General features: G+C 68.3%; 48 protein-coding genes and 1 pseudogene (1 of these 49 running past the window's edge). 20 read left to right on the top strand and 29 right to left on the bottom strand.

The genetic code is table 11. The annotated features are described in order from the left end of the window. From K4G59_RS17740 to K4G59_RS17705, 8 genes are all read right to left on the bottom strand, one after another. Positions 1-399: the 5' portion of a Zn-ribbon domain-containing OB-fold protein gene (locus K4G59_RS17740; RefSeq protein ID WP_231252391.1), read on the bottom strand. Its footprint begins 75 nt before the window's first position; the window shows 399 of its 474 coding nt (coding positions 1-399); its start codon is at positions 397-399; its stop codon lies off the left edge, out of view. Positions 400-401: 2 nt separating this feature from the next. After that, on the bottom strand, positions 402-1166 hold the full coding sequence (locus K4G59_RS17735; protein ID WP_231252390.1) for an enoyl-CoA hydratase/isomerase family protein: 765 nt from the start codon (positions 1164-1166) through the stop codon (positions 402-404). Further along, positions 1163-2365, bottom strand: coding sequence for a thiolase family protein (locus K4G59_RS17730; protein WP_139227540.1), 1203 nt, complete (start codon positions 2363-2365; stop codon positions 1163-1165). Before K4G59_RS17730 ends, K4G59_RS17735 begins: the two co-directional genes overlap by 4 nt. Beyond that, positions 2362-3318 carry a beta-ketoacyl-[acyl-carrier-protein] synthase family protein gene (locus K4G59_RS17725; protein WP_231252389.1) on the bottom strand — a complete coding sequence of 319 codons (957 nt, stop codon included), beginning with the start codon at positions 3316-3318 and terminating at the stop codon, positions 2362-2364. Before K4G59_RS17725 ends, K4G59_RS17730 begins: the two co-directional genes overlap by 4 nt. Positions 3319-3380: 62 nt before the next feature. Beyond that, complete coding sequence (locus tag K4G59_RS17720) at positions 3381-4385, bottom strand: LLM class flavin-dependent oxidoreductase (protein ID WP_231252388.1); 1005 nt, start codon at positions 4383-4385, stop codon at positions 3381-3383. A 60-nt stretch (positions 4386-4445) separates the two neighbouring features. Continuing rightward, positions 4446-5492 (bottom strand): NAD(P)H-dependent flavin oxidoreductase, encoded by a 1047-nt coding sequence (locus K4G59_RS17715; protein ID WP_269210370.1) that lies wholly within the window; start codon positions 5490-5492, stop codon positions 4446-4448. A gap of 25 nt (positions 5493-5517) precedes the next feature. Then, on the bottom strand, positions 5518-6666 hold the full coding sequence (locus tag K4G59_RS17710) for a thiolase C-terminal domain-containing protein (protein ID WP_231252386.1): 1149 nt from the start codon (positions 6664-6666) through the stop codon (positions 5518-5520). A gap of 86 nt (positions 6667-6752) precedes the next feature. Further along, on the bottom strand, positions 6753-7541 hold the full coding sequence (locus K4G59_RS17705; RefSeq protein WP_231252385.1) for an NUDIX hydrolase: 789 nt from the start codon (positions 7539-7541) through the stop codon (positions 6753-6755). Between the two features lie 118 nt (positions 7542-7659). Between K4G59_RS17705 and K4G59_RS17700 the strand changes: the two genes are divergently transcribed. Genes K4G59_RS17700 through K4G59_RS17670 form a run of 7 tightly spaced genes read left to right on the top strand, consistent with a single transcriptional unit; the run spans position 7660 to position 14705 of the window. Next, positions 7660-8820: a thiolase family protein gene (locus K4G59_RS17700; RefSeq protein ID WP_231252384.1), complete on the top strand. Its 1161-nt coding sequence runs from the start codon at positions 7660-7662 to the stop codon at positions 8818-8820. Further along, positions 8817-9980, top strand: a complete 1164-nt coding sequence (locus K4G59_RS17695) for a thiolase family protein (protein WP_231252383.1) — start codon at positions 8817-8819, stop codon at positions 9978-9980. The genes K4G59_RS17700 and K4G59_RS17695 overlap by 4 nt, the downstream gene beginning before the upstream one ends. A gap of 3 nt (positions 9981-9983) precedes the next feature. Further along, complete coding sequence (locus K4G59_RS17690) at positions 9984-11075, top strand: hypothetical protein (protein WP_231252382.1); 1092 nt, start codon at positions 9984-9986, stop codon at positions 11073-11075. Further along, complete coding sequence (locus tag K4G59_RS17685; protein WP_231252381.1) at positions 11075-12235, top strand: acyl-CoA dehydrogenase family protein; 1161 nt, start codon at positions 11075-11077, stop codon at positions 12233-12235. The genes K4G59_RS17690 and K4G59_RS17685 overlap by 1 nt, the downstream gene beginning before the upstream one ends. Next, the gene (locus tag K4G59_RS17680; protein ID WP_231252380.1) at positions 12235-13299 is read left to right on the top strand and encodes a CaiB/BaiF CoA transferase family protein; all 1065 of its coding nucleotides are present in this window, start codon (positions 12235-12237) and stop codon (positions 13297-13299) included. The genes K4G59_RS17685 and K4G59_RS17680 overlap by 1 nt, the downstream gene beginning before the upstream one ends. Next, a complete protein-coding gene (locus K4G59_RS17675) occupies positions 13296-13922 on the top strand; it encodes a TetR/AcrR family transcriptional regulator (protein ID WP_231252379.1) in 627 nt (208 codons plus the stop codon). Before K4G59_RS17680 ends, K4G59_RS17675 begins: the two co-directional genes overlap by 4 nt. A 21-nt stretch (positions 13923-13943) precedes the next feature. Beyond that, on the top strand, positions 13944-14705 hold the full coding sequence (locus tag K4G59_RS17670; RefSeq protein ID WP_231252378.1) for an SDR family NAD(P)-dependent oxidoreductase: 762 nt from the start codon (positions 13944-13946) through the stop codon (positions 14703-14705). Positions 14706-14729: 24 nt separating this feature from the next. Here the strand turns inward: K4G59_RS17670 and K4G59_RS17665 are convergent, their stop codons facing one another. Both K4G59_RS17665 and K4G59_RS17660 read right to left on the bottom strand, forming a co-directional pair. Continuing rightward, entirely contained in the window at positions 14730-15074 is a 345-nt protein-coding gene (locus tag K4G59_RS17665; protein ID WP_231252377.1) for an AMP-binding enzyme, read from the bottom strand. After that, positions 15050-16191: pseudogene (locus tag K4G59_RS17660) on the bottom strand (AMP-binding protein). The gene K4G59_RS17665 and the pseudogene K4G59_RS17660 overlap by 25 nt, the downstream one beginning before the upstream one ends. 203 nt (positions 16192-16394) lie before the next feature. On the opposite strand from K4G59_RS17660, the gene K4G59_RS17655 reads away from it, so the two are divergent. Next, the gene (locus tag K4G59_RS17655; RefSeq protein ID WP_231252376.1) at positions 16395-17069 is read left to right on the top strand and encodes a TetR/AcrR family transcriptional regulator; all 675 of its coding nucleotides are present in this window, start codon (positions 16395-16397) and stop codon (positions 17067-17069) included. A gap of 18 nt (positions 17070-17087) precedes the next feature. Here the strand turns inward: K4G59_RS17655 and K4G59_RS17650 are convergent, their stop codons facing one another. The 9 genes from K4G59_RS17650 to K4G59_RS17610 all read right to left on the bottom strand — a co-directional run bounded on the left by K4G59_RS17650 (position 17088) and on the right by K4G59_RS17610 (position 30089). Beyond that, positions 17088-18152: an MBL fold metallo-hydrolase gene (locus tag K4G59_RS17650; RefSeq protein WP_231252375.1), complete on the bottom strand. Its 1065-nt coding sequence runs from the start codon at positions 18150-18152 to the stop codon at positions 17088-17090. After that, complete coding sequence (locus K4G59_RS17645; RefSeq protein WP_231252374.1) at positions 18149-19318, bottom strand: acyl-CoA dehydrogenase family protein; 1170 nt, start codon at positions 19316-19318, stop codon at positions 18149-18151. Before K4G59_RS17645 ends, K4G59_RS17650 begins: the two co-directional genes overlap by 4 nt. Then, a complete protein-coding gene (locus tag K4G59_RS17640) occupies positions 19315-20112 on the bottom strand; it encodes an enoyl-CoA hydratase-related protein (RefSeq protein WP_231252373.1) in 798 nt (265 codons plus the stop codon). The genes K4G59_RS17645 and K4G59_RS17640 overlap by 4 nt, the downstream gene beginning before the upstream one ends. After that, entirely contained in the window at positions 20105-21634 is a 1530-nt protein-coding gene (locus K4G59_RS17635; RefSeq protein ID WP_231252372.1) for a class I adenylate-forming enzyme family protein, read from the bottom strand. Before K4G59_RS17635 ends, K4G59_RS17640 begins: the two co-directional genes overlap by 8 nt. Before the next feature lie 58 nt (positions 21635-21692). Beyond that, positions 21693-23747, bottom strand: a complete 2055-nt coding sequence (locus K4G59_RS17630; RefSeq protein ID WP_231252371.1) for an ATP-binding protein — start codon at positions 23745-23747, stop codon at positions 21693-21695. Next, the gene (locus tag K4G59_RS17625) at positions 23726-25306 is read right to left on the bottom strand and encodes an acyl-CoA carboxylase subunit beta (protein ID WP_231252451.1); all 1581 of its coding nucleotides are present in this window, start codon (positions 25304-25306) and stop codon (positions 23726-23728) included. Before K4G59_RS17625 ends, K4G59_RS17630 begins: the two co-directional genes overlap by 22 nt. After that, the gene (locus K4G59_RS17620; RefSeq protein WP_231252370.1) at positions 25303-27117 is read right to left on the bottom strand and encodes an acyclic terpene utilization AtuA family protein; all 1815 of its coding nucleotides are present in this window, start codon (positions 27115-27117) and stop codon (positions 25303-25305) included. The genes K4G59_RS17625 and K4G59_RS17620 overlap by 4 nt, the downstream gene beginning before the upstream one ends. 553 nt (positions 27118-27670) lie before the next feature. Next, a complete protein-coding gene (locus K4G59_RS17615; protein WP_231252369.1) occupies positions 27671-28630 on the bottom strand; it encodes an IS481 family transposase in 960 nt (319 codons plus the stop codon). Positions 28631-29375: 745 nt separating this feature from the next. Beyond that, positions 29376-30089, bottom strand: coding sequence for a hypothetical protein (locus K4G59_RS17610; protein WP_231252368.1), 714 nt, complete (start codon positions 30087-30089; stop codon positions 29376-29378). 696 nt (positions 30090-30785) lie between these two features. On the opposite strand from K4G59_RS17610, the gene K4G59_RS20695 reads away from it, so the two are divergent. Further along, positions 30786-31190 carry a polyprenyl synthetase family protein gene (locus K4G59_RS20695; RefSeq protein WP_372461833.1) on the top strand — a complete coding sequence of 135 codons (405 nt, stop codon included), beginning with the start codon at positions 30786-30788 and terminating at the stop codon, positions 31188-31190. A gap of 830 nt (positions 31191-32020) precedes the next feature. Here K4G59_RS20695 and K4G59_RS17605 read toward each other — a convergent pair. Further along, positions 32021-33076 (bottom strand): polyprenyl synthetase family protein, encoded by a 1056-nt coding sequence (locus K4G59_RS17605; RefSeq protein WP_231252367.1) that lies wholly within the window; start codon positions 33074-33076, stop codon positions 32021-32023. Positions 33077-33337: 261 nt separating this feature from the next. Then, positions 33338-33823: a MarR family winged helix-turn-helix transcriptional regulator gene (locus K4G59_RS17600; protein WP_231252366.1), complete on the bottom strand. Its 486-nt coding sequence runs from the start codon at positions 33821-33823 to the stop codon at positions 33338-33340. Between the two features lie 184 nt (positions 33824-34007). Between K4G59_RS17600 and K4G59_RS17595 the strand changes: the two genes are divergently transcribed. Further along, the gene (locus K4G59_RS17595) at positions 34008-34610 is read left to right on the top strand and encodes a TetR/AcrR family transcriptional regulator (RefSeq protein WP_231252365.1); all 603 of its coding nucleotides are present in this window, start codon (positions 34008-34010) and stop codon (positions 34608-34610) included. Positions 34611-34647: 37 nt separating this feature from the next. After that, positions 34648-36987 (top strand): MMPL family transporter, encoded by a 2340-nt coding sequence (locus K4G59_RS17590; RefSeq protein ID WP_231252364.1) that lies wholly within the window; start codon positions 34648-34650, stop codon positions 36985-36987. A 128-nt stretch (positions 36988-37115) separates the two neighbouring features. On the opposite strand, the gene K4G59_RS17585 is transcribed toward K4G59_RS17590, so the two are convergent. Then, positions 37116-37619 carry a GbsR/MarR family transcriptional regulator gene (locus tag K4G59_RS17585; RefSeq protein ID WP_231252363.1) on the bottom strand — a complete coding sequence of 168 codons (504 nt, stop codon included), beginning with the start codon at positions 37617-37619 and terminating at the stop codon, positions 37116-37118. 1038 nt (positions 37620-38657) lie between these two features. Between K4G59_RS17585 and K4G59_RS17580 the strand changes: the two genes are divergently transcribed. Next, positions 38658-39506 (top strand): TetR/AcrR family transcriptional regulator, encoded by an 849-nt coding sequence (locus tag K4G59_RS17580; RefSeq protein WP_308189429.1) that lies wholly within the window; start codon positions 38658-38660, stop codon positions 39504-39506. A gap of 135 nt (positions 39507-39641) precedes the next feature. After that, entirely contained in the window at positions 39642-40178 is a 537-nt protein-coding gene (locus K4G59_RS17575) for a MarR family winged helix-turn-helix transcriptional regulator (protein ID WP_231252361.1), read from the top strand. Positions 40179-40419: 241 nt separating this feature from the next. Here the strand turns inward: K4G59_RS17575 and K4G59_RS17570 are convergent, their stop codons facing one another. Next, positions 40420-42576 carry an MMPL family transporter gene (locus tag K4G59_RS17570; protein ID WP_231252360.1) on the bottom strand — a complete coding sequence of 719 codons (2157 nt, stop codon included), beginning with the start codon at positions 42574-42576 and terminating at the stop codon, positions 40420-40422. Positions 42577-42761: 185 nt separating this feature from the next. Here K4G59_RS17570 and K4G59_RS17565 point away from each other — a divergent pair, with 185 nt between their 5' ends. From K4G59_RS17565 to K4G59_RS17545, 5 genes are all read left to right on the top strand, one after another. After that, on the top strand, positions 42762-44024 hold the full coding sequence (locus tag K4G59_RS17565; protein WP_231252359.1) for an IS3 family transposase: 1263 nt from the start codon (positions 42762-42764) through the stop codon (positions 44022-44024). Positions 44025-44450: 426 nt separating this feature from the next. Continuing rightward, positions 44451-44939, top strand: coding sequence for a maleylpyruvate isomerase family mycothiol-dependent enzyme (locus K4G59_RS17560; protein ID WP_231252358.1), 489 nt, complete (start codon positions 44451-44453; stop codon positions 44937-44939). 316 nt (positions 44940-45255) lie between these two features. After that, positions 45256-45750, top strand: coding sequence for a MarR family winged helix-turn-helix transcriptional regulator (locus tag K4G59_RS17555; RefSeq protein ID WP_231252357.1), 495 nt, complete (start codon positions 45256-45258; stop codon positions 45748-45750). Then, on the top strand, positions 45747-47417 hold the full coding sequence (locus K4G59_RS17550) for an MDR family MFS transporter (protein ID WP_308189428.1): 1671 nt from the start codon (positions 45747-45749) through the stop codon (positions 47415-47417). Before K4G59_RS17555 ends, K4G59_RS17550 begins: the two co-directional genes overlap by 4 nt. A gap of 414 nt (positions 47418-47831) precedes the next feature. Further along, complete coding sequence (locus K4G59_RS17545) at positions 47832-48533, top strand: phosphatase PAP2 family protein (protein WP_231252355.1); 702 nt, start codon at positions 47832-47834, stop codon at positions 48531-48533. Positions 48534-48779: 246 nt separating this feature from the next. On the opposite strand, the gene K4G59_RS17540 is transcribed toward K4G59_RS17545, so the two are convergent. Both K4G59_RS17540 and K4G59_RS17535 read right to left on the bottom strand, forming a co-directional pair. Further along, on the bottom strand, positions 48780-49259 hold the full coding sequence (locus K4G59_RS17540) for a PaaI family thioesterase (RefSeq protein ID WP_231252354.1): 480 nt from the start codon (positions 49257-49259) through the stop codon (positions 48780-48782). Positions 49260-49264: 5 nt separating this feature from the next. After that, complete coding sequence (locus K4G59_RS17535) at positions 49265-49891, bottom strand: TetR/AcrR family transcriptional regulator (RefSeq protein ID WP_231252353.1); 627 nt, start codon at positions 49889-49891, stop codon at positions 49265-49267. Between the two features lie 358 nt (positions 49892-50249). Here K4G59_RS17535 and K4G59_RS17530 point away from each other — a divergent pair, with 358 nt between their 5' ends. Further along, positions 50250-50789 (top strand): hypothetical protein, encoded by a 540-nt coding sequence (locus K4G59_RS17530; RefSeq protein WP_231252352.1) that lies wholly within the window; start codon positions 50250-50252, stop codon positions 50787-50789. Positions 50790-51075: 286 nt separating this feature from the next. Here K4G59_RS17530 and K4G59_RS17525 read toward each other — a convergent pair whose 3' ends face one another. Both K4G59_RS17525 and K4G59_RS17520 read right to left on the bottom strand, forming a co-directional pair. Beyond that, positions 51076-52671 carry an MFS transporter gene (locus K4G59_RS17525; protein ID WP_372461835.1) on the bottom strand — a complete coding sequence of 532 codons (1596 nt, stop codon included), beginning with the start codon at positions 52669-52671 and terminating at the stop codon, positions 51076-51078. A 5-nt stretch (positions 52672-52676) separates the two neighbouring features. Further along, positions 52677-53297: a TetR/AcrR family transcriptional regulator gene (locus K4G59_RS17520; protein WP_231252350.1), complete on the bottom strand. Its 621-nt coding sequence runs from the start codon at positions 53295-53297 to the stop codon at positions 52677-52679. Between the two features lie 288 nt (positions 53298-53585). Between K4G59_RS17520 and K4G59_RS17515 the strand changes: the two genes are divergently transcribed. Beyond that, positions 53586-54185, top strand: a complete 600-nt coding sequence (locus K4G59_RS17515; RefSeq protein WP_269210367.1) for an MmyB family transcriptional regulator — start codon at positions 53586-53588, stop codon at positions 54183-54185. Positions 54186-54368: 183 nt separating this feature from the next. Here the strand turns inward: K4G59_RS17515 and K4G59_RS17510 are convergent, their stop codons facing one another. Both K4G59_RS17510 and K4G59_RS17505 read right to left on the bottom strand, forming a co-directional pair. After that, a complete protein-coding gene (locus K4G59_RS17510) occupies positions 54369-54686 on the bottom strand; it encodes a hypothetical protein (RefSeq protein ID WP_231252348.1) in 318 nt (105 codons plus the stop codon). Positions 54687-54801: 115 nt separating this feature from the next. After that, positions 54802-57671, bottom strand: a 2870-nt coding sequence (locus tag K4G59_RS17505; RefSeq protein WP_231252347.1) for an AAA family ATPase, incomplete at its 5' end; no start/stop codon positions are given.

Here is a 57671-nt window from a genome sequence, read left to right as displayed (position 1 = left end):
ACCGATGTGCATCCGATCCAGCGCCACGTGGTAGTCACTCAGATCTATCCCCTGGAGCAGGTTTCCGATGGCTGTGTCCGCGCCTTCGGGGCGCGCGTAGACCAGGGCGTACGGCGGCTCGGGATAGCCCGGGAAACTCGTGTACCCGATGGTCGCGGCCTCGATGACGGCGCGAGGCCCCACGTCCGGCCAGTCGTCGGAGGTGGGGACGAAGCATTCCTCGCAGAAATCACGGGGAGGCACTCGGATCCGGCCGCAGGAAGGACACGGTGACGCCGTCAGCACGCCACGATCCCGCACGGTGGTGAGGAACCGGCTCGCCGCCGGTCCCGCCGCGTGCCGGAAATCGAGGTGCCAGGCCCCCGGGATCACCACATGACTGGTCAGGGCGTCGCTCATGGTCAGCTCCTCTTCACGAAGCCATCGAGTTGCTCGCGGACGTTCGGACTCGTGGTGATGTGGTCGAGAAAGAGCTCTCGTTCACGCGACATGGCGACTGGTGGCGGCTCGTCCTCGGCACAGCGGGCCATCTCCCGGACCGCGGTCATCGCGACCCTGTCCCGTGAAGCGAGCCGGTTGACGACGCGGTCGAGCTCGGACTCGAATTCTTCCGGCGGCACCGCCAGCGCGGCCAGGCCCCATGCTCGAGCCTGGTCGCCCGAGATCATCTCCCCGCTCTGCAGGAGCCAACGGGCGTAAGCCCGAGGCAGGGCACGGACCAGCCGGACCGAGCCGCCGGCACCGGGCAGAAGAGCGTGCTCCAGGTGCCGGTCCCCGATGCGGGCTTCGGTGGACGCGAACACCACGTCGCACGCCAGCAGCATCTCGCAGCCGCCGGCGACCGCGTACCCTTCGACGGCCGCCAGACTCGCGAACGGGCCCGCTTCGATCGCATCGAGGACCTCGCTCAGCCGTGTCACGTAGGCCTCCAGTCCCTTCTGGTCGCCGATCAGGCCACGCACGAGGTCGAGGTCGGCGCCTGCGCAGAAGTGCCCGCCGGATCCACGAACGACCAGCACCGACGCGTCTGCACGCGCCATCTCGACTGCGCGCTCGAGCCCCTCGATGATGCCGAAGTCGATGCAGTTGCGCACGTCGGGCCGGTCCAGCCGCGCATGCACGACGCCACCGACACGATCGATGAGTACCTGTCCTACCCGGGTCACGAGTCCTCCCCTCGAAGTACGGCTACGCCCGCGAACTGGATCGAGCCGCCAGCACCGGTCACAACGGCGGTGCGACACCCGTCAACCTGATGATCCCCGGCGCGCCCGCGGACCTGGAGCGCCCCTTCGGCGAACCGTACGAGGGCGCTGACACTGATGGGAGCCGCGCAGAGCACGCCGCCCGAGGGGCACACAGGGATCTCGCCGCCGCGATCGAACCGGCCCTTCTCCGCATCGGCGATGCCCTGGCCCGGTTCCGAGAACCCGAGCGCCTCGACGGCGATCGGCTCCATCGTGGCGAAGGGGATGTAAGGCTCCGCGACGTCGATCTGACGAGCCGGGTCGGTGATGCCCGCTTGGGCGTAGGCGTCCGCCGCGGCACGCGAGAGCTCGAGGAACGAGCCGTGATCGTTGTCCCCGGCGGCACCCATCTTGTCGCCCAGGAAATAGGTGTTGGAGCGGGCCGCGAAACCGTCGATCCACGCCACCGGTCGGGCCATCGTGGCTGCGCACTCGGCCGAAACCATCACCACGGCGGCGCCGCCCGAGGTCTGGGGACAGGCCATGTCGCGCCGGATCGGTGCGAACAGCAGTGGGCTGGAGAGCACCTCGTCGGGGGTGACGGGCTTCCGCAGCTGCGCTAAGGAGTTGAGTGCTCCGTTGTTTCGCAACCTCGAGGCGACCTGTGCCCATGCCTCCTCTCCACGGCGCAAGCCGATGCTATGGCGATGGAGATAACGCTGGGCCTGTAGCGCGGACATCGAAATTGTGTTCAACGGCAGGCGGGCCTCGTAGGCCGGATCCCAGATGAGGTTGAGGACATGCTGTGCCGACTGTTGGGAGTCGCCCATCTTGTCGGCCCCGACCACCAGAGCGCATTGGGACTCTCCGGCAGCGATGGCCCACCAGGCCATCTGCACCGCAGACGTGCCAGTGGCTCCACCGGTCTGCACCCTCACCACTCGCTTCCCGCGAGCGGCAAGCACGTCGACGAGCTCCTGCTCGGGATGTCCGATGCCGTACAGGGCGTCCGGGCCTTGCGAGAGCACCACCAGATCGACGTCGGCCATGCTCACATCTGCGTCGACCAAGGCAGCGACGGAGGCATCACGAATGAGTCCGAAGAGGTCGGTGTCGGGTCGGCGAGTGCGCATCGGCGTCATTCCGACGCCCACGACGCCGGGTCTGGTGAGGCTCATAACGGCGCCGCCAGCACGGTGAGCGAGTGCCCCTGTCCGGCCCGACCGTACGAACAGTGCGCAAGTGCGCTCACAGCCCCGCGCTCGACTGCCTCGGCGGCGCACACGATCCGTTCGAGTCCGGCAGCATAACCGGCGTTGCGGCGGAACAGCCCGCCTGAGGGCTGCAGGTGCGGCAACCCGCCCTCGATGACGGCGTCGGCGACCTCGCTCGGCTGCCCCAGACCGAGCGCGCTGGCGGCCATCACCAGACGGAACACCGTCCGGTCGGTGGTCTCGATGACCTCGGCATGGGCGGGGTCACTACCGGTGCGCGCCAGTATCCGCTGCCGCAGCCTGCCCACCGGGTCTGGATGCTGCTCGAGAGGCAGCGCGCTGTCGGTGGCGAAGTCGACAGCCTTGATCTCCACGCGCGCCCCGTCAGCCGAGACCAGCACCGCCACTGCGGCCCCGTCGACGGGGGCGACGTGCGCCGCCCTGAGCGGGGTGAACCAGAGCCGGTCGTCGTCGGCTTTGTCGGGGGCCAGGAACGCCGTGAGGGAGTCGAAGCGGTCGGCGCTGAGTCCGTGGGCTTCCAGCCAGCGAGTGACCGCCAGGGCCTCGGCCGCCAGCGGGTGCGCGCCGACGGGTCTGGAGAACACCGGCTCGGGGTCGGGCGAGACGGCATTGAGGGGATCGGACTCTGCGGGGCTGTGCCAAGAGACGACGAGTACCGCTCGGTCGGCTCCCGATGAGACGCGCCACACCGCCGAGGCGAGTGCGACGCTCGGATCGTCGACGACCTTCGTCTCGTCTCTGAGATAACCCCCCGCCGGCCCGGCCATGTGCATCGACGAGATCAGCCGGCCGTCCCAGGCGTCGGAGCCGGCGAGCACCACGCCGGTGACGTCGGCTCTGCTCAGACCTGCGTGGTTCAGGGCGGCCCGCGCCGCGAGGTGGACTCCGAGCGGCACGTCGAGACGCTCCGGCCCACTTCCGCACGCCGCGACCGCCCAGCCGGCGAGCCCCACCACTGTCACGCCGCCCCTCCGGGGGCGAGGAGTTCCATGATGGCTTCGACGTTGCCCTGGAGCTGCGCCGCATCCAAACCGAAACTCGGGGAGTAGAGCAACGTCTGCTCGTACAGTCCGTCGAACCGCTCGTGCAGCTGCTGGGGGACCTCGTCCGGGGTGCCGGCCACCGCGAACAACTCCACTACGTCGTCGGGAACGGCGGCGATCATGGCGTCGATGTCGCGTCGCGACCACGCTGCGCGAGCATCCGCCGCCATCGACTCGAGGCCGTGCACGGCGAACGCGGGCAGATAGGTGCGCACGACGGCGTAGAAGCCGATCTGCGCCTTCGCCCAACGCAGCGCCACGTCGGGATCCTCGTTGATGCTGCAGATGACGTAGCCCGCGATGGGCACCGAGCGGCTTCGGTCAGCGCGAGCTGCGCCGTCGTCGAGGGCCGGACGCACGACGTCCTCCACGTAGCGGCGACTGAAGATCGGATGCCCGACCAGACCGTCGGCAACAGACCCGGCTGCCCGGACCATCCGCGGGTTGACGCCGGCAAGGTAGACGGGAATGTCGGCTCGCAAGGGCGGGCGCACCGCCGCAGTGGGGGTCAGGGCCAGATGATAGAAGTCCCCGTCGTGTGACACGCCGGTGTCGTCCATCGACCACAGTCGGCGCAGCAGCGGAACCAGCTCCTCCACCCTCCGCGCCGGAGCCGTCGGATCGCTGCCGTGCCAATCGCGCTGCATCGTGCGCGTGCCGGTCCCCAGACCCAGGATCAGGCGCCCCCGGCTGAGCTCATCGAGATCACGCGCTTCGGCGGACAGCACGAGCGGCGAGCGCCCGACCGCGTAGGCGATCGCGCTGCCGAGGACCACACGAGAGGAGACCATCGACATGGCCGCCAGGGATACGATCGCCGTGCGCTCGTAGAACTCGGTCGTCCAGACCGAGTCGAAGCCGGCGGCCTCGGCGCGACGGGTCACGTCCTGGACCAGGTCCAGGTCGCCCCCGAGCAGCACCAGGCCTCTGCTGCGCCCTGGGGACGGAGTCGGCACCGATGTGTCTGCCACGGAGAACCGTCATACTCCGACGGTGCTGGTGGGCACGAGGCCGCGCACGAGTTCCTGGAGGACTTCGCTGGCCTCGCGCGCCATCTGCGGGACGAAGGTGGCCGCGTCGACGACGTCATGGATCCCGCTCGCGACCTGTCCGGCCGCGACCAGGCCCTTCTCGAAGTCGCCGGTGGACTGGGCGAGCTGCAGCGCGTGGTCCTTCCACTCGGTCAGCTCGTCGATCGTCATCTCTCCGTTGGCGACGATCTCCAGCAAGCGGTCAGTGGCGGCGGTGCGAAGGCCGCGCGCCGGACCGTACACGCCAGGGAACACGACGTCGTCGCCCTCTCGCGCGTCGACGATGAACTGCGCGACCGACGGGTGCCAATCGGTGTTGTCGGCGGAGGCGATGAACCGCGTGCCCATGGCGACGCCCGACGCACCGAGGGCCAGTGCGGCGGCCAGGGTGCGCCCGTCACGGGCACCGCCCGACAGGAGGACGGGCACCGACACCGCCGCCGTGACGTTCGGCAGCAACACGAAGGTGTGCACGGGAGAGTGGTGCGTATGGCCGCCCATCTCGTATCCAGAGGCGATGATGACATCGGCCCCTGCTTCCTCGGCCTTGATCGCCTGGCGCGTGCTGCCCACCTTGTGCTGATGGATCAGGCCCGCGTCCTTGATCCGCGATGCGAAAGCCCCCGGGAAACCGGCGCTCGTGGTGAGCACCTTCAACTGCTGACCCACCTTGCTGTCGGCTTCACGGGCCGCGATCACGGCGTTGATGTAGGCCTCCGTGATCGGCAGGACCTTGCCATTATCGTCAGCGCCGACAGGGACATTGACCGCGAACGGCTTGTCGGTGAGCTCGGCGCACGCGGAGATGTGGCTACGCATGATCGCTGCGCCCTCGCTCGGTTCCTGCGACATGCCCGGCATGCTGATGGTGCCCATACCGCCGGCGTTGCTCACAGCCGCAGCCAGGGCCACGGTCTTGAAGGGGCCCATCCCCTCTTGGATGATCGGGTGCTCGATGCCCACGAGCTCGGTGTAACGGGTAGGGAGAACAGACATTTCGGCTCCTAGAGAAGTCAGAGGTCTAGCGGTCGGCAGTGAGGATCAGAGCCGATCCGTCGTTGAGGGCGCCGGAGGTGACCACGGCAACCTCGTGACGAGGCGCCTGGCGCTCGCCACATCGGCCCTGCACCTGAAGCACGGCCTCGGTGATCGTGTTCATGCCGTGCAGGTATCCCTCGGCGAGCAACCCGCCGTGGGTGTTCATCGGCAGTGAGCCGTCGATCGCTGTCGCGCCCGAGCGGATGAACTCGCCCGCTCCCCCACGCTCCGCGAGACCGAGCCCCTCGATGGTCATCAGCACCGTGCTGGTGAAGCAGTCATAGATCTCGGCGACGTCGACGTCTCCCGGACCTATTCCCGCTCGACCGAACAACTCGTCGCGCAACAGGTAGCCGTAGTTGTGGGTGAAGTCGTCGGTCAGCAGCTGGTCGCCGATGTCGAGGCCGGGACGAGGTCCGGCCGCATACGCACCCGAGGCGACCCGGACCGGGGGGTGGGCGAGGTCGCGGGCACGGTCGAGTGTGGTCACGAGGAGCGCGCACGCCCCGTCGACCTCGGTGGTGCAGTCGGCGGCACGGAACGGGTCGGCAATCCACGGGCTGTTGAGGTAGGCGTCCATGTCGAGGGGCTTGCGCAGGATCGCACGGTCGTTCAACTCCGCGTAGGCGCGCTGGGCGATGGCTACCGCCGCCAGATCCGCCTCGGTCGCGCCGACCTCGTGCATGTAACGACGTGCCCACATGGCGATGTACATCAGGTAGGCGTTGTAACCGATGGGGTAGCGGAACTGCGCGGCGCCTCCGGCGAAGGCGCCGCTGCCGACCCGGATTCCGGAGCGGCCGTTGAGTGCGCGGAAGACCAGGACCGCCTCCGCCTGTCCGGTCGCCACGGCGGTGGCGGCCTGATGGGTGATGATGCTCGGTGACTGACCGCCCTGCTGGAAGTCCAGCACATAGCGCAGTCGCGGCAGCGCCAGCGCAGTGGCGACCGCCTCGCAACTCACTGAGTCGTTGAGCACCGAGAAACTCGCCACGCCGTCTACGTCGTCCTTGGACATGCCGGCGTCAGCCAGCGCGTTCCGGGTGGCTTCGGCAGCCAACGACAAGACGGTGCGGCCCGAGTTGCGGGACAGCGGTGTGTACCCGACTCCGGCGATGGCCACCTCACGCATGCGCGTTCCTCTCTGACGTACTCTATTGATTGGTAAATGTTCAACCGAAGAGATAGTTTATGTCCTAACGGTCGAGTTGTCTACGCTCAGCGGCCGTTCGTCCCGAGTTCTCGCCAAGGCAGCGCTCCCAGTGGCACCGGCGCCGCACCTGGCCGCACCACCACCGCGGTGCCTCCGGCCCCGTCGGAGACCAGTCGTGCGCGGACGGGCTCGCGGACCGCGTGTGCTCGCGCCGCGGCGAGGACCGCCGCCGCGTCCGCGTGCTGCTCGCACAGGGACAGGTGATAGCGAGTCGGCGGCAGCAGGCGCGGCGTCCACTCCTCGCTGTGCAGGACCTCGGCCGGGCGGACCCAGACGGAGTCGACGGCCTCGCCCTGGTCGTGCTCCGAGATCTGTCCGGGTGGACTGGCGGCGTAGTAGAAGTAGGTGTCGAACCGGCGCGGTGCGCCCTCGGGAGTGATCCACCGGTCGTGGAAGGCGAGGGATCCGGGATCAAGACGGAGCGCCCTCTGGTCGAATGCCTCGGCGAGCGACGCTCCACTCGCCAGCGCGGCTCGAACGGCACGCGCGTGCTCGCCACTCGCGGGGGCGCCCGCGCCGTCGATGGCCAGCAGGATCAGCGCCTCCTCGCAGGTTTCCCGCACCCCCGCGACGAAGGCGTCGTCGATGACACCGGCGACCTGCTGCGGACCTGTCAGGGGGAGGCGCTGGTCGCTGTCGTCGACACTCCCACCCGGGAAGACGAACCGGTCCGGCGCGAACGCCGCCTTCGCCGTCCTGCGCAGCAGCAACACCTCCACCCCATCGGTTCCGTCGCGGACGACGACCACACTTGCCGCTCGTCGCGGGGTCACCACCCCGCTGTCAGTACTCACCATGCCCACTCTCCCATCCATGCAGACGGATATCGACTTATCGGTCGAATGATTGTAGAGTCTCGCACAACCGGCCGGAGCGCCACGAGAGAGAGGCGCAGAGTGAAGGAGCAACCTGATGAACGAGGTCGTGATCGTCGATGGTGTCCGCAGCCCCATGGGCAGGCGGGGAGGCGGTTTGGCCGACGTTCATGCGGTCGACCTCCTGGCGCACGTGCTCAGCGCGATCGTCGACCGCACCCGGATCGACGCGGCGACGGTTGACGACGTGATCGGCGGCTGCGTAGGGCAGGTCGGCGAACAGTCCACCAACGTCACTCGCAACGCGTGGCTGGCGGCGGGGCTTCCCGTATCGGTGCCAGCGGTCACCGTCGATCGCCAGTGCGGCTCGAGCCAGCAGGCGCTTCACTTCGCCGCCCAAGGGATCGCCTCGGGCACCTATGACGTCGCCATCGCGTGCGGCGTGGAGTCGATGAGCCGGATTCCGATCGGCTCAGCTGCCACCTTCCTGGGCTCTCCCTACAGCGACCGGCTACTGGCAGCGCATTCCTTGGTCTCGCAGGGCGAGTCGGCCGAGCTGATCGCGGAGAAGTGGGGATTCTCCCGCTCAGACCTGGACACGCTGGCCGTACGCTCCCACCGCACCGCCATCGCGGCACGGGACGCAGGAGTCTTCGCGCGCGAGATCGCCCCCGTCCAGGTGGGCGAGACACTGGTGGACCACGACGAGGGGATCCGCGAACCCGACCCTGACCGCATCGCCTCGCTGAAGCCGGTCTTCAGAGAGGACGGCGTGATCACCGCGGCGACCTCCTCCCAGATCACCGACGGCGCTGCGGCGCTGCTGCTGATGAGCGGGGACCGCGCGCGGGAGCTGGGCATCACGCCCCGGGCGCGGGTGGTCTCGATGGCGCTTGCCGGCGACGACCCGGTGATGATGCTGACGGCGCCGGCACCGGCCACGCGCAAGGCCCTCGATCGAGTCGATCTTGTCGTGGACGACCTCGACGCGGTCGAGATCAACGAGGCGTTCGCAAGCGTCGTTCTGGCCTGGCGCGACGAGCTGAACATCTCCGAACAGTGGTACGACGAGCACGTCAACGTGCATGGCGGGGCGATGGCCCTGGGGCATCCCCTCGGCGGGTCGGGCGCGCGTCTGATGATCAGTCTGATGTCGGTGCTCGAGGAGCGCGGCGGTCGCTATGGACTGCAGACCATGTGCGAAGGCGGCGGCCAGGCCAACGCGACGCTCATCGAGCGTTGGGGGGCCGCGCAATGACCGACACGTTCGTCGCGGGCACGGGCATCGCAGTCTTCGACCGCGCCCCCGCCACTCGATCCGCCAAACAGGTCGAGCACGCCGTACGCGCTGCACTCGCGGATGCCGCCGTCGGACTTGATCAGATCGACGCCGTCTATATGGGCAACGCCGCGAGCGGCCTGCTCACCGGCCAGGAGATGATCCGCGGTCAAGTACTTCTGCGCCAGTTCGATCTGCGTGGTGTGCCCATCGTCAACTGCGAGAACGCCTGCGCAAGCGGCTCCACTGCGCTCCACCTCGCGGACACGGCGCTCCGCGCCGGTCGGGCCGGCACCGTGCTGGTCGTCGGAGCGGAGAAGATGGCCAGTGAGGACAAACAGCGCCCGATGATCGCCTTGGCCGCAGCGGTGGACCAAGAGCGGCTGGAGGAGGAATCCCCCGACGTCCGAGGCAGCGGCTCTCTGTTCATGGACATCTACGCGCAGCTGGCGCGTGACTACATGGAGGAGCACGGGGCCACCCCCGAGGATTTCGCCGCGCTGGTCGTGAAGAACCGGCGTCACGCCTCCCACAACCCGGTCGCCCAGTTCACGGCCGCCATCACCGTCGAGGAGGTCCTCGACTCCCGGCTGATCAATGACCCCCTCACCCTGCCGATGTGCTCACCCATCGGCAACGGCGCGGCGGCCCTCATCCTCACCGTCGAGCCCGCGCCCGAGGCCACGACGGTGCGGCTGCTTGCCTCCAGCCTGGTCTCCGGTCGAGGACGGCACTCCGAGCCGGCCGTCGCCCATGCGGCGCGGTTGGCCTTCGACCAGTCGGGGGTCTCACCCGGCGACGTGCATCTGGCCGAGGTGCACGACGCCACCGCGCCCGCCGAGCTCATCGCGCTGGAGGAGCTCGGTCTGCTCGCACCCGGCGAGGGCGTCTTCGCGGTGCGGAAGGGGCGGCTGAGCGTGGGAGGCGACCTGCCGACGAATCCCAGCGGAGGCCTGGTCTGCAAGGGCCACCCGGTGGGTGCCACCGGCGTGGCACAGGTGGTCGAGGTGGCCGACCAGCTCAGGGGTCGCGCCGGCGGGCGTCAGGTCGAGGGCGCCCGGATCGGGATCACCGAGAACGCCGGCGGGTGGCTGGGCGGGGACGTCGCCGCGGCCGCCGTGCACCTCCTGGGGCGGTGACCGATGAGCGACGCGGCCCGAGCGGGCGCCCACGGGATCGCCTTCGAGCGCTCCCCCCGCACCACCCGGTACCTCGACCCCTCCCAGAACTGGGCGCCTGCCCAGATCACCAGCGAGATCCGGCGTGACCCGTTGCTGGGCACCACCGGTCGGCTCGCCCACTTCGTGGGATTCCGACCTCAACCGGAGGACTTCGCAGAGCTTGCCGAGACGACCCGCGAGGTCTGCCCCTTCTGTCCCGAGCGCCTGGAGGTCGTGACCCCGCAACTCCCTCCCGATGTCTTCGCCGAGGGACGTCTGAGCCGGGGGGAAGCGACCCTGGTGCCGAACCTGTCCCCCTACGACGCCTTCAGCGCGGTGACGGTGATCTGCGCCCAGCACTTCGTCGCGATCGATGCGTGGTGCCCTGACGTCCTGCGCAACGCCATCAGTCTTGCCGGCGACTATGCGAAGGCGGTGCGCGAGGCCGGGAACGACCTGCCGTTCACACTGCTGAGCTGGAACTACATGCCGCCCGCCGCGTCGACGCAGATCCATCCCCATCTGCAGGTGATCGTCACCGACGAGCCGGGAGAGAACGTCAAGAGGCGGATTCGCGCGCAGCGGGAGTACTTCGAGCGTTGGGGACGCCCCTACTTCGACGACCTGGTCGAGACCGAGCGTGCCCTGGGTGAGCGCTGGGTGTACGACAGCGAGCACCTGACGGTGCTGACCGACTTCGTCTCACTCTCGGCGCTGTCGGACGTGCGCATCGTCTTCTCTGACCATCAGGTGCTCGACACCCTCGACGACGCGGCCTTGGCCGACTTCTCCACGGTCACCGCCCGGCTGCTGAGTGCACTCGGGGAGACCGGCATCTCGAGCTTCAACATGTCCTTCTTCCCGGCCACCCTGGATGCCGCCGACGGCGGGCGGCTGCACGCCGTACTCACACCACGGCTGTCCTTCTCCCCCGCACTGCACGCGAACGACATCGGTGCGCTGAACCTGCAGCTGGGCGAGCCCTATATGGCGCGTAGCCCGGAGGACCTCGCCGCCTCGCTGCGGCCTGCGTTCGGCCAGGCAGCCCCGGACACCCCTTCAGGAGGGTCATGATGGACTTCGCCGAATCCGAACTCCACCACGACATTCGCGCTTCGGTGCGCGCCATCGCTGAGAAGTACGGCCATGCCTACTACCAGCGCACGGCCGCCGAGGGGTCGCGCAGTGAGGAGCTGTGGAACGAGGTCGCAGAAGCCGGGTTCGTCGGGGTGAACCTCCCCGAGGAGTACGGCGGCGGCGGGCTGGGGATCAGCGAGCTGGCGATCGTCGGCGAGGAACTGGCCGCTCACGGCTGTCCGCTGCTGCTGCTGGTCGTGTCGCCCGCGATCTGCGGCACGGTGATCTCCGCCTACGGCACCTCCGAGCAGAAGCAGCGTTGGCTGCCCGACCTGTGCTCGGGGTCTGCCAAGATGGCCTTCGCGATCACCGAACCCGAAGCCGGGAGCAACAGCCACCAGCTCGCCACCCGGGCCAGCCGTGAAGGTGAGGAGTGGGTGCTCAACGGCACCAAGCACTACATCTCAGGCGTGGACGAGAGCCATGAGATCCTGGTCGTGGCCCGCACGGGGCGCACCGACTCCGGCCGCGGACGGTTGAGCCTCTTCGTCGTACCCACGGACGCGGCGGGGCTGAGCATGCACCCGATCCCGATGCAGGTCAACGCCCCGGAGAAGCAGTTCACTCTCACCTTCGAGGACGTGCGGTTGCCCGCCGACCGCTTGCTGGGCGAGGAGGGCGAGGGGCTGCGGCAGATCTTCGTCGGGCTCAACCCCGAGCGCATCATGACAGCCGCCCACGCCTGCGGACTGGCTCGTTACGCGCTGGACAAGGCCGCCCGCTATGCGCAGGAGCGGGTGGTGTGGGGGGTGCCCATCGGTGCACACCAGGGGGTGGCGCACCCGCTCGCGGAGGCCTCGATCCACCGCGACCTGGCGTGGCTGATGACCCAGAGGGCGGCTTGGCTGGTCGACGCAGGCATGGACCCACGAGAATCGGGGGTCGCCGCGAACAGCGCGAAGTTCGCCGCGGCGGATGCCGCTGGGGAGGCATTGGACCGCGCGATCCAGGTGCACGGCGGCCACGGCCTGTCCACAGAGTTCGGCCTGGCGGACCTCTGGGGCTTCGTGCGACTGCACAAGACGGCGCCAGTGAGCCGCGAGATGGTGCTCAACCACATCGCGCAGCAGGTGCTGCACCTGCCGAGGTCGTACTGATGTGGCAGGCAGCGCTGCCGGTGCTGACCGGGATCCGGGTCCTTGACCTCAGCCTGCAGCTGCCGGGACCGTACGCGACCCGACTGCTGGCCGACATGGGTGCCGACGTGCACCGGATAGAGCCGCCCGGCGGCGACCCGGCACGTGCCTTCCTCTCCCTCTACACCGAGGTCAACGTCGGCAAGAAGGTGGAGGAGGTGGATCTCAAGTCGGACGCCGGCCTTCGCCGCGTCCTCGATCTCGCACGTGACTGCGACGTTTTGGTCGAAGGCTTCCGACCTGGAGTTCTCGCCCGGCTGGGCCTGGGCTACGAGGCGGTGGCGCAGACGAACCCGGGAGTGATCTACTGCTCGATCTCTGGATACGGCCAGGTCGGCGAGCGTGCCGACAAGCCCGGTCATGACCTCACCTACCATGCCGACGCCGGCACGCTCGCGCAGGACGGACCCTCCTCCTCGAGCGTGCCACCACTCCCCATCGCCGACCTGGCCTCCGGGCTGATGGCGGCCACGACCATCAGCGCCGCTCTCGTGGGTCGCGCAGGCACGGGCGCGGGCGCCCATCTCGACGTGAGCATCGCGGACGTGATGGCCTCCTGGACGTTCCCCGTCGCGCTGTCCCGCGCGGCTCGCGAGGTGGACCTGTTCGGTTCCACTCCGCACTACGGCGTCTTCGACACCGCCGACGGTCACCGGGTCGCGCTCGGGATCGTCCACGAGCAGCACTTCTGGGAGCGGTTCTGTGACGAGTTCGACCTCGCCGACGAACGCAGCTCCACCTTCGCGGAGCGCCAACGCGACTATGAACGCCTGCGGCGCAGATTGGAAACACTGTTCGCCGGCCTCACGGCCGCAGAGGTCATTGCCCGAACGACGCAGGTCGACGTGCCCGCGGCCATCGTCCGACGGCCGGAGGACGTGCTGGACAGTGCTCCCTTTGAGCGTCGCGGACTCATCCGCGGCAGTGGATTTCGTGGCAGATACGCTCACCCGGTACGTTTTGCGGCGATCTCCACAGCGGCGTCCCCTGAGGGAGATTCGTCCACCCCAGGAGCGACACCATGAGCGACCCAGCCACCGAGCCCGACGCCGGGCGGCCGCCGTTGAGCCGAGTCGCGCGCAAGCGCAACCAGCGCATCGATGCGATCTTGAACGTCGCCGCCCAAGTGGTGGCCGAGCATGGCTACCACAACACGTCCCTGGAGATGATCGCCGACCAGGTTGATCTTACGAAGGCGTCCCTGTACCACTACTTCGAGAGCAAGGACGACCTCTTCAGCGCCTGCTTCCAGGCGGTCGCAGAGAAGACCATCGCCCGTCTCGCGGCCGTCGCCGACGCCGCGCCGACCCCGCTGGACGCGTTGCGCGACCTGATCCTCGAGCAGTTGGAGATCTTCGTCCACGACGACCCCGACATGGCGCGCCTGTTTCTGCAGCACCAGGACTGGCCGGAGTCGATGCGCGAGAAGCAGCGGCACTGGCGCAGGCTCCACGAAGACATCTTCGTCGCGGTCGTCGAGGATGGCGTGGCTTCGGGTCAACTGCACCCGCGCGATCCGCGGGTCGCCCTGCACTGTATGCACGGTTCGATCAACTTCGTCCCGATCTGGTTCCGTTCGCGGTCGGCGGCCGAGGACAAGAAGGCTCTGTCTCTCGTCAGCGAAAGCATCCTCGACATTTTCCGCTAGCAGCCCGAAAGGCTCTGATTCATGACGCTCGACCAGTTGTTCGGCCTCGCTGGCCGCACCGCCCTTGTCACCGGAGCCACGCGTGGGATCGGTGAGGCGATGGCCCAGTCGCTCGACGCTGCAGGCGCCCGAGTGATCCTCGCGGGCCGGGACCGGCAACGACTCGACCAGGTGGCCTCGGCGCTCGAGCACGACCCCGTGGTCCTCACCGCCGACCTGCAGGACCCCGACGGGCCGACGAGCCTCGCCCGTGAAGCGCGTGCCTCGGCCGGGGCGATCGACGTCCTCATCAACAACGCAGGAGGATCCTGGAACCAGGCCCTCAGCGACGTGGATGACGAGAGCTGGGATCGCACCCTCCGAACCAACCTCACCGCTGTCTTCGCGCTAACCCGCGAACTGGCTCCGGCGATGGCCGAGCGTGGCTGGGGTCGGGTGGTGAACGTGGCGAGCGTCATGGGGTTGGTCGGCGACACCCACTCCAGCGCCTATGCGGCGAGCAAGGGCGGCATGATCGCCATGACCCGCTCACTGGCGGCCGAGCTCGGGCGCGACGGGGTCACCGTCAACACCCTGTGCCCGGGCTGGGTGGAAACAGACCTCGTCAGCGACCTCCACTCCGACGAGCGGTTCCAACAGCGCGTTGTGCGGCGTACCCCCGTCCGGCGTTGGGGGGTGCCCGCCGACATGGCTGCTGCCGCCGTCTTCCTGTCCGGTCCTGGATCGGCGTTCATGACCGGGCAGACCCTCGTCGTCGACGGCGGTCTCTCGGCGACCTGGTGACGAGGCAAGCCGGTCGCTTGGGAGTCAGCGACCCACTGCTCGCTCTCCTCCGCCGTGTTGCTGCCGCAGCACTGTCTTGAGCACCTTGCCGGTGGCCGTGCGAGGCAGCTCGGGAACGAACTCGATCCGGGTGGGGCACTTGAAGTGAGCGAGCCGGTCCCGCGTATGCGCGACCAGTTCCTCGGCCGTTGCCTCGGCGCCTTCCTCCAGCGCGACCACGGCCACGGGGGTCTCGCCCCACCGATCGTCGGCGACCCCGACGACGGCCACCTCACGCACCGCGGGGTGCCGGTAGAGCACCTGCTCGACCTCGATCGGGTAGACGTTCTCGCCGCCCGTGATGATCATGTCCTTCTTGCGATCGACCACGTGATGAAGCCCTCCGCGTCCATGCGGCCCAGGTCGCCGGTGTGGAACCAGCCGCCGCGGAACGCCTCCGCGGTCGCCTCGGGCAGTCCCCAGTAGCCCGCGAACACGTTCGGCCCGCGAAGCACGAGCTCCCCCACCTCGTCGACGGCCGCCTCCCTGTCAGCGTCGTCGACGATCCGCGCCCGGACGTGGAACACCGCCCGGCCAATGGAGCCTGGCTTCTCCTTGACGTGGTCGGCATCCAGGATCGAGACGACCGGCGACGTCTCGGTCATCACGAAGCCTTCCTGGAAGGGAAGTCCCTTGCCTTGGTAGAAGTCGATCACCGGGAGCGGACAGGGTGCTCCACCCGACACGGCGAGGTCCAGCGACGACAGGTCGACATCGTCGAATCCGGGGACCGACATGAGAGCCGCCCACATGGCCGGGACCATGAACTGCACGGTGGCTCGCTCCTTGGACATGGCGTCCAGGGTCCGCACCGGATCGAACGAGGAAGAACCACGTTGGTTCCTCCTACGTACAGCAGCGGCAGGGTGTGGATCCCCAAGCCTCCGATGTGGAACATCGGCGCAACGGTGACGGTGACGTCGCTCTCGCGCAGCCCGCGTCCGAAGGACAAGCTGTTGACGACATTCCACATGTGGTTGTCGTGGGTCAGTATCGCGCCCTTGGGTCGCCCGGTGGTCCCTGAGGTGTACATCAGGCAGGACAGGTCGCGTCGATCGACGTCGGTGTCCACGGATCGGGGACCACCTCCGGCCAGCACCTGCTCGTAGCGCACCTCGCCCTCGACTGGTTCGCCGCCGACGATGAGTCGCGACCGGACCCGCACGCCGTCTCCGGCAAGTGCCGAGCGGGCTACTGACGCGAGGGGAGCCGAGTACACGAACGTGTCAGATCCCGAATCCGCAAGAAGATACGACACCTCGGCGGGCGCGAGGCGCACGTTCATGGGGACGAACACGGCGCCCAGCTTGGCCGTGGCCAGCATCGTCTCGATGAACGCCGTGCTGTTGAGCAGGAGTCCGGCGACCGTGTCGCCCTGCCGCACCCCGAGGGATCGCAGCGCTCGGGCCAGCTGGTTGGTGCTGATGTCGAGCTCCGCATACGTCATCCGCCGTTCCCCGTCGACCAGCGCGATCCTGTCGCCGGACACGAAGGCCCTCGTGGAGATTCAGCTGCCGATACCCTCGTCCATGCGTTGTCCTTTTCATCAGGATCACCTGTGGTGACCATGGTCACTGGCAGTTTGATCAAACCTGACGCCGGCGTCAAGATGGACGCGGGCGCGAACGCGTCGGATGGAGGGGACACACGATGACGTCGACCGTGCCGGGACCGTTGCCAGCCATGGCCCGCGGCCGGCGCACCAAATCGGCGCTCGTGCAGGCTGGGCGCCAACTCTTCGAAGAGCACGGATTCTCCACCGTTGGCATCGATGCCATCGCCCACGGTGCCGGAGTCTCCCACGGGACGTTCTACACGTGGTTCGACTCGAAGGAGGCGTTGCTGCGCGAGATCGTGACCGGCGTCGCGAAGGAGATCTTCACCGCGACCTCGATCGGGACCCGCCTTCCGCCGGATGCGTCGTACGCCCGCATCGAGGCGGCGAACCGGTCCTTCCTGAGAGCCGTGACCCGTCACTCTCGGATCTTGCGCGTGCTGGACTCCCAGGCAGACGTCCGGGAGGACTTCCGGGGGCTGAGACTGGAGATCCGCGAGTCCTTCGTCCGCTGCGGCATGGAAGGGTTGATCCGCATGCAAGAGCTCGGGCTGGCGGATCCGATGCTGCCGCCGCGTGCGACGGCAAGCGCCCTGGGCGCCATGGTCGAGTCCTTCGCCCACCTGTGGCAGGACCCGGTCGAGGGGTTGGACGAGGCGGAGGCCGTCGACGTCCTTACGCGGTTGTGGGCCGGGGCGATCGGCCTCGCGCCGCAAGCCTGGCCAGGAGGAGACCGAGCGGCCGCGGCCACCGAGGCGCTCCACGAGTGAGCGGCACACAGTGCCCCGTCAGCGCTGCTCCCAGCGCCACGGGGTGTCGCTGGTCCGCGCCACCCGTCCCCTGCTCTCCAGCAGCACCAGGTGCGCCAGGGTTTCCGCGATGGCCGCTCGGCGCATGAAACCGGAGATCTCTGCCCAGGGCCGCGACCAGGTCAGCGCCGCGGTGAGCTCCCATGCCGTCGGTGCCATGGCGAGGGCGGCGTGAATCTCCTCCAGCCGAGCGTCGTGGTGGCCCAGCAGCGCCGACACGCGCGCCGCGAGGCCGGCGAAGCGATACTCGTGCGCGGGCAGCACCTCGTCCAGCTCGTGGTCCAGTCCGCCGACACGTGCCAGGGAGTCGACGAAGTCGGCAAGCGGGTTGCCGCTCGACTGCGCGTGCACCCCGATGTTGGGTGTGATGCGGGGAAGGACGTGGTCCCCGGAGAAGAGGACGCGACGCTGGTGCTCGTGGAAGCACAGGTGGCCGGGCGAGTGGCCGGGCGTGTGGACCGCTCGCAGATCCCAGCCGGGCAACGGCAGCCGGTCGCCGTCTCGGATGAGGCGGTCGGGCTCGGTCTGGCGGACGTAGGCCGCGATCGGCAGCGAAGCGCGCGACAGGGTCTGCAACTCGTCGTCGGGTATCCCGCATTTCCGCAACAGCCTGGCCATGTCGTCGAGCAGGTCGGTCATCCCCGCCCCGTACCGGGCGGGAAGCAGGGCCGCGTCGTCGGGGTGGAGTCCCACCCAGGCACCCGATGCCTCGCGGATCCGTCCAGCCAGGCCGTAGTGGTCGGGATGGATGTGCGTCACCATCACGCCGCGGACGTCGCCGATGGCGTGCCCGGCCGTCGCCAACCCGTCGGTCAAGGCCTGCCACGCCTCATCGGTGTCCCACCCGGCGTCGATGAGCGCCACCCCGTCGTCCATCTCGAGCGAGTAGACCAGGACGTAGCGCAGCGGGTTGACGGGGATGGGGACGGGGATCGACCACAGCCCAGGCTGCACCTGTTCCACCGGGGGCAGTAGCTTCTCCGCCCACGCCCGCTTTTGCTCGGTGCCGGTGACCCGAAACGGGCGGGCCGGCTCGGCAGTCACAGACCGATCCTCTTGCTGATGACTTCGTTCATGATCTCGTTCGTCCCACCGCCGATGCCCAGGATCCGCGCGTCCCGATAGTGCCGCTCGACCTCGGACTCGCGCATGTAGCCCATGCCGCCGAAGATCTGCACGGCCTCGTTCACCACGAAGTCGCACGCGTACACCGCCGTGTTCTTCGCCATCGACACCTCGGTGACGACATCCTCGCCGGCGAGGTACCGCTGCGCGACCGCCCGGGTGTAGCACCGCGCGACGTCGACCTGGCGGGCCATCTCGGCGAGCTTGTGCCGGATGACCTGACGCGAGGACAGCGGCCGTCCGAACGTCTCCCGGTCCCGCGCCCACCCGACCGCCAGATCCAAGGCTCGGGCTGCGGTGGCGTAGGCCTGGACGGCGAGGCCGATCCGCTCGTTCTGGAACTGTTGCATGATCTGCACGAAGCCGGAGTTCTCCGCGCCGACGAGGTTCGCGGCCGGGACCCGGACGTCGGAGAAGGACAGTTCGGCGGTGTCGCTGCACCGCCAGCCCATCTTGTCCAGCCGGCGGGACACGGTGAACCCGGGCGTGGCCTTGTCGATGACCAGCAGGGAGACCCCGGCGTGGCCGGGTCCGCCGGTGCGCACCGCGGCGGTGACGAAGTCGGCGCGGATGCCGCTGGTGATGAAGGTCTTCGCACCGTTGACGACGTACGCGTCTCCGTCGAGGACCGCCCGGGTGCGAAGGTTGGCGACGTCGGAACCCCCGCTCGGTTCGGACACCGCCAGCGATCCGATCAGCTCCCCGGCGAGCGTGGGGCGGACATAGCGCTCGACCAACTCGGGGCCGCCGTTGGCGGCGATGTGCGGAAGCGCGATGCCCTGGGTGAACAGCGAGGCACACACACCGGTGGATCCGCCGCCGTTCAGGATCTCCTCGGTGATGATCGCGGAGTCGATCGCGTTGCCGCCGCTGCCGCCCACCTCCTCGGCGAACCCGACGCCGAGGAGACCGACGTCGGCGGTCTTGCGGTGCAGATCGCGCGGCAGCTCGCCGGACTGTTCCCACTCGTCCACGTGCGGTGCGATCTCCCGGGCGACGAAATCGCGCGCCAGCCGTCGCAGCGCCACCCGCTCGGGTGTGCGCCACGGGTCGCCGGTGGGTGTGGTGATATCGGTCTGCGTCACAGTCGTCCTCCTTCGCTTGGTGCGTCCGCCGCAGTGAGCCACGCCGGCGGGCGCTTGTCCAACAGTGCGGCGATGCCCTCCCTCGCCTCGTCCGAGGCGAACCTCTCGGCGGAGACCGCAGCCATCCGCCGGAAGTCCTCCTTCAGGTCGGGACCGGGGAGGTCTCGCAGCAACTGCTTGGTGATGGCCAGCGCCTGGGGGGCACCCTTGCTCAGCTGCCCGGCCAGCATGTCGACCGTCAGGTCCAGCTCGTCGTCGGGGACCGCGCGATCCAGGAGGCCGACGTCGCGGGCGCGCAGCCCGTCGAAGATCTCTCCGGTCAGGAACAGTTCTCGGGCGGAGCGGTGGTCCATCCGGCGCAGGCAAGCTACGGCGATCACGGCCGGGGCGACGCCGATGCGGACCTCGCTGAACCCGAACGTCGCGCCGACCAGTCCGACCGTGGGGTCACACGCCGCGATCAGGCCCAGCCCGCCCGCGCGCGCAGCACCGTTGACCCGCGCGACGACAGGCGCTGGGCTCTCGTAGATCAACGTCAGGATGTCCGGCAGGCCGACCACCGATGGCGCCGCGCCCGTCCGCTGCTCCTTGAGGTCGGCACCGGAGCAGAACACGGTGCCGGTTCCCGTCAGCACGACGACTCGCGTCCGTTCGTCCACGGTGACCAGCGCCAAGGCCGCGTGCACCTGTTCGACCATGGCGCGCGACAGAGCGTTGCGATTGTGTGGGGAGTCCAGGGTGACCTCCGCGACCGGCCCGTGGGGGCGGACACGGACCAGCTCCTCATCAGCCACGGAAACGCTCCCTCAGCTCGTGCTTCTGGATCTTGCCGGTCGCCGTCTTGGGCAAGCCGGTCAGGACCTCGATCCGCTTCGGGACCTGGAAGCCCGCCAGTTGCTCGCGGCACAATGCGGTCAACCGATCCGACAGTGCGCTGGTGTCGACGGCGGGGTCGACGGCGACGACGACCGCTGTCACGGCCTCGCCCCATCTGTCGTCGGGTAGGCCGATGACCGCGACCTCGGTGATCTCCGGGGAGCTGAGCAGCACCCGCTCCACCTCGACGGAGGAGACGTTCTCGCCGCCGGTCTTCACGATGTCCTTGAGTCGGTCGGAGAACCAGACCACCCCCTCCTCGTCGAGGTGCCCGATGTCGCCGCTGTGGAACCAGGCGTGGGCGAAGGCGGCGGTGTTCGCTTCGGGGTTGTTCCAGTAGCCGCTCATCACGTGCGGACCGCGGTAGACGATCTCCCCGGTCTCTCCCCGAGGCAGCAGGTCCCCACCCGGTCCCATCATCCGGGTGTCGACGGTCACGACCGAGGGACCCCACGAGGCGCTCTTGGTGTCCTGGTGCGCCGGCCACTGGAGCACCGTGGCCGGCACGCATTCGGTCTGCCCCGAGCCGAGCAGTACGTCGGCGTTGGGGAAGGCGGCGGCTATCTGACCGATCCGTTCCTGCGGCATCGGAGCCATGGCGTACATGCACAGCCGCACGGAGGACAGGTCGCGCTCCTCGAGCCTCGGTGTGGCCAGCACCGCGGCCCACATCATGGGCAGCAGCAGCAGGTGCGTGGCCCGGCTGCCCTCCACGATGTCCAGGTAGGCGTCAGGCTGGAAACCAGGGGGCAGGATCGCGGTGCCGCCGGTGAGCAGCACAGGCAGCAGCAGCGTATCCAGTGCCGTGGTGTGGAACAGCGGCAGCACGATCGGGGCCACGGAGAACTCGTGCCCGTGCCGGTGCCCCACCTGCAGCGCGCTGCTGAGTGCCGCCACGTGAACGGCGAGGTGGCTGGTCAGGACGCCCTTGGGGCGGGCGGTCGTGCCAGAGGTGTAGAGGCAGTGCACGGTGTCGCGGTCCTCGACCACCACCTGCAACGGGGTCGGGTCCGCGGCCACATCGTCCCAGCGCAACGCGGTGCGCCCGGCCACCGGGTCCGACGTGTCCCCGGTGACGACCACGGTGGTGACCTGCGGCAGATCGGGGAGTATCTGTTCGAGGAGCGGAACGAATGCGGGGTCGGCGACCACAGCACGCACTCCTGCGTCGGCGAGGATCCACGCCACCTCGTCCGGCGGCAGCATCAGATTGACGGGCAGGGCGACGAGTGCGGACTTGGCACACCCGAAGAAGGTGGCAACGAACCGCCACGAGTTGCCCAGCAGGAAGGCCACGGGCTCCTGGCGTTCGAGGCCCGTCGCGAGCATGCCCCGCCCGAAGGCCTCGGCGGCGGCATCGAGGCGTGCGTAGGTGATCTCCTCGCCGTCCTGCACGATGGCGGTGCGGTCGGGGAACTGGAATGCCGAGCGGGTGAGCATGTCGCCCACCGACAGTCTGGTCGCCAGGTTGAACGCGAGGGGATCGACCCCCGATAGATCAGGACGCATCGCTGTTCCCTTCCTCGGTGTCGGCGACGACGGCGAGCGTCGCCCCTGTCTCTACCTGCGCGCCGACCTGAACGTGCAGGGCCTGCACCACTCCGGCGGCGGGCGCCACCACGGGGTGCTCCATCTTCATGGCCTCCAGGACCAGCACCAGCTGTCCCGCGTCGATTCGCTCGCCCTCGACCACGGCCACCCGGCTCACTGTGCCCGGCATCGCAGCGGTGAGCGACCCGGGGGCCACCTTCGCCGTGGGTTCGGGGAAACGCGGCTGCTCGACCAGCGTCGTCGAGCCGTCCGGTCCGTCGACGAACGACCGGTCACCCTGGACGTGCACCTCGTAGGTGGCGCGCAGCCCGTCGGCCTCGACCTCCAGCCGGACCCGGCCCGGCCGCAGGACGTCGGTGCCGAGCACCGTCAGCGGCACCGGCGCCGCATCAAGGTCGGCGGTGATCCCGCTCCGGTCGAAGCTGTAGCGCACGGTGCCGGCGTCGAAGACCGTCGTGTGCGGCGCTGTCGGGTTGTTGCGCCAGCCCGATGGCAGGCCTGCGAGCGCCGGCGCGGCACTTCGCCGTAGCGCGGCGCCGGCCAGCGCCGCCACGACGGCATGCCGGCGACGTCCCTCGTCATCGACCAGCGGTGCGGCGAGCAGGTCGAGGCCGTGCCGATCCAGGAACCCGGTGTCGGTCTCGCCGGCGAGGAACGCCTCGCTGCGCAGGACGCGGACGAGGAGGTCGCGGTTGGTCGTCAGTCCGTGAAGCCGTGCGCGTTGGAGTGCGCCTGCCAACGCCAGCGCTGCCGAGGTCCGGTCCGGCGCCCAGGCGATCACCTTGGCGAGCATCGGGTCGTAGTGCACTCCGACCTCGACGCCCGAAGCGACGCCACTGTCGAGCCGGACTCCCGGTCCGGTCGGCAGTCGGAACTCGGTATCGGCGGGGACGTGGAAGTCCTCGAGCCGCCCCGACTGGGGCAGCCAGTTGCGGGACGGGTCCTCGGCGTAGAGCCGTACCTCGATCGCGCAGCCGGTCAGGGTGGGCGTCAGTGCCTCCGCGGGCAGCGGGCGGCCCGCCGCGACGTCGAACTGCAATCGGACCAGGTCCAGCCCGGTGACGGCCTCGGTGACGGGGTGCTCCACCTGCAGGCGGGTGTTGACCTCGAGGAAGAAGAAGTCGCCCCCGTCGTCGAGCAAGAACTCGACCGTGCCCGCACCGACGTAGTCGATGGCGCGCGCGGCGGCGACGGCCGCGTCCTGCAGCCGCTCACGCAGGTCGGGGTCGACCGCGGGGGACGGCGCCTCCTCGACCACCTTCTGGTGGCGGCGCTGGATGGAGCACTCGCGCTCGAAGAGCGCCACCGTGTGCCCGTGGCTGTCGCCGAAGATCTGAACCTCGACGTGCCGCGGCCGTTCGACCAGGCGCTCCAGGAACACGGTGCCGTTGCCGAATGCGGACGCTGCCTCGCGGCCGGCACCCGCGACAGCATCCGCGAGGTCGCTCGGGTCGCGCACCTCGCGCATGCCGCGGCCGCCGCCACCGAAGGACGCCTTGACCAGGAGCGGGTAGCCGACGTCGGCGGCCGCCTTCTCCAGCTCCACTCCCACGAGGCCGGTGGCGTCCGCGCTGGGCAGGGTCGGCACCCCGGCGCGCTGCATGAGCTCCTTGGCGGCAAGCTTGCTGCCCATGGCCTCGATGGCCTCGACGCTGGGGCCCACGAAGACCAGTCCCGCCACCTGCACCGCCCGGGCGAAATCTGCGTTCTCGGACAGGAACCCGTAGCCCGGATGGACGCAGTCCGCGCCGGCTCTCAGCGCCGCGGCCACCACCAGGTCGGCATCCAGATAGGTCTCGGACGGGGTGTTGCCCGGTAGCCGGACGGCCACGTCGGCGTCGGCGACGTAGGGGGCGTCGGCGTCGGCGTCGGAGTACACCGCGACGGTGCGCAGCCCCATGGCCCGGGCGGTGGCGAACACTCGGCGGGCGATCTCCCCGCGGTTGGCCACCAGGACACTTCTCAGTGTGCGTTGGTCGGTCACAGGCGGAACACCCCCCATCCGTCGTGCAGCCCTCTGACAGGTGCGTTGTGAATCACCGACAGAGCCAGCCCGAGAACGGTGCGGGTGTCGCGCGGGTCGATGATCCCGTCGTCGTAGACCCGGCCGGAGAGGAACAGCGCTACCGACTCGGCCTCGATCTGCTGCTCCACTGCGGCCCGCATCGCAGCCGCGGCCTCCTCGTCGTAGTCGCGGCCACGGGCCTGCGCGCTGGCTCTTCCGACGATATCGAGCACTCCTGCCAGCTGCGCCGCCCCCATCACCGCACTCTTGGCATTGGGCCAGGCGAACAGGAAACGAGGATCGTAGGACCGCCCGCACATGCCGTAGTTCCCGGCGCCGTACGAGGCGCCGATGTTCATCGTCAGGTGCGGCACCGTGCTGTTGGAGACAGCGTTGATCATCTGCGAGCCGGCCTTGATGATGCCGTTCTGCTCGTACTCGGTGCCGACCATGTAGCCGGTCGTGTTCTGCAGGAACAGCAGCGGGGTGTCAACCTGGTTGGCCAGCTGGATGAACTGCGCGGCCTTCTGCGCGTCCTCCCGGAACAACACGCCACGGGCGTTGGCCAGCACGCCGATCGGATAGCCGTGGATGCTAGCCCACCCGGTGACCAGCGACGTGCCGTAGAGCGGCTTGTGCTCGTCGAAGCGGCTGCCATCGACGATCCGGGCCAACACGTCGCGGGGGTCCAGCGACTGGCGCAGGTCCGCAGGGGCGAGGTCGAGCAGCTCCTCCGGGTCGAACAGCGGGGGGTCGGCCGGATGGGCCGGGCCGGGGCCGGCTTTGCGCCAGTTGAGTTTGCGTACGATCTGCCGCCCGAGCCGGATGGCGTCGAGCTCGTCGACGGCCAGGTGGTCGGCACTGCCGGAGGTGCGGGCGTGCATCGACGCTCCGCCGAGGGACTCGTCCTCGGCCTCCTCCCCGGTGGCCATCTTCACCAGCGGCGGCCCGGCGAGGAACACCTTGCTGCGGCCGTCGATCATCACGACGTGGTCGCTCATGCCGGGCACGTAGGCGCCGCCGGCGGTGCTGTTGCCGAAGACCAGGGCGACGGTAGGAATGCCTTGCGAGGACAGTCGGGTCAGGTTGCGGAACGCGCGCCCGCCGGGGATGAAGATCTCCGACTGGGTGGGCAGGTCCGCGCCCCCGGACTCGACCAGGCTGATGAACGGCAGTCGATTGGTCTCGGCGATCTCGTGCGCGCGCTGGGTCTTGCGGAAGGTGTAGGGGTTGCTCGTCCCTCCTCGCACCGTCGCGTCGTTCGCCGAGATCATCACCTCGACGCCTTCGACGACTCCGATGCCGGTCACCACGCTGGCCCCCACGGGGAAGTCGGTGCCCCACGCCGCGTACGGCGACAGCTCGAGGAACGGGCTGTCCCGGTCCAGCAGCAGCTCGATGCGTTCGCGGACGGTGAGCTTGCCACGGGCCCGGTGGCGGGCCACTGCGCTCTCGCCGCCCCCCAGGTTGGCGTGTGCGCGCAGCTCGCCCAGTTCGGCGAGGCGATCGAGGAGCGCGGTACGGTTCTCCGTGGCGCGGTCGGCGAGGATGGTCACGTTCTTCCTTCCGGTAGCAGAGACATCGGGACATCGACCAAGCGAGAACGCAGCCACTCCCCCACGGCCTTGGCCTGGGGATCGAATCGAGTGCTGGCGGCCACGCCCTCGCCGAGCAGGCCAGGCAGCTGGAAGATCAGCGCGCGGAAGCCGGGCAGCAGTTCACGGGTAACTGGCAGGCCGGAGGCCTCGGGCAGCAGCTCACGCAGCCGCTCAGCGGTGAGGAAACTCGACAGCCAGGCGTAGCCCTCGTCGCTGCGGGCGTACACGCCGAGGGTCGCGGCACCGCCCTTGTCGCCACTGCGGGCGCCGACGACGCGGCCCAGCGGGACGCGGCGGGTGGGTCCGGCGGCCTCCGGGCCGCTGATGTCGCCCGCCGGCTCCCCGGGCCCCGGCGCCGCACCCTCCAGCGTGCTACCCGGCTGCGGCCGCGTCGAAGGGACCCTATCCGTGCCGCCGTCAGGCAGGCCGACCACGTGAGAGACGTCATCGACCCGCACCCATGCCGGCGCGTAGACGCCGTAAGCCGACGGGCGGGGCGGGGCGCCTGCGGCGAAGAAGCCGGGGACGGTGGCCAGGGCGAACTCGATCACGGGCACGGTGAACTCTTTGCCCACCTTGTTGCGGTCCGGGTCCTTCACGGTCACCTGCAGCACGGCGCTGGCCTCTTCCTCAGCCCCGGAGTCTGGGGAATCCGTGCGCGCCAGGGTCACCACCGCCTCGGCCACGTCCGCCAGCACGGGCGCCAGTTGTCGACGCAGCACATCGGCCTTGCGGTCGACGTCCAGCCCGGCCAGCGGCAGGGTCATGGCGTTGCGGAAGCCACCGAGACGGTTCGTCGCCACCTTCAGCCACTCTCCTGGCGGCAGGCCGCGTGCCCCGGTGACCTCGACGCGGTCGCGCGCGACCTGGCGCAACCGCAGGCCGTCGAACCGGGTGACGACGTCGGGGCCGCCGTAGCGGCCGCCGGTGAGTTCGTAGAGCAGCTGCTCGGTGACCGTCTCGACGGTCACCGCTCCGCCGGTGCCGGGGTGCTTGGTGATGACCGCCGTGCCGTCCGCGGCGATCTCGGCGAGCGGGAAACCGATGTGGTCCAGGCAGCGCGGGTCGGCATCGAGCAACTCGGTAAAGAAGCTGAAGTTCCCGCCGGTCGCCTGCGTGCCGCACTCGAGCACGTGTCCGGCAACCGTAGCGCCGGCCAGCGCGTCAAGGTCCTCGGCGCTCCAGCGATGGTGCCAGGCGGCCGGGCCGACGACGAGGCTGGCATCGGTGACGCGTCCGGTGACGACGACGTCGGCACCGGCCTCCAGTGCCCGCACGATACCCCAACAGCCGAGATAGGCGTTGGCGGTCAGGACGTCGAGGAACTCGCCGTTCACCGCCACCAGGTCGCCGTCCGCCGGTGGCCGCTCGCCGACCCGCAGGCGGCCGGTGGAGCACAGCTGGGCGAGCCGGGGCATCAGGTCGTCGCCGCTGACGGTGGCGACCCGCACCGGGACCCCCAGCCGAGCGCCGAGCTCACCGACCGCGTCGGCCAGACCCCGCGGGTTGAGCCCGCCGGCATTGCTGACGATCCGCACCCCCCGGCTGAGTGCGTCAGCGAGGCAGTCCTCCAGCTGGGTCAGGAAAGAGCGGGCATAGCCCGCCGCCGGGTCGGTGGAACGCTGGCGGCCGAGGATCAGCATGGTGAGCTCGGCGAGGTAATCACCGGTGAGGACGTCGACATCCCCGCCGTCGAGCATTTCGCGCATCGCCGACGTGCGATCGCCGTAAAAGCCGGAGACGTTAGCCACCCGAAGCGGGGTGCTCACCGCAGCGGCTCCCGGCCGGCACCGGGCGGGTCGGCGAAGGCCTGGAAGATCCCGGCCCACTCCCGGGCCGCCGCCACCCGAACACTCAGCGCCAGGTGGTGTCGGCGCCGACGCTGGTTGCCCAGCAGGCACGAATCTAGCGGCGCGCCATTAGCGACGTCCGCCGCGGCGGGCGGGCACCATGTCAAAGTCTGGCCGTCAGGCCCGAACAGAAGCGGCCGCACCGGTGCCTCCGGAATCGTTGCGCCGATCTCATCCCGCGGGTAAGTTATCGACCATGTAGTTGGGAACGCACGCTAGTAGCGATCACCATGCGTGTCAACGAGCGAGTTCAGACTGCTGATGTTTGAGAAAACGCGTGTTCACAACCTCAGATCTTCATGCCCACTGCGAACCGACGGGAGTGAGGGGGCGGGGACTCACACGCACTGCGGCTGACTTTCGGAACGTGTCAATCTGGCTGCTTCAGACCCGCGCCTGGTCCATGCTGCACGCGGCGCGTGGAGGGTCTGCGTCGACGAATCCCCTAGCGCGGACTAGTTGTACCCGGCCATCAGGTTGGTAGCAGTCGGCTGATCGGTGGCTTGCCTCCGAGTGCGCTGTGGCGGCGATCAGTGTTGTAGTGCTCGAGCCATGGCGCAAGGGCGGCTGCTCGGTCGTCGTTGGTGAGGAAGACCTGTCGGTAGGCCCACTCGGTGGCCAGGGTGCGGTTGAGTCTCTCGACCTTGCCGTTCTGCCATGGGCAGTGGGGTCGGATGAACTTCTGGACGATGCCGTGCTCGGCACACAGTTCGCGCAGTGAGTAGCGGTAGGCCCAGGCGTTGTCAGTCATCAGCCGTTCGATCCGGGTGATGCCATGGGCCGCGAAGTAGTCGATGGCGCGTTCGAGGAACGCTGCGCACGTGGTGCCCTTCTCGTCGGGCAGGATCTCGCTGTAGGCCAGTCGGGAGTGGTCGTCGACGAGGGAGTGGACGTAGTCGTAGCCGATCTTGACCTTGCGGTCGAGGTTGCGACTCTGCCGACCGTGGGCTCGCCAGCCGCCGCCGTCGGGGATCTTGCCGAGCTTCTTCACGTCCATGTGGACCAGCTCGCCAGGCCGCGCGCGCTCGTAGCGGACCGCGGTCTGTTTCGAGGACCGGATGACATCGCCGGTCATCGGGTCGCACTCACGCAGGTACGGGACGTCGTGGCGGCGCAGGATCCGCGACACGGTCCGCGCGGGCACCCCGACCTTCGGCGCGAGGACGTCGGGACCGTCGCGGTGCTCAGCGCGGGCAGCCAGGACTTTCTGTTCGACCTCGTCACTGGTCTTGGTGGGCATCGTGTGGGGGCGCGAGGAACGATCGCGCAGCCCGCCCGGCCCCTCTTGGTCGAACCGGTCGATCCACTTCTTCACACACTTGCGCGAGACACCCATCGCGGCAGCGATGTGGGCCTGGGCCATGCCGGCCTGGTGGCGTTGAACGATCAGCAGTCGACCGTGGACAGTTAGTCGGACATTACCGGGGGACACGAGAACCTCCGGGTTGGAGTGGGCCTTAGACAAGCCACATCCCATCCGGGGGTTCTCGCTCGTTCAACCAGGCTCGCCGCTACCAACGTCCTGGCCGGGTACAACTAGTGCGCGGGCAGTTCCGCGGCGAGGCGGCCGTGCCGCTCCGGCTCGAGTCGTAGAGCCCAAGGTATCGACGGCCTCGCCCGGGCATTCGTACATGGTGGGTTGGTGTCCGCGCTATAGCCGACCTTGCGGGCGCGGTGCTTCAAGCCGATGGGAGCAGTCCGGTGAGGTTGACGCCCGTTATGCCGGGGTCAGAGATTTCACCGGTGGCACTCTCAGACCTGTCGATCGAAGGGCAATATAGGAGGTGCCTACAGCCACGGGGACTGTCCGGCACCGAATGCGACCTCATACGGGATGGTTGCGGTGCTCTCCTAGCCGACTCGCGGCGGGTCCCACTGCTTCGTGACGTCGGACTCGGGCAGCTGCTGCGTCTCGACGATCTCCGCAGTGGTGTCGACCACCTTGCGCTTCATTTTGATGACACCCGCCTGAGGTACTCGATCGAACGTTCCGGCTCAACACCGAGGCGGGCGCCTTCGAGCGCCGGTGGCGCGCGATCCGCGCAGACGCCGGTCTCGACTGGGTGACGCCGCACACCTCTCGCAAGACCGTGGCGACGGTGATCGACCGGCTGGTCGACCTCCGACACCGCGGCACGCGTCCTCGGACACTTCTCGGCCTCGATCACCCAGGAGCACTACATAGAGAAGGACCGCTCCACACCCGACGTCTCGCGGCTCTTGCAGACCTTCGCCGGCCCGGGAGTGCGACCCCGGTTACTTTCCGAGTGGGATGGCTTGAGTGCAAGCTTCAGACGCTGCGCCACTCCGCCCATGGCGTTGCGGTTGCTCCATGTGTCGCCTGACCGACGATCTCGTGGGTCATCCACGCGCGCAGTTCCCGAACGTCCGGCGGCGACGCGAGCGTCAGGAGCAGGCCGTCTGCACAGTTGGTCAGCTCGCGCGATGACGATCTGCAGTTGCTCGACAACAGAGCTGAACTCGCGAGGCATGGCCATGTCCACGTCCACCACCTCCTTGTCCTCGTCGCGCGCAAGCTCGGCCGCCCTGCGCCCCGTCAGGCGGGCGTGCGTGGGCGAGACCAGGAGGCCGCGGATTTCGTCGGCAAGCGCGGCTGAGTGGGGGCTGCCTCGATCAACTGACAACAGCTGGAGCTCCCGCACGAGCTCGTCGAGGTGGCGGTCCTGCTGGAGGATCAGCTCCACTGGACACTGTGCGAGTCGGACCATCACCCAGCCGGGCGGAAGGTCCTCGTGCGAAGGACGGCTCGCGGTCTGCAAGTTGCGCAGCCGGGCGGGTGGTGACGTGGCGACGTCATCGCGGCCGCTCAGTTCCGCCCACACCTGCTTGCCGCGCTCGGTTCCGTCGACGCCCCAACGGTCGGCCACCATTCCCACGATCGCTAGACCGCGACCGGTCGCGTCTAGTTCATTCCAAGCGACGGCATCGTCGTCCGCGCGTGCGTGTCCGTGCAGTTACGACGTCAGCATCCAGCGGACCGTCGTCCTCGACGGACAGCGTTACACCGGATCTTCCCCGCTCGAGCGTCACGTACATGAACTTTGCCCCGGCGTGCAGTGCGGCGTTGGTCGCGAGTTCGCTCACTACGAGTGCTGCGTCATCGACAAAACGTCCTTCGTTTCACGCGCTGAGTCCGTCGACGACGAAGCGGCGCGCTCCCGCAACGCTGGCTGGGTCTGCAGCCAAGCGCACCTGCAGCCTGGCTGGAGCACCTCCCATGAACACGCAGGCTAGCGCCAACCGACGCACTGACGCGGTGTCAGCGGCTGCCAAGGCAACCCTGCTACGCATGCGGCCGACCTTAAGGCTGTCCGCATCTCCACCTCTCGGCCTACAACGGTGCGGCCGTCTCTCCGGACTGAGATACAGCCACTGGCGAAAAGGTACCTTCTCTCCCTCAACCTTCAACGCCTTGCGTAAATTTAGCCACTTGTCTTGTATAGTTCTCGCTCTTCATGGCGCATGCTATTAGGACTGGTCATAAGCGCACACGCAGACGAAGCGATACAGACGCTGATTGACGAGGGGCGGAGACGCGCGGCAATTGTTGACCCGCTCCATCAGCGTTGTGGAAAGCGCTTCCACACGCCACTGAGGGCGGCAAGCGCTTTCGGCCCGCTCTGCTCCGAGCGACGCATGACGCCTTGGGCGGTGAACTAAACGCGGCGGCGCTACAGATCGGCGCGGCCTTGGAGATCATGCACACGGCGTTCGTGATTCACGATGACGTGATTGACGGCGATCTGATCCGACGCGGACGCCTGAATGTGAGCGGCAACCTTCCGAGCCCACGCCATCGCAGACGGCGCCGACGAGGCCGCCGCCACGGCCTACGGCAGCACGGCAGCCATTCTCGCGGGCGACCTTGCCCTCACAACTGCCATGCGCGCGGTGGCCACCTGCGCGGCACAGGTCCACGTTGGTCCATCGTCTCCTTGGAAGGATCGGGCCTACCTTTCCAAGGCCCGTGACTCCGGAGCTTTTGCGGGTTCCCTCGTGATTTCAATGGTTTGTGCGCGTTGCTCGTCCATGCTACGTGGGGTTCATCTGGGTCGTGGCGATGGTCTCTGGAGGGTAAATGAGACCTTTCGAGTCCCCTCGCGGGGCGTGAGGGCAGGACGCCTCGTGACACAGGGGTTCAGAGAGCCGTGTGGGGTAACCGCTGCGATGCGGCACGGTGGTCGCCCTGACCGAAAGACCGATACCAGCGCACCCGGGTTACATCATTCCGTCACGCATGGGGAACGACGGCAGGAATCGGCGGTCTAACGATGGCGGCGCTGGTCAGTCTCGATCGCTGGGCCGGGCCCATACTTCGCCTCTCGGTGAGCCACGCTCTCGCGCTGTCGGTTACCGCGCGACATTGTGACAGCACGCGGAAGGTGGACGGATTCCGGATCGGGACACGGGAGACTGTCTATCCGACGCCACGTCGGGACGTCAGGTCGTGGGAACCAGCGATCGCGCGTCGAGGCGGTGCCGGACAGCCACGGGGGAAGCTGTCCGCCACCCAGTGCGACCTCAAACGGGGGGTGGCAGCGGCCGGAAAGATGAGTCTTGCATGGCGCGACAATGCCACGCCAGTAGTGCCATTCTTGACCCGCGCTTCCGCCCGAGGCGCCGACCACGGACCGCCGGCGGGGCAGACGCACCCAGCGACGCGATGCGGTCTCATGACTGGGGAGCAGCCAGGGTCCGACCCGGGTTGTTCAACGGGTTGCCGGGAACAGCCGCCGCGCCCGAGGCACGCCAAAGCGCATGGCGAGGGGGCGAAGAGGACGCACGGGATGGTCCGCTGAGTTCATGCTGCGACCTCCCGCCCGTCCATCAGGACCGCCGAGCGGGTCGACAGCAGTTCGATGGGGGCGACCGGGATGCCGTGCTCGTCGAGCGCTGCCCGGGCCGAGACCAGGTGCCCTTCGACGAGGGCCTCGACGAAGGCGCGGGAGCCGCACGCGGTGAGCAGCCCCTGCACCTCCACGAGCTCGTCAGCGCTCAGGTCGCGACCGACGTACCCGGCGATTCTGGGCCACTCGGGGGTGGACTGGGCGTGGACGAGCAGCAGCGTCTGCTTACGGGTGCGTAAATCGCTGGTTGCGCTCTTGCCCGAGCGGTTCGGGTCGCCGAAGACGCCGATGAGGTCGTCGGTCAGCTGGAAGGCGATGCCCAGCACCCGCCCGGTCGCTCCGAGCCGGTCGCGGGTTCCCTCGTCGGCGCCAGCGAGCACGGCACCGGCCTGGAGAGGAAGTGCGAAGGAGTATGCACTGGTCTTCTGCTCCGCCATCAGAAGGCTCTCGGGCAGCGTGACGGGCGTGGGGTCGACGGAGAAGCGTACGTCGGCCAGCTCGCCCGCCGCGGTCGTGTGCAGCGCCGAGTCGAAGAGGTCCATCAATTGGTGGACGGCAGCGGCGGGTGCCCGGCAGGTGGCCACGGCACGTACTGCGGCGGCGAGGGCCAGGTCACCCGCGAGAATCGCCGCCGTGCGGCCGTACACGATGGCCTCGTCCGAGTCCGCACCGGCGGCGAGCGCCCCATCGCGGAAAACTCCGCTCACGTTGAGCCGGCCGCGGCGAAGGTGGTCGCCGTCGATGACGTCGTCGTGGATGACGAACGCAGTGTGGAGCAGCTCCACCGCCGCACCCACCTCCGCGGCGGCGGCCGGCTGGGAGCCACCCAGGGCGTCGTGGGTCGCGACGAGGAGCGCGGGCCGGAACCGCTTGCCGCCCTCCGTCGCCGCGGCCAGCGCGTCCCACAGGCGGGCATGCTCAGGGTCGGTTAGCTGTGCTCGGGCGCGACCAGTGTCGAGCATGCGGGCCAACGCCAGGTCGGGGAGGCTCTCGGTCCCTAGGCTCGTCACTTCCCACTCGTTTGGTGTCGTGTGTCACATCCCATGCAACACTGAGCAACCAAATCTAGGCATAGTGAAGAGGTTTCGCGACGAGCCCGGATTAACGGTCACCGACCACCTGGCCCGGCCGATAGAGCACGGAAGACCGGCCGCGACCGTCTGAAGGGATCGCGCCGCAGGGCTTTACGGACCTCGGCAACCCAGCCGAGCACCGTCCGTACGCCGAACCCGCCGCCGCGCGCGCCGCTCGCGGGCGCTCTGCGCGTGCTGTCAGGCGAGCTCCGAGACAAGACCAATGATGTGACGCAGCAGCGGGACCGCGATCGACTGCTCCTCGGCGGTGAGGGATGTCCAGGCCACCGCCAACCGGTCGGCAACCAGGCCGCGCTTGGCGGCCAGAAGTTGCTCCCCGCGCTCGGTGAGCGTGAGTACGCGTCGGCGTCGATCGTCTTCGGCTGGGATGCGGCGCAGCAGGCCGGCCGCTTCCAGCCCGGCGGCCTGTTGGGTCACCGTGGGTTGGCTCAGCAGCGTGTATGCCGAGATGGCGGCGATGCCCTCGCGACCGCAAGCCTGCACGGCGTCCAGCAGCACCAGTTGTGGCACGGTGACGTCGTCTAAAAGCGGCTGAAGTCGGCCCCTGGTCCTTCGAGCGACTGCAAGCAGGGCCAGCACCGCATCGGCGAACTGTTGCCCGTCATCGGTCGTCGTCTGGTTCCGTGCGCGGTCGACGTCGACCGCTTCGCCATCAGCACCCATACGCGCTCCCCTAGGTCGATGCCGCCGACTGCCAAGACCGGCCGTCGAAGGCGGATCGGCAGTCGCATCTGCCGTCACGCTACCGGCCGCCGCCGGCGGCTACCGCTCGGCAAGGCGTCAGGCGAATGTCTGCGTGCTCACTGGGCAATGTTGCTCATTGGGCAGGCCCGGTCATACTGAGGGAGTGGATCGTGGGTTGCGGGACCTCAAGCGGGAGGCGACGGCACAGGCGCTGGCTGAGGCGGCCTTCGAGTTGACCCGTGAGCGCGGGTTGTTCGGGTTTGTCACTGCGGACGTCGTGGAGCGGGCGGGCTACTCCCGGCGCACCTTCGCGAACCACTTCTCCTGCAAGGAGGAGGCAGTCGCCGCGGTCGCGTTCGGGGGTGTCGACGACGCCAGCGCGATCCTCGCCGACCTGCCCGATGACCTGCCATTGCTCGATGCCCTGTTGTCCGTCATGAGGGATCAGTTCACCGCGGACACCTTGGTGAGGATGCGCGAGCTGATGGCCATGGCACGGCAGTACCCAACCCTCGAGCCCTACGTCCTCAGCGTTCAGCAACGCATGCGTCACACCGCCCAGGAGCTCTTGGGATCCGTAGCCGGGGACCGGTACCCCGCCATCTACGTGCCGCTGCTGTTCGGCGCCGTCTATGGCGCCGTGATGGCCGCCTTGGAGGGAACTCTCGACGTGCACCTGGACGGCGAGAACGAGGCCACCCCCGCATCGATGGACTACGCCTCGTTCCTCGATCTCACCTTCGACTACCTGCGCCACGGCCTCTAGCCACCGCCGCCCCGCCCCTCAAGGAGACCCAGAACCCATGTCCACATTCTTGTACCGGCTCGGACGAACCGCATTCGGCCGGCCGTGGCTGTTCATTGCCGGTTGGGTGGCGGTCCTCGCCGCGGTCGTCGGTGCCGTGGCCATCAACGGGGTGAACGTCAGCTCCGAGATGAAGATCGAGGGCACCGAGGCCCAGACCGTGCTTGACCGCGTGGCCGATGAGCTTCCCGCGGCGTCGGGGGGTCAGGCCAGCGTGGTCTTCACTGTGCCGGGCGGTGAGCGCCTCGACACTCCGGAGCGTCTTGCGGTGATCAGCGGCACCGTCAGCGACGTCTATGACCTCGAGAAGGTCGTCAACCCCCTGGACGCCGCTCTGGGTCCCGGGGAGCAGGGCGGACCGGGCACTGATCAGGAAGGTGCGCCGGCCGATCCCTCGGCCGGGTCGGAGCAGGGGCAGGCGCCTCCCTACCAGCCGCTGGTGATGGACGGGGCCCCGGTGCCTGGGGTGCTGGTGTCCTCGGACGGGCAGGTCGCGCTGTTCCAATTCCAGTTCACAGTCGCCTCGACCTCGTTGACTGATGACGACGTCACCTCGGTGGTCGAGGTGGTGGAGCGTGCCGAGCAGGGAACCGGGATCACCGTTCTACCGAGCGACTCGCTCAAGGCCATCGAAATCCCAGTCGGCATCGGCGAGGTCATCGGTCTCGCCGTCGCCGCTCTCGTGCTGGTGCTCACCCTGGGTTCGCTGATCGCGGCCGGTTTGCCCCTGATCACCGCGCTGGTCGGCGTCGGCATCGGCGTAGGCGGCGCGTACGCGCTCTCTACTGCCGTCGAGATGAACTCCGCCACCCCCGTCCTCGGCCTCATGGTCGGCCTCGCCGTCGGCATCGACTACGCGCTCTTCGTCGTCAACCGCCAGCGACGGCTGATCCTCGACCAGGGACTCACCGCGAAGGAGGCCGCGGGCAGAGCGGTCGGCACCGCGGGCAGCGCCGTGTTCTTCGCCGGCCTGACCGTCCTCATCGCACTGACCGCCCTGACCGTCATCGGCATCGCCATGCTGTCCACGATGGCACTGGTCGCGGCGTCCACGGTCGCCCTGGCCGTTCTCATCGCCCTGACCCTGCTGCCCGCCCTGCTCGGGCTGGTCGGCGAGCGGATCTGCTCCAACAAGGCCCGAGCCCAACGCCGCGCCAAGGTGGAAGCCGAGTCCCACAGCGTCGCCGACCACTGGGTCAAGGGCGTGATCAGGTTCAGGTGGCCCGTCATCGCAGGAGTGGTCGCGATCCTGGGCGTGATGGCGATCCCCGCGGCCAGCATGAACCTGGGGATCCCAACCGGTGCGACCGCAAACCAGGACACCGCCGCACGGCAGAGCTACGAGGCCGTCTCCCAGGGCTTCGGTGAGGGATTCAACGGCCCCCTCCTGGTCACCGCAGAGCCCACCGGCTCCACAGACCGCGTCACACCCGAGCTGACCGCCAAGCTCCTCGCCGAGTTCCAGGACCGAGACGACATCGTGCTGGCCGCCCCGGTCGGCGTCAACGAGGCCGGCGACCTGGCCGTGTTCAGCGTCATCCCAACCTCCGGCCCCAGCGACGAGGCCACCAGCGACCTCGTGAAGTCGCTGCGCGAGCCCGACAACGCCATCGCCCAGACCAATGATGTGCAGCTCGGCGTCACCGGGTTCACCGCCATCGGCATCGACATGTCCGACAAGCTCGCCGACGTCCTACCGCTCTACCTCGGCATCATCATCGCCCTTTCCGTCCTGATCCTGATGCTGGTCTTCCGCTCGATCGTCGTCCCACTCAAGGCCACCGCCGGCTTCCTGCTCAGCATCCTGGCCACCTTCGGTGCCACCACCGCCGTCTTCCAGTGGGGCTGGCTCAGCAGCCTCTTCGGGTTCGACACCGGCGGCCCGCTGATGAGCTTCATGCCGATCATCGTGACCGGCATCCTCTACGGACTCGCCATGGACTACGAGGTCTTCCTGGTCTCCTCCATGCGCGAGGCACACATCCACGGCCAGCCAGCCCGCCAGAGCGTCGTGCATGGCTTCGACCAGGCCAGCCGCGTCGTGGTCGCCGCCGCGATCATCATGGTCGCGGTCTTCTCCGGCTTCATCTTCAGCCACGACATCATGATCAAGCAGATCGGCTTCGCCCTCGCCGCCGGCATCCTCATCGACGCCTTCATCGTCCGGCTGACGCTCGTCCCGGCTCTCATGGCCGTCTTCGACGAGCGAGCATGGTGGCTGCCCCGCTGGCTCGACCGCCTGCTGCCCGACCTCGACATCGAGGGCGACAAGCTGCTGACCATGCTCAACCAGCAGGCCGAGGCCACTGGTCGCCAAAACATCGAGGTCCGCAACTGAGGAACCGAAGCGTCCAGAGACGAACGTCGGGGGCACGTCCTGGAGGCCCCACCACACCGACCCGGACCGCCGGCAGGGCCCGAACGCGATCGACCGCCAACCTTTGGCGCCTCGATCACCGAGGATCGCTATCCAGGATCTCGGCGGTACTCGGCCCAGCGCCCGAGCATGCCCTCCGTCTCGCCGCGCAGGAACGCGATGAACTCTGTCGCCTCGGCCAATCGGTGGCCACCGCCGTTCGCGCCGAGCTCGACGGCCGCGGACTCCATCACGGACTCCCACTGCTTGAGGACCGGGATCCAGGCGGCCACGATCATGCCGCACACGTCGCCCTCACAGACCCGGTAGAACTCGGCCCTCCTCCCGGGTTCCCTCTCCTTGACCACCATCCGTGTCGCGGTGAGATGCCGCACGGCCCCCGAGATTGCGGCCGGACTGACCCGGACCCCGTCCGCGAGCGCGGCGGCGGAGTAGCGGTCAGCGTCGTCGGCGAGCATGTAGGCCAACACCCTGGCGGGCATCCGTGGGATCCCGGCTTCGTTCAGGATCAGGGCAATTCGCTCGACCACGCGAAGCAGCCCCTCGCTCTCGTCCTGCCAGCGGCTCGGCATCATCTGCTCAGCATCGCTCATCGAGCCAGGCCCATCCGGCTGTCCCCGTTGGGATACCGATCGCGGTCCGCCGGGGCCTGTGCCGGGCCGTCGATATCGTCCCCGCACCCGGGAATGCCCGTGTCTGGCGCGGTCGCCGACGCCGAGCGTCCGGACGCGGCCGGAGCATGCGACCTCCGCGTCACCCGAGCTGCTACGTGTCCAGCTCCCCCACCGGACCAATCCCGCCCCCCGTGCGGTCTCCCCGGGCGCTCCAGCCTCCCCGAGCAGATTGGCCGCAATCCAGCGTGCTGGCGTCGGCCTCCCGCCGCAGACACGTCCGACCCGCGAGGTCCCAGCCATCGAACGGCCCGGGATCTAGGGCAGCCGTCAGAGAACCGCCTGCAAACCGCAGATCCTGTAGGCGTCCGGGCTGTGGGGGTCTGTTTCAAGGTCGGTGCCAGCCCCGGCGCCTCCAGGTGCGGGACCGGCCGGAACGGGCAGGCCCGTCGTTGAGGTGCGCTGGATCGCGTTCGCGGAGGTACTCCTCAAGGTCGCCCAGCCCGCGGGCGATGTCTCGACGCAGCCTGCGTTCGGCAAAGAACCGGACGCGGGGCGCAGGATGGTCGCGAACCCACTCCGTATACATGACCTGCCCCATGCACCAGCATGCACCGAACGCGACGCTGCCAGCCACCAGCGTCCACCACACGACTGCCAAGACATCCCACAGGGCGCTCCCCAGCTGTTGCCATGCCGGGCCGTACGGACTCCCGTAGCTCACCTCACCCACCTCCAGCCGTGGCGGCCGAACCCGGGGGATCGCGATCACCCGTAGGTAGCGGTCGGCGCCAGCCTACGCCGAAATACATAGGAGGAAAAGGGTAGATGCAGAGGGTTGCAGCCGCCCACCGCGCTATGCCTGTCCCTGCAGTGGGCATGCTGTTGGCTACCGATGGCGTTCATCGCCCGGCGTTGCCGCGTCTGGCTGAGCGAGTTCGTCAGACCACCAAGAATCGGCGCACTCAGTGTCGCCTCCGCTTTGAGTCGTCGTTGCCCCCGATGTCGGGGTGAGGACGTATGCAGCCTCGTTGCCCTTCGAGCACCATCGTCCGACACTGTCAGGATGACGGCACCGTCCTCGACGACGTGACGCGGTCGCTGACCAGCGACACACAGGCTGGACTTCATGAGGAGTGCCGCGCCCAGGCGTGTCGCGTCTGCTCTCCGAGCCGCCGGCCCTTCGACGGCGGCCCTTGGACGGAACAACCAGGCAGGTGGGGTATGGATCAACCTTCTGATGGAACGGCTGCAGTGGCAGCGGCGGCCGTGAGCCCGGTCCCCGGAGGACCAGGGCGCCGGCCGGGGCACAGTTCGACACGCGAGGAGATAGCTCGGGCAGCCCGCGAGCAGTTCGCCGCCAAAGGCTACGACCGCGTCACGCTGAGGGCGGTCGCAGCACAGGCGGGCGTGGATGCCGCCCTGGTGGCGTACTTCTTTGGCTCGAAACGCGAGCTGTTCGACGAAGTCGTCAACCTTCCTTCCGACTCGCCCGCACTCATGGCTCGGCTCATCGACGGGGACCCGAGGAGCGTCGGGGAACGCTTGGCAAGACTGGTGATCGAGGCACTCGATGAGACGGGCCGGCGAGAGCGCATCCTCGCAACCATCCGCACTGCGGCGGTCGAAGCCGACACCGCTCGCATGATTGGCGACAAGTTCACTACTGAGCTGCTGGAACCGGTCGTGTGCCAGCTCGGGGTCGCGCAGGCACCATTGCGCGCCGCGCTCGTGATGTCGCAGATCCTGGGCCTCACCTTGGCTCGCCACGTCGTCGGCCTCGAGGATCTGACCTCTGCAAGTCAGGACGAGCTGGTGGCCGCGCTTGCTCCCACGTTGCAGCGCTACTTGGTCGGCGACATCTCCTGACCGGCGTCCGGCTGTCCCCAAACATCGCCCACCTGCGAACTGCGTCGGGTCGGGTGGGACTGCTGAGCCGCTACACATGGAGCCGCAGCGCTTGTCCCGGCGCCGCGCCGGCCGTGGCCACGCGAGACATCGCGGGTGGGTGCGCTCGCCATTCCCCAAAGCTGTTATGCATGGTTGATGGAATCGATTGGATCGGAGATCGACCTCGTCTCGGTGGAGTCCATCGAGCAGGAGCTGACCTTGTTGGTGCGTCGTGCCCAGAAGGTGCACTTGCGCGGCGGCCCGATAGAGCAGGTGGTGGAGAGGGCCGCCTACGGGATCCTCGCCTGGCTCCATGACACCGGCCCGCTACGGTCCAGTGAGCTCGCAGCGCACTTCCACCTCGACGCCTCGACGATCAGCCGACAGGTCGCGGCCCTGGAGCAGGCCGGCCTTGTCACGCGCGAACCGGACGCCGACGACCGGCGCGCTCTCCGGCTGCGGCTCACCGAGCACGGCCGGAGCGTGTTGAGCACGACGCGGGCGGAACGGCGCGGCGTCGTCCGGGAGCTGCTGCGGTCGTGGTCGCCCGAGGATCTGGCGCGCTTCGCGTCCCTGCTCGCGGCGTTCAACGCCGGCCTCGGCGAGCATCTGGCCGCGCATCCCCACACCGCGCAAGAGGGCCAGCGATGAGCACGCCGTCCTCCCCGCTCTGCTGGTTTCTGGCACACCGGTCGTTCACCGAATGGTCGAGCCAAGCACGTACGGCGACCTGCAGCACAGTGGAGACGGTCCACTCAGGCCTGGGACGTGTCGCCGAGACGCTCCGGGAAGGCGGTGGTCGGGACCCCGCGTGCGAACGCCCGGTTCTGCCAGATCGGTACGTCCGACGACGGACGTCAGCCTGTCATAGTGGCGGGTCAGCCTGCCCCGCTCAGGTGCTGACCACGGACTTATCGGGCTCGTCCAGTTCCTCGCGTTTCTCGTCACCGTGGCCCGGCCACCAGGCGGCGTGGCCAATCAGCGCGGTCAGCGACGGCGTGAAGAACAGCGACATCACGAACGCCGCAAGCAGGATGCCGAATGAGAGCGCGAAGCCCATAGAGACCATGAGCGTGTTCCCGCTGAGCATCAGCGAGGCGAACGTGCCCGCGAGGATCACGCCCGCCGCGGCGATCGTCGGACCGGCGTGCTTGACCGCCTCCCCGGCCGCGGCCTGCGGATCCTTGCCCTCGCGCGCCTCTTCGCGTAGACGCGCGATCATCAAGATGTTGTAGTCGGTGCCGAGCGCGGTGACGAACAGGTAGATGTAGATGGGCAGCATGAAGATCAGGCCGGCCTCACCCATGATGTGCTGGAACACGATCACCGTGGCGCCGAGGGTCGCGGCGAAGCCGAGGCCGACCGCGGCCATTAGGTACCACGGCGCCACGAGGCTCCGCAGCAGCAGGGCGAGGATCAGCAGGATCAAGCCGCCCGCGACGGGGAACACTACGCGGTAGTCGCGGGCCATCGCCTCCTGGAGGTCGGCGAAGATCGAGGGGGTGCCGCCGACGTACGCCTCGGTCCCCTCGGGCGCGGCACCGTGTGCGGCGTCGCGGATCGGGCCCTTGACGTCCTCGAGCGCGGCGTCGGAGGTCGGGTCCTCGTCGAGGATCAGCGAGAACTGCGCGGCGGTGCCGTCCTCGGACGGCTGGCCCGGAAACGCCTGGGCTACGCCGTCGGTTCCCTCCAACTCCGTGCGGAACGCTTCCAGCGCGGACTGGTCCAGCCGACCGTTCTCCGAGGCCAGGATCACGGGGATCGGCTCGCTTGCCCCGGCGGCGAAGTGGTCCTGGAAGGTATCCAGCGCCTCTGTAGACTCGACGTCGTCCGGCAAGCTCGCGCTGAAGTCGAATGACGGGTTGAAGCTGACCGCGAAGATCGCCAGGACCGCCAGGAGCAGGCCCGAGGCGGCGGCGAACCTGCCCGGTCGCCGGCTCAGTGCGTCACCGATTCGGTTGAAGCGAGCGGCCTCGGGCTCCCGGCGCCATTTTCGGGAGGGCCAGAAAAGCCCGCGGCCGATCACAGTGACGACCGCGGGCACCAGTGTCAGCGCGGCCACCAGGGTGACGGCGACCGCGATCGCGAGCGCCGGGCCGATCGCCCTGAAGATGCTCAGCGTGCTCAGCAGCAGGGCCATGAATGCCACGATCACCGCGCCACCGGCGGACGCGATCGCCTCGCCGGCGCGCTCTATCGCGTGAACGACGGACGACCGGGTGTCAGCGCCCTGCCGCAGCCGCTCGCGGTAGCGGAAGAGGAAGAACAGGATGTAGTCGGTGCCGATGCCATAGAGGACGACGAACAGGATCACCTCGATCGTGGAGTCCGCCTTGAGGTTGAATGCCTCGTTGGCCCAGGCGATCAGACCGGTCGCGATCGTGCCGGACAGGGCGACCACGGCGATCGGCATCACGCAGATGATCACGCTGCGGAAGATCAGCGCGAGCAGCAACACGATCAGGATGATCGTGGCCGCACCCACGATCGCCAAGGTCTGCTCACCCGACTCTTGGGAATCCAGTCCCTGGAGGATAGATCCGGTGGACTGCACTCTCAGGTCGCTGTTCTCGACCAGCGGGTCGAGGTCGTCTCGAAGCTGTTCACCGTCCTCTAACGCCGTCGCGTCGAAGCCGGTGGCGCCCTCCGCCAACCCGATGATGCCAATTTGGACCAGTCCGTCCTCGGACAGGTTCGGCCGTCCCTCCGGGTCGACCGTGATCACCTGCCGGACGAAGGTCTCGTCGCCCAACTGTGGGCCGAGCTCCTCTGCGATCCGGTTGACGGCGGCCTGATCCTCTTCGGTCAACGGCGACCCGTCCTCGCGCTCGAACACCAGGATCGCCGCGGGGGTGGTCGCGCCGGGGAACTTCTCCGCCTGCAGCTCGGTCGCCTTGATGGACTCGTAGTGGTCGGGCAGGAACTCCGCCTCGTCGGAAGTCGTCTGCAGTGCAGGTGCAAACGAGACCACCACGACTGCGAGTACGACCCAAGCGCCGATGACGTACCAGGGACGCCGCGATACGAAACGACCAAGCGCAGCAAACATGGCGAGACCCTATCGCCACCCCAGCGCCCCGGAAACGTACCCGCCGCATATGCCAGGCTCGAACCGATCGCGCTCGAGGCGGGTAGGGCACCGGACGGACTCACGTGCGGTCGGGGCCTGGCCCCGGTTCTTGGACAAGTTGAATCCAGCACCTGGTGCTGGGGAAGCGAGATGATCCGAGAACCATGGCCAAGAAGAACTACTCCGAGGAGTTCCGTCGTCAGGCCGTCGACTTGTACGAGTCCACCCCGGGCGCCACGGTTCGTGGCATCGCCGATGACCTCGGCATCGTGCGCGGCACCTTGCGGCACTGGCTCGAGGTCTACGGGACCGGCAAGAAGACCGCCGCTGACGGGACGCTGACCTCCAGCCCGCTGCAGTCCGACTCGTCGACGGCGAGCCCGTCGGGGCCGGCCGATGAGACACCGGAGCAGAAGATCGCCCGGCTCGAGGCCCCGCGTGAGCGAGCTCGAGGTCGAGACCACGAAGCTGACCACCGAGCGGGAGATCCTCCAGCGGGCGGCCAAGTATTTCGCCGGGGAGACGCGCTGGTGAGTCGCTTCCAGTTCGTCGCCGACAACTCCGCCACCTTCGAGGTGAAGCGACTGTGCGAGCTCGTCGAGATCGAGCGCTCGTCCTACTACGCCTGGCTCAAGGCGTCCCCAGCGCGCGAGGAGCGCGCCCGGGCCGATGCCGAGCTCGCGACGCGGATCAGGGCCGTCCATGCCGAGGACAGCACCCAGGGTGCGCCGCGGATCACCGCTGAGCTCAACGACGGCGCGCTTGCCGGCGAGCGGGTCAACCACAAGCGCGTCGCCCGGGTGATGCGACTTGCGGGCATCCGTGGCTATGTGAAGAAGCGCCGGGTGCGGACCACGATCCCCGAGCCGTCGGGGCAGAAGTACCCCGACCTGCTCAAGCGGGACTTCACCGCCGATGCGCCGAACCAGCGCTACGTCGGGGACATCACCTACCTGCCGTTGGCCGACGGGACGAACCTGTACCTGGCGACCGTGATCGACTGCTACAGCCGTCGGCTCGCCGGTTGGGCGATTGCCGATCACATGCGCACCGAGTTGGTCGAGGACGCCCTCAACGCAGCTGCCGCGATCCGCGGCAGCCTCAACGGCGCGATCTTCCACAGCGACCATGGGTCGGTCTACTGCTCGAAGGACTACGCCAAGCTCTGCAGGAGGCTCGGCGTCACGCAGTCGATGGGCGCCGTCGGCTCGTCGGCCGACAACGCCTTGGCGGAGTCGTTCAACGCCACGATGAAGCGCGAGGTCCTCCAAGACGCCGCCTGCTGGACAGACGAGCCGACCTGTCGCCGGCAGGTCTTCAGGTGGCTCGTCCGCTACAACACCCGCCGCCGTCACACCTGGTGCTGCTACCTGTCCCCGTCCACCTACGAGGCCCGCCAGGCCGCTACGCTGCCAACCGCCGCGTAATCACACCCCGTGTCCAAGATCCGGGGGTAAGGCCCGTCACTCACCGCGGCCACGCCGGCCGTCGCGATGACCAGCGTACGGTTCTAACTCACCAGGGCACGCCGTGAATTGGGACCGACATGAATTGGGCCCAACGCCGATCCAGCCAACGAGGCCGGCGCCACGTCGCGCATCCCGAAGACCCGTTGGGTCATTTCCCGCTAGCCCCCGGGTGCTGGCACCTCGGTTACGGGAAAGGCGGCCACGCCGCCGCCGGGATCCCGACACCCTCCCCGCCCTGGCCCGAGCCACCGGTCCGCTCCCCACGCGAAGCGACCACATTCCGCGGTTGCCCACCGATGAGTGTGATCAGCACCGGCGAAGCGAGCGCTCACGGGCTCACATGGTCGGCGCCGGTCTTGCCGGGCTGCGACGTACGCTGGTTCGATGGTGATGCCGCTTGACCAACAGGAAAGGCTGGCATTGTGCGACCTGCTCATCAAGCTCGGGCCTGAGGCTCCGACTCTTTGCGAAGGGTGGACCACCCTCGATCTGGTGGCCCACTTGGTCGTGCGGGAGAACCACCTGCGCCGAGTTGGCGGCCTCACCGCGCGTGAGAAGGAACTGGGTTTCGCGGGCCTGGTCGAGCGTCTCCGTTCCGGTCCTCCGCTGGTCTGGCAGATCCCGGGCGTTCGCAAGCTCGTCAACGGACTTGAGTTCTTCATCCACCACGAAGACGTACGGCGCGCCAACGGCTTGCCCCCACGGAACGGGCCGCCGGAGCTTGAGAACCTGTCGTGGCGGCTGCTCGGCTTCCTGGCGTGGCCCGCCGCGCGGAGACTGCGGCCGTTCTCCTTGGTGCTGGACTCCCACGAGGGCCGACGCCGCACGTTTCGGCCGAGGCGTCGGCGTCACGTTGGGAGGACCGCCCAGTGAGCTCGTCTTGTACTTCAGCGGTCGCCGGACCGCGGCCGTAGTCGAGATCCACGGCGATCCGCTGGCCGTTGCAGCTCTCCTGCACGCCGTTCATGGAATGTAGCGCAGCCACCGGAGGTGCTCTTGCTCCCACGTTGCAGCGCTCCTTGGTCGGCGAGATGTCCGGGACGACGCCTCCGATCCGCGGAGGCTCGGCACCTGCCCTACCGCTCTACACATGGAGCCGCACCGCTTGTCCCGGCGCCGCGCCAGCTCCGGCCACGCGACACATCGCGGACGGGTGCGCCGCCGTCGCCGGAGCCATTATGGTTGGTACATGCAATCGATCGGATCACAGACCGACCTGGTCTCGGTGGAGTCCATCGAGCAGGAGCTGACCTTGTTGGTGCGTCGTGCCCAGAAGGTGCATCTGCGCGGCGGCCCGACAGAGCAGGTCGTGGAGAGGGCCGCCTACGGGATCCTCGCCTGGCTCCATGACACCGGCCCGCTGCGGTCCAGTGAGCTCGCAGCGCACTTCCACCTCGACGCCTCGACGATCAGCCGACAGGTCGCGGCCCTGGAGCAGGCCGGCCTTGTCACGCGCGAACCGGACGCCGACGACCGGCGCGCTCTCCGGCTGCGGCTCACCGAGCACGGCCGGAGCGTGTTGAGCACGACGCGGGCGGAACGGCGCGGCGTCGTCCGGGAGCTGCTGCGGTCGTGGTCGCCCGAGGATCTGGCGCGCTTCGCGTCCCTGCTGGCGGCGTTCAACGCCGGTCTCGACGAGCATCTGACCGGGGATCCGCACACCGCGGAAGCGGGCCAGCAATGAGTACGGCGTCCTCCGCCGGGGCCGGTGTCCCGGGGGCACCCGGCGAGCAGGTGATGCCGGAGCTACCACACCGGCAGATCCTCACCGTCCTGGTGGGGCTGATGTTGGGGATGCTGGTCGCCGCCCTGTCCCAGACGATCGTGGCCACCGCGCTGCCCACCATCGTCGGTGAGCTCGGCGGCCAGGACCAGCTGGCCTGGGTCGTCTCGGCCACCCTGTTGACTTCGACCGCCTCCACTCCCATCTGGGGCAAGCTGTCAGACCTGTACGGCCGCAAGATCATGTTCCAGTCCGCGATCGGGATCTTCCTGGTCTCCTCTCTCGCCGCCGGGTTCGCCCAGAACATGGGCCAGCTGGTGGGGTCCCGGGCCGTGATGGGACTCGGCGTGGGCGGGCTGATGGCGCTGTCCCAGGCGATCATCGGCGACGTCGTCAGTCCCCGCGAACGCGGCCGCTACCAGGGTTACATCGGCTCGGTCTTCGGCTTGGCCACCGTCGCCGGGCCCCTGCTGGGTGGCTTCCTGGTCGAGCACCTCTCGTGGCGGTGGACTTTCTGGGTCGGGATCCCCATCGGCATTGTGGCCCTGGTGGTGACCGAACGCGTCCTGAAGCTGCCGTTCCCCCGCCGACGGCACGCCATCGACTGGCTGGGGGCGTTCTTCATCGTCGCTGGGATCAGCGCGCTGCTGCTGATGCTCTCGCTCGGCGGCAAGGAGTTCGAGTGGAACTCGGCCTGGACCTACGGTTTGACCGCGGTGGCGCTGGTCATGCTGGCGCTCACGGTCTGGCAGGAGCGCCGGACGGCTGAACCGATCATGCCGCCGCGGCTGTTCGCCAACCACACCTTCGTCATCACCAGTTTGGCCGGCTTTGTCGTCGGAGTCGCCATGTTCGGCGCCATCATCTTCTTGCCGCAGTACCTGCAGATCGTCAAGGGTGAGTCCCCCACCGCCTCCGGCCTGCTGACGCTTCCGCTCATGGTCGGCCTGCTGGCCACCTCCATCGGATCGGGGCGGCTGATCACCCGCACCGGCCGCTACAAGATCTACCCCGTGGTCGGGCTGCTCGTCGCCGCCGTCGGCCTGACGCTGATGAGCCGGCTGTCCGTGGACACCTCGCTGTGGCTAGCCGGGGTGTACATGTTCATCACCGGCGCCGGAATCGGCATGGTGATGCAGGTCCTCGTGCTGGCGACCCAGAACGCGGTGCCCCATGCCGACCTCGGCGTCGCCACCTCCGGAGCCACGTTCTTCCGCTCGCTCGGCGGCGCGATGGGAGTCGCGGTCTTCGGCGCCCTGCTCACCCATCGGCTCCGCGACACCATCCCCGCGCAACTGCGGGCGGCCGGCGTGAGCGCCGACCAGATGCCCGCCGGGTCGGCCACGCAGGGCAGCCCCGAACAGATGGCGGCGCTGCCCGAGCCCATCCATCTCGCGGTCACCACGGGCTTTGCCGAGGCGCTGCAGACCACCTTCCTCGCGGCCGTACCGTTCGCGATCCTCGGCTTTGTGATCATGCTCTTCCTTCGCGAAACCCCACTGCGACAGACCCGGGGACAAACCCCGGGCGAGGACCTCGCCGCCGCCTTCGAGACCTCCGTCGACCAAGACGCACTCCTCGCCGACCCCGACGACGGACGACGGCTGGGCAGGCGACCGCCGCCGTGAAGGAGACGTCGCCATGAGAACGCGGTACAGGACGGGTGCCACGAGCGCCAACGCCAACCGGCGATACGGAGCACCCATGTGCTTGCAACCCTTCACTTCCAAGAGCGCGAGGCTGCTCATCGAGAGCGTCCTCCAGCCTCAGCTCACCACGGATCGCCTCGCGGGCTTGCCTCCCAGCTGTTTGGATACTCGCCCTACACATCGGGCCGTGGAAAACCACCCGTCCTCCGGGTCTGTCCCGTCGTTTGCCTACCTCGCGCACGCGCACGCGCCCCGCTCCGCGTTGGCTCTGCCGATGGCCAATAGCCTTCGGGCAAACGCGGGCTGATGTCGCTAGAGACGTCCCACCAGCCGAGTCGGGTTGGTGTCGCGATCAAGCGGGTCGTCCACTCATCGGCGCTTGAGCTCGTCGCCATGGGCATGCTCGCACTGGCCTATAACGTGATCCGAGCCGATCAGGGCGGGGACGTCGCCCTCGCGTTCGAGCACTCCGGCGAGCTGGTAGCCCTGGAGGGCTGGGTCTTCGACCACCTCGAGGTGCCCCTGAACTCATGGACCATGGGCGTACCGCTGGTAGCAGTGCCGGCGTGCTACTTCTACGCCGTCATGCACTACGTCGCGACTCCGACCGTACTGTTTCTCTCCTGGAAAGTCGGCGGTTGGAAGTACCGCCGCGGCTACTGGAGCTTGGTCCTTGCCTCAGCGGTGGCGCTCGTCGTCTACATGATCTACCCCGTTGCACCTCCCCGTCTCGTACCTGGTGACGGCGTCGCTGACGTCATGAGAGCCTACGCAGAGTTCGGCTGGTGGGGAGACGCCGCCTCCGCGCCGCGAGGCATCGGCGACGCCACCAATCAGTACGCCGCGCTGCCGTCCTTGCACTGCGGCTGGGCCGTGTGGTGTGCGCTGCAGATGTGGGACTTCAGAGGCCGATGGTGGCGACTGCTGGCGGTCTTCTACCCAAGCGCACAGGCGTTCATCGTTATCGCGACCGGCAACCACTACTTGGTCGACGTGCTGCTCGGCTGCGGTCTCGTGCTTGCCACGCACTTTGCGCTCGACGCCTTCGGCAAGCGTCGGTTCGGCTGGGAATCCACAGAGTCCGCCGACCTCTGAGCGGTCACGACTCGCTCGACGAGCCACTCCACGCACGACCAGATCCCCCGGCTGCCGCCAGGACCGACACCCACGGGGTACCCCTGAGCGGCACGGCCAGCCCCTAGGTCGGCGCTCGATTCAGACGGTAGGGTCCCGAGACCGGGCGCGAATCCGACACCGCGGGTTTCCTCGGAGTCTCGACAGCGGTTGGCTGCGGAATTTCGGAACAGGCGTCGGAAAGTACAGCGCCCGACGATGCCCACATCATCGCGGCGTGCCCTGATCGAAGTGGGTCACGTCCACCGAAAGGAAGAGCGCCGAGGCGGAGGCTGCAGGCGACCCTCCGAGCTGCTTCATGTCGGCTTCCATGTAGAGCTTGCGCCCTTCTGTCCGAATGACCCTGGCCGCGAGATCGTAGGTGGTGCCGAGGATGACCGGCGAGTCGTAGAGCACCTCAAGCTTCCGGGTCACCGCAGGACCGCCCGTGAAGTAGAGCAGAAAACCGAAGAGGTCGTCGAAAACGGTCGCTACAGCACCGCCGTGGGCGATTCCGGGTGCGCCCACGTGACGTTCATCGAAGACGTGGGTCGCGTGCACCTCCTCCCCTTGACGACGGACGGCGATGTGGTGGCCGTGTGGGTTGTCGGGGCCACAGGCGAGGCAGTGGCTGTGGTGCGGCGGAAGCTGAGCACCATCAGCATGCGGCCGGAACTTCTCGTTCCAGCTGGCGAGGAGCTCGTCCATGCTGCTCACAGCGGCTCACCCCGCCGCTGGTCGCGACTGCCAGGTGTCGCGAGGCCGTCCAGGACCAGGTCGCTGACCGCAGCAGAGAAACGCACTGCGGCGGTGGACGGATCGACGGACGGCCCCTCCACGGCCGCGCTAAGGCCAACGACGGTGATGGCACCGAAGACGCTCAAGGCCACGGCTCCCGGATCGGCGACCTGGCGCAGCGACCCGTCGGAGACACCCTCAGCCAATAGTTGCTCGATCGGTTCGTAGAAGGCAGTCCGCAGTGCACCTGCCAACTCGGGCAGCCGGGTCGCGCGTCCGAGGTCGCCGACCAGTGCCCGACACAGGAACGGGTGCTCGAGCATCACGCCCAGCTGCGCCAGCACAGCCGCCTCGAGCCGGGTCCGCGCGTCCTCAGAGCTCGACACCGCAACACCCACGGCCCCGGCGATCATGTCCAACAAGTCGCTGAGGAGGAACTCCAGCACCGCGTTCTTGCCATCGAGGTGGTAGTAGATCGTGGCCTTGGGGATGCCCGTCGCCTCGGCAATATCTTCGATCTTAGTGCCGTCCAGACCACGCTCCGCGATCAGTTCCGCCGCCCCGTAGAGCTGACTGGCCAACTTCGCCGGAAGCTTCCTCATCCCACACGTCTCCGTTCATCCCCAGCCCTTCCCGGTGAGGTCGCAGCTCGCGACCTACGCGACATCGTAGTTTGTACTCCCAGTACAAACCAACAGTCAGCACAAACAAAGGTCGATGAAATGCCGGACTCAAGCGACCTCAGGCGGCGGCATGCTCGCCGCCCCGACCCACTGTCCGTACCCAACATCGATCACACCCGAGGGCCGCGGATGAAGAGCGACCGCGAAGTGCTAATGAGCGATCAGCCACTGACCTACAGTCCGTTCGACGCCGAGGTGATCGCCAACACCTATCCCGTCTACCGGAGCTGCCGTCAACGCCCTGGCACTGGTTAGCCGCACGCGTACCCTAAGACGCATGCCCTACCGTCGCTGGACCCGGCTCGGGATAGTCGCCGTGGCCAGCCACCTCGGCTACGAGCTGGCCGTCGGGGTCGGGGTGCCGGGTGCCTCCCGGATCGGCGTGCGGCCCGCCGTCACGGGGTACGCCTTGGCGACCGCCGGCGCCTACCGGGCCGCCGGTCGTCTCCCCGGCCCACGCGGAGACCGTAGGTTCGCGGCCGCGAACGGGCTGTTCGCGGCCGCCGTGATCTCGCACTATGCGAGCTGGCAGCGGACGACTTGGCACGGACTCCCCTGGCTGGTGGAGTGCGAAGGGATCGAGGGCGTGTTGATCGTTCCCTACAACATGGTGCTTCAGGTGTCGGCCGTGGCCGCCATGGGCGGACTGGTCGAGAACCTCAGCGCCTGGCGGTGGGGGCTAGCGACCGGCCTCCTCGCAGTACCGGCACTCCGCTGGCTGACGCCGCGCGAGTACAACCGTCTGCTGGCACAAGCGGCCGCCCAGCCAGGCTGGTGGAACCGGCGGCTGGCAATCCGGATGCGACGCGGCGCCTAAGGAGGCATGGGCACCGACGTACACCAAGCGAGTCACTGACGGCACGGTTCATGAGCTCACGCGTACGGACGCGCACCTGCGGGTCGAGGGCAGGTCGGCTCGCGCCGGTTGCGGTGAGGTCAGTCTTGGAGCCAACCGACAAGCCGAGGTGTCAGCATCCCGGCGGAGCCGGCTACGAACTGGGCCGGCGTTGAGCCTGGCACGGATGACTCAGCCGTGGACTCATCAATTCACGCGGCCGCCAACCTCTCGGGCTGACGACCGCCTCACGTGCGAGTCGGCTGCCTCAACCGACGTGGACGCCCTCGGGGCCGTCGGTGGCCAGCTCCTGGTGCTTCACGTCGAGGAAGATCCAGATCACCGCGGATGCCGCGAGCATCAGGATCGAGCCGACCAGGAAAGCCTGGGTCGAGCCCTCGGTGAAGACCTGCTGCTGGACGATGACCTGCATCCGCTGCATGACCTCTGCCGACGCCGCCTCGCCGCCCGCAGCGGCGCCGTCCCGGGCCAGCTCGGCACCCCGGTCGGTGAACGTCTGCGTGGCGACCGTGGCCAGCACTGAGAGGCCGAGCGCGCCACCGACCTGCTGCATCGTGTTGAGCACTCCGGACCCGATGCCGGACTCCTCGGAGCGCAGGTGGTGGACCGCCGTCAGAGTGACCGGCACGAACGTCAGGCCCATGCCGACCGCCATCACGACGGTGTACGGCAGGATGTTGGCGACATAAGTCCCCGTCACGTCGCTCACCGGGAACTCGGTGTCGAAAGGGATCCGCGAGAAGCCGAACAGGGCGCCCGCGGCGAGCAGCGTGCCGACTCCCGAGATGTAGCGGGGATCGATCCGGTTCACCAGGTTGGAGGCCAGACCGGCCCCGAACACGATGCCCACCGTGAACGGCAAGAACGCGACACCGGTCTTGAGGGGGCTGTAGCCCATGACGTTCTGCAGGTACTGGCTCAGGAAGTAGAACATCGCGAACATCGCCGCGGGCGCGAGGAACATCGCCACGAAGCTGGACGCCCGGGTTCGGTTGGTGAAGATCCGGAACGGGAGCAGCGGGTGCTCCACCCGACTCTCGACCAGCCCGAAGACGGCCAGCAGCAAGCTGCCCACGATCAGGCTGACGATGGTGAGCTCGTCGCTCCACCCCTCGGTGCCGGCACGCGACAGGCCGTAGACGATGCCGACCAGCGCCAGGGTGCCGGTGACGGCGCCGGGCAGATCGAGCTCGCCCGGGTGGGACTCCGACTCGTTGAGGAAGCGCGGCGCCAGGGCGGCGGCACCGAGGCCGATCGGCACGTTGATCAAGAAGGTGAGGCGCCAGCCGTCGACGACGATGCCGAAGAGCTCCGGCGACGTGCCGGTCAGCCAGCCACCAAGGATCAGTCCGACGGCCGCACCCGCGCCGGACATCGCGGCATACACCGCGAAGGCCCGGTTGCGGGCGGGGCCTGCGGGGAACGTGGTGGTGATCAGCGCCAGGGCGGCCGGGGAGGCCAGTGCGGCACCGAGGCCTTGCAGGCCCCGGGCACCGAGCAGCAACGGCTCGTTAGTCGCGAGCCCGCCGAGCAGGGAGGCGACCGCGAAGATGCCGAGGCCGGCCATGAACACCTTCCGGCGGCCGTAGAGGTCACCGAGCCGGCCGCCAAGCAGCAGCAGGCTGCCAAACGCCAGGGCGTAGCCGGTGACGATCCACGTCAGGTTGGCGTTGCTGATGTTGAGGTCGACCTGGATGTAGGGCAGCGCGATGTTCGCGATGGTGGCGTCGAGCACGACCATCAGTTGGGCGATCGAGATGAGGACCAGAGCCCAGCCGAGGTGGAGTTCGCGCTGTGGGGCGGCTATGCGGGCCGTGTCGGCGGGTGGGGTGGCGCGGTCGATGTCAGTCAAGACGTTTCCTTGTCCTCGTGAGGGGTGCGGGCTTGCGGGCGGCAGGCCGGGATGATGATCTGGTCGATCAGGGCGGTAATCAGGTCGGGGGTGGCGTGCTCACCCATCAGGAAGATTCGATGCAGGACCATCCCGGCCAGCGCCGGTGTCACCAGGTCGATGTCCAGGTCGGCGCGGATCTCGCCGCGGGCCTGTGCTCGCTCGTAGACAAGTCGACCGATGGCCACCTTGGGTTCGATGAAGTCGCGCCGAAATCGCTCGGCGAACTCGTCGTCGAGGTTGAGCGCGGTGATGATGCTGGCCAGCATCCCGAGGGGCTTCGCGTCGGTGAGGCCGCCAGCCCCGCAGCTCATCTCGATGAGGTCCTGGCGGAAGCTACCGGTGTCGGGCGAGGTGGCCGGGCCCTTGTGAAGCATGACGGCCTCAATCACCAGCCCGGCCTTCGAGTGCCACCGGCGGTAGAGGGTGGCTTTGGAGGCCTTTGCGCGAGACGCGACGGCGTCCATGGTGAGGCGGTCGTAGCCTACGTCGGCTAGCACATCGAGCGTCGCGAGCAGGATTTCCTGCTCGCGCTCACCTTCGATGCGGGGCCGGACTGCCGCCTCTTGTGGTGTCACGTGGGGTGTCTCCCGATGCTAGGTCGAAACGGAACAGTTTCGTTTCAGTCAGAACTACAAGCTGGCCGGGAGAATTCCCGCGAACAAAAGAGATCTCGTGGGGCCACATAGTCCACAGTCCGCGAGTGACCCAAAACCTGCGACCACACGAAGCTAGCCAAGGTGATCGCTGCTAAGGCTCGCACCCCTACTCGGGCGAGTAGGAGCGTCTCTCGGCCGCGCTGCCCGCCCAGCACCGGCTGATGGTCGGGACCCTCATCGAGGCCGGACTCCCGTCCGAGCCCCGACATGATTGCTCAACTGCCCGCTGCACTGGAGCAGGGCCCGCAACATTCTATTCCGTGCCGCGGGGCCGGCTCCTGCCTACGCCGAGTCGTCACTGGAATCCGACCACCTGACAGCCTTTCGCGCCATCACCGACCGGACGCTCCAGAGTCACGAGCCCTTCCGGCGTGTGCGGTGGACGGTCACTGGAACATCGTCCGGTCCAACGCCGCGGCGGAGGGACTTCTCGCTGCCAGCGACGGGCGCAACGCCGTCCAGCTGACGTACGCCGGAGCATGGCGCGACCCGATCGACAACTGGGACGACATCGCGTGGGCCGGTCTCGCACGTGTTCAGGCCCAAGCCGCGCGGGTGCCGCAGGACGAGGTGCTGGCAGAGCGCGTGGACCTCACCACTTGGGCCATGGGGGACCTTCCTGATCCCAGTGCCGGCGCCTCCGGACCTGTGCTGTGTCCCAACTTCCGGAGCGGGACCGACCTCATCCGCACCGTCTCCGTAGTGGCCCAGTTCGGCTCGCCTCTCGACGTGACCCTCGACGAGCTGCGCATCGAGCTCACGCATCCGGCAGACGACGACGCCCGCCGCTTCTTCGGGGGAGGCTGACCGACTACGTCAGAGGCGCTTGAGACGCTCGGCCACGCGTGGCACGACACGATCGTTCTCGCACCGTGCCTCCGGCATCGAAGTCCTGATGCGACGGGCTCAAGTCATGGCACTCCTCCTCCACCGGGACCGCGGTTGCCGCATGGAAGCCCTGACCTCGTCCGTGTTGTCGACACTTGTCCCTTACCTCAGCCTCGACAACCTCGCGAGCCACATAGTCGACAAGCGCAGAACCGCCCACAACCCCACAACGGCGAACTTGATCGAGTCCCAAGCGAAGAGCACCACGAGACAGTTGAGACAACCCGGACCGCCTCGCTCGATGAGCGTGGCGCAGATGCTCATGGCGAACAGGTAGGACGGGATCGCCATCGCGGCAACAGGGACTGCCCACTTCAGGCCGTTTGGTGTGCGGAGCCAGTCGACGACACGATTGGTGGGCATGCTCGAGCGCAGGTAGCCGCGCAGGAGAGCGCTGCCGTTCCACAGCATGGTGAGCATCGAAGTTCTCCTTCGGGGCCGGTTCACCGCACCGTTGCTCATGAGGTCCGGCAGGACGGGCGCGGGCGTGCCCGTCCTGTGGAGAAGTCACGCACGACGATCCCGTGGACCCCGATCAGACAAGCGCTTGCGCACGTCGCGGGACGCCGCGGTCTCCGCCGTTCTGAGTCAGACATGTGTCTTCAGCGATCTTGCGCGCACGACGGACAGCCCGCCTCGCTCGAGCAGCATCCAGATCTTGTGCCGAAGTTCGGGGTTCGCCGAGAGCGAGTAGGCCGTCTACCCGATATCGGTCGCGGTAGCCGGCGACGATCCTGACCTCGTTCATCCAGCGGCTTCGCGCTGCCCCCGTCTCCGGCGGCGTGCCCAGGTGCTTGAGCCACCGTTCCCCGGTCTCGACCGCATTGACGGCCAACGCCGTCGCCCGCGACTCCATCAGCGCCTGTCGCTCGGCGAGGGCGGTCATCATCTCGAGGTCCATCGGGCCGTCCGCTACCGGAGTCATCCCGACGATGTGTCTGGGCTCGGTGCGGCGTTGCCCACCTTCAGGCGGCGCTGCCTCCCGGAGTCGGCTGATCATCACGGCTCCCACGTCGTCAGCATCCCCAAGTGACCGCCGTGAGACCACCGCCGGCAGAAGCCGGTCGACGTCCAGACCATTCGCTTCGGCACGTCGCAGCTCAGCAGTGAGCGGACCGAACGAGTCGGACCCGAGAACTGAGTCGACCTGCTCGTCGGTCAACCCGCACTTTCCCACCAGGCCGACCCAGCGGTCCCGCTGCGCAACAGCAGCGATGGTCTCGTACTCCGCCGCGAGCTGGGCGATGGATGACCACCTACCCTGCTCCTCGAGGATCATCTGGTGGGCGGACAGGTCCGCTCCGGAGTGCTTGAGCACGCCGTACAACACGGTGCTGGCATTGACCTCGTCGGACTCTGGCGGGGCGTGAACCTCATCTGGCTTGTCGAGTGCGACGTACGCGATGTTCGCCTCTCTCCCCCGTGTCATGGAGACGTAGAAGTTCTCGCGCGTGGTTGCGCAGGAGACGACGACATGCGAGGTGTCGACGGTGAGGCCTTGGGCACGGTGAGCCGTCACGGCATAGCCAAGGTCGACGTGCTCGGCGACGTACGCCGCTGGCAGGGTCACAGTTCCACCCAGGTCCGGGCCGATACGCACAACCGTCATCGAGCCGTCCCTGCCCACATGGGTGACGCGCCAGCGGTCGCCGTTGCGGACCCATCCGCCACGCGCCGTCGAGAGACGGCGGTCGTTGCGACGGGTGATGACGAGATCACCCATCGACGCCCGCGTACCGTCGGCGAGGTTCACCTCGATGCTTCCCGCTGGATCGCCACCGGCGATGCGGTCGGCGCGGGCTCGCGTGTTGAGGTACTTCACCGTCTCGGTCGCCTCGGCCACGAGGATCGCAGCGCGACCAGCCCGGACGTCATCGCTCCAGGCGAGGTAGGCAGCGTCCATCACCTCGTCAGTGGTGCCCTCACGGACCCGGTCGCGCTGGACGTACGTGCCGATGACTTCGGTGCGACCGAAACGCAGGTCGAGCGACGCGGTCTTCTCCCACTCGTTGGTGAAGCGATGGACCTCGGTGAGCTCGGGAGTGTCGGGACGGGTGGAGGCCAGAAGGGTGAACGCCCCTCCGGCCTCGACCGACTGGAGCTGGGCCCAGTCCCCCACCAGCAGCACCTTCGCACCGGCCTTGGCTGCGAGGTCGGCGAGCCGGTCGAGAGCCAAGGTGCCGGCGAGTGTGGCTTCATCAATGACCACGAGCTGACCTCGCTCGAACTGCGCCCGCCCGCGGTCGTACTCGTGCAGCCACTTGGCAGTGTTCTCACACCCGATGCCGAGGTCTTCGGCGAGCACTTGAGCGGCGACAGCGCTCGGGGCAAGCCCGACGACGCTGTCCTTCCCATGCTCCGTCGTCCAAGTTGCCTTCAGAGCGTGCATGGCGGTGGTCTTGCCTGCGCCGGCAGGACCGACAAGCAGATCGACCTGCCGCCCGGACACAGCAATCCGCGCGAGCGTCTCGACCTGCTCAGCACTCAACAGGTGTTGCTTACGAGCCACCCGCTCGAGGGCATCCAGGCTGACTGACGGAGCGGTGAGGTCGGTCGATCGAGCCAGCAACCGGTCCTCGGCCGCGAGCAGGGCCTCAGACGTGAAGACCACCGAGTGCCGCGGTCGGAACACGGTGGAGCCATCCTCTCGTCGGAAGACCATGGGGCTACTGGTCAACTCCGCCGGAGTCAAGGACAGCGACTCCTGTTTCGCAGCATCGACAACCAACCCAATGACCGCTTCGCGGTCCTCGACACTGGCAAAACGCCACCCCATCGTCTGCCGGGACGCCTCGGCCCAGAGGTTCCAGTGCCGCCACGTCGACCGCTTTTCGCTGACCGCCCCGACCACCGAGGCGCCCACCTCGGCCACGGCGTCGAGCGGGATGTCGTCGGCCCGAAGGGTTGGGCGGGCGATCGGAACGGCTGTGATTCTTCGTGCCCACTCAACTGCGCTGGCGCCGAGAATCGGGTGCGCCCGTTCCCTCCATTCGGTGGCGAGATCGAAGAGCGATCGGATGACCTTCTCGGGACGCGTTGAAAGGGTCGCCTTTGCTCGCAGCTCGACGATCCGCGTCGCTGAGGGGCGGCGCCCGTGGCGGGCGACGTACTCCCCGATCAGACGGTCGGTCTCCTCATCGACCATCCGGGATCGGCCAGAGAACTCGTGGATGAGCGATTCCGGGACGGGTTCCAGCTCCCAGGCAACGTTGTGGTTCTTGCCTCTGTCGCGCTGCTCCCACTCGATCCCGAAGGTGCGGGTCATGCGGTCAGCAAGCACCGCGTTGTAGTGAGCCGACAGCGCCACCACGGCCGCGTGGAGTGGCCGTCCGTCCAGGCTGCGCCACCGCCCGTCCTCTGCGGTCTTGACCTTGTTGGAGATGACGACGTGCGTGTGGAGCTGCG

Origin of the sequence: Nocardioides furvisabuli, from assembly GCF_021083185.1 — a bacterium.
Classification (GTDB): Bacteria; Actinomycetota; Actinomycetes; order Propionibacteriales; family Nocardioidaceae; genus Nocardioides; species Nocardioides furvisabuli.
The sequence above is the reverse complement of the archived record's forward strand: the minus strand, read 5'-3'. Positions and strand labels throughout refer to the sequence as shown.

Bases quoted from the DNA above. Each gene is read 5' to 3' on its own strand.
- K4G59_RS17730 (WP_139227540.1), bottom strand. From the start codon at position 2,365: ATGAGCCTCACCAGACCCGGCGTCGTGGGCGTCGGAATGACGCCGATG.
- K4G59_RS17715 (WP_269210370.1), bottom strand. From the start codon at position 5,492: ATGTCTGTTCTCCCTACCCGTTACACCGAGCTCGTGGGCATCGAGCAC.
- K4G59_RS17710 (WP_231252386.1), bottom strand. From the start codon at position 6,666: ATGCGTGAGGTGGCCATCGCCGGAGTCGGGTACACACCGCTGTCCCGC.
- K4G59_RS17700 (WP_231252384.1), top strand. From the start codon at position 7,660: ATGAACGAGGTCGTGATCGTCGATGGTGTCCGCAGCCCCATGGGCAGG.
- K4G59_RS17695 (WP_231252383.1), top strand. From the start codon at position 8,817: ATGACCGACACGTTCGTCGCGGGCACGGGCATCGCAGTCTTCGACCGC.
- K4G59_RS17690 (WP_231252382.1), top strand. From the start codon at position 9,984: ATGAGCGACGCGGCCCGAGCGGGCGCCCACGGGATCGCCTTCGAGCGC.
- K4G59_RS17685 (WP_231252381.1), top strand. From the start codon at position 11,075: ATGGACTTCGCCGAATCCGAACTCCACCACGACATTCGCGCTTCGGTG.
- K4G59_RS17680 (WP_231252380.1), top strand. From the start codon at position 12,235: ATGTGGCAGGCAGCGCTGCCGGTGCTGACCGGGATCCGGGTCCTTGAC.
- K4G59_RS17675 (WP_231252379.1), top strand. From the start codon at position 13,296: ATGAGCGACCCAGCCACCGAGCCCGACGCCGGGCGGCCGCCGTTGAGC.
- K4G59_RS17670 (WP_231252378.1), top strand. From the start codon at position 13,944: ATGACGCTCGACCAGTTGTTCGGCCTCGCTGGCCGCACCGCCCTTGTC.
- K4G59_RS17655 (WP_231252376.1), top strand. From the start codon at position 16,395: ATGACGTCGACCGTGCCGGGACCGTTGCCAGCCATGGCCCGCGGCCGG.
- K4G59_RS17635 (WP_231252372.1), bottom strand. From the start codon at position 21,634: ATGCTCACCCGCTCGGCATTCCAGTTCCCCGACCGCACCGCCATCGTG.
- K4G59_RS17630 (WP_231252371.1), bottom strand. From the start codon at position 23,747: ATGGGGGGTGTTCCGCCTGTGACCGACCAACGCACACTGAGAAGTGTC.
- K4G59_RS17610 (WP_231252368.1), bottom strand. From the start codon at position 30,089: ATGGTGGCCGACCGTTGGGGCGTCGACGGAACCGAGCGCGGCAAGCAG.
- K4G59_RS17600 (WP_231252366.1), bottom strand. From the start codon at position 33,823: ATGGGTGCTGATGGCGAAGCGGTCGACGTCGACCGCGCACGGAACCAG.
- K4G59_RS17590 (WP_231252364.1), top strand. From the start codon at position 34,648: ATGTCCACATTCTTGTACCGGCTCGGACGAACCGCATTCGGCCGGCCG.
- K4G59_RS17585 (WP_231252363.1), bottom strand. From the start codon at position 37,619: ATGAGCGATGCTGAGCAGATGATGCCGAGCCGCTGGCAGGACGAGAGC.
- K4G59_RS17580 (WP_308189429.1), top strand. From the start codon at position 38,658: ATGCAGCCTCGTTGCCCTTCGAGCACCATCGTCCGACACTGTCAGGAT.
- K4G59_RS17570 (WP_231252360.1), bottom strand. From the start codon at position 42,576: ATGTTTGCTGCGCTTGGTCGTTTCGTATCGCGGCGTCCCTGGTACGTC.
- K4G59_RS17565 (WP_231252359.1), top strand. From the start codon at position 42,762: ATGGCCAAGAAGAACTACTCCGAGGAGTTCCGTCGTCAGGCCGTCGAC.
- K4G59_RS17560 (WP_231252358.1), top strand. From the start codon at position 44,451: ATGGTGATGCCGCTTGACCAACAGGAAAGGCTGGCATTGTGCGACCTG.
- K4G59_RS17555 (WP_231252357.1), top strand. From the start codon at position 45,256: ATGCAATCGATCGGATCACAGACCGACCTGGTCTCGGTGGAGTCCATC.
- K4G59_RS17550 (WP_308189428.1), top strand. From the start codon at position 45,747: ATGAGTACGGCGTCCTCCGCCGGGGCCGGTGTCCCGGGGGCACCCGGC.
- K4G59_RS17545 (WP_231252355.1), top strand. From the start codon at position 47,832: ATGGGCATGCTCGCACTGGCCTATAACGTGATCCGAGCCGATCAGGGC.
- K4G59_RS17540 (WP_231252354.1), bottom strand. From the start codon at position 49,259: ATGGACGAGCTCCTCGCCAGCTGGAACGAGAAGTTCCGGCCGCATGCT.
- K4G59_RS17535 (WP_231252353.1), bottom strand. From the start codon at position 49,891: ATGAGGAAGCTTCCGGCGAAGTTGGCCAGTCAGCTCTACGGGGCGGCG.
- K4G59_RS17530 (WP_231252352.1), top strand. From the start codon at position 50,250: ATGCCCTACCGTCGCTGGACCCGGCTCGGGATAGTCGCCGTGGCCAGC.
- K4G59_RS17515 (WP_269210367.1), top strand. From the start codon at position 53,586: ATGATTGCTCAACTGCCCGCTGCACTGGAGCAGGGCCCGCAACATTCT.
- K4G59_RS17510 (WP_231252348.1), bottom strand. From the start codon at position 54,686: ATGCTCACCATGCTGTGGAACGGCAGCGCTCTCCTGCGCGGCTACCTG.